Source organism: Xenorhabdus koppenhoeferi, assembly GCF_900116635.1.
Lineage (GTDB): Bacteria > Pseudomonadota > Gammaproteobacteria > Enterobacterales > Enterobacteriaceae > Xenorhabdus > Xenorhabdus koppenhoeferi.
Window position 1 is genome coordinate 1 of sequence record NZ_FPBJ01000018.1, and the last position, 57,671, is coordinate 57,671.

The following is a 57,671-nucleotide window of genomic DNA, read 5'->3' on the forward strand; positions in this document are numbered from 1 at the left end:
AACACGAGATTACAAAACACCGAATGAGTTATTTAAAGGAATACCCACTCATTTACTTCGTCCATTACGGTGTTGCGCTTAATATGTGAATCCAAGCTTGATTGTTTATGCAGAAAGCTGATTAAACTAATTTAATAAAACAATATTCCTCTAAATTCATATGTTGTTTTTTATTAATCATTAATTAAATTATTTACCTCCTCCACTCTTCCAAAAAATTAATATCCCACCATGAATAATAATATTTTTTAAATATAAAAAATAATGAATTAGTGAATACATTCATTAATCTTTCCGAGATTTTTTTTAAAACCATTTTCTTAGTAAACATCTTTGGAGATATTATTTCATCAAGTAATCACATTTTGGTAACATTTTTAATTTAAAAAACGAAAAACTTCCAATTTAACAGTCTGCATTGAGATCGTCATCTGTTGGTGTCTTTTTTATTTTTGTTACTAAGATGTTGTAAATTAGTTAATTCTAATTATTGCATTTTAGTTCTAATTATTATGCTATAGCACATTGCAGGTGGAGAATATTATGCCGAAATCGTCTCATTGGTAGTCTGAACATATGGGGTGAAACTAACCTTCTCTGATTTTTTTCAGTTTATATCATCGATTTTATTAATAATGACTTTTCAAAGAGCGATGCGCCAGAAAGCGAATTGAAAGCGAATTGAAAGCTGCCACTTTATAAAAAATGGAATCTCTATTATGAAAAAAAACAACTCGGCACGACAGATATTTTTGTGGCTGACATTATTTTTTGGATTATTACCTGCCGGGGCATCAATGGCTGCGACCGAATATCAGGAACAGGGTAAAAAAAATTTACCTGATAGTTGGTTATCAGAGGAATTTAATCATCAATGGGGACTGGCTGCAATTGGTGCCCATTATGCTTATGCACGCGGTTATACAGGGAAAGGCGTTAATGTTGGTGTATTAGATGAAGCTGTTACTAATCACCCTGAATTTGCAAATAAATTGAAAACCCTGAACCCAGAAGATCCTTGGAATTATGACGAGAATCCCTATACCGGTGTTATCAGTTTCGGTGCACATGGCAATCATGTCTCGGGAATTATTGCGGCAAACCGGGATGGCAAGGAAATGCACGGTGTGGCATTTGATGCAGGTTTGATTACTGGAAAATATTTGCAAAACGATTATAACCGTACAGAAGCCATGATCCAGAGTAATGCACGTGTCATCAATAACAGTTGGGGAGTTCGCCCGGACTATTATGTTGATCAAAATGGTAATCCCAAACGGAGACCCGATGGCACAATCGACTACTACAAAGTCACTCTGCAAGATGTGATCAATTATGTCACACCGATTAAAGATGAATTGGATCGGTTAAGTCGTTCTCCAATACCAGAACTTGATGACTACATAACCAGAAGTGCAGGTTTATTGCGTGCGGCACGTCATGGAAAATTAGTTGTTTTTGCAGCAGGAAATTCAAATAACTATAACGTAACCTGGATGCATGCAGGTACGCCCTACTTTTTCCCTGATGCATTGAAAAATTACCTCAATGTTGCCAACCTGACTCGAGAGAATCAGATTAACATCTCTTCAACAAGCTGTGGATATACTGCCAGTTTCTGTTTGTCCGCACCAGGTACTAAGATTTACAGCAGTACAGGTGATTTTGTTTCGAAAAATGGAAGTTATATTAATGAACATGCTTTAAATAATGGTGAACTGGAGATTGATCCTACCTATGCGGCTTATACAGGTACATCAATGGCATCGCCCCATGTAGTTGGTGCGGCGGCTGTCTTGATGCAACGTTTTCCGTATATGACCGCAGGACAAATCTCTGATGTTCTGAAAACCACAGCGACAGATTTGGGTGAACCAGGCTTGGACGATCTGTATGGTTGGGGAATGTTGAACCTGAAAGATGCGATTGATGGACCTAAGATGTTCATTACTGAGAAAGACATTTCCCCCAAATATTACATTCCAGGCTCTTATACTGAAACCCAGTTTATCGCCAATATTCCGGGATTAGGCGGTATGCTTGAGGAAGGAACCACGGTTGAACGGGTATGCGACAGCATTGAATGTGTTTATGACATCTGGAGCAATGATATCAGCGGTCACGGAGGATTGACGAAAACCGGTAAGGGTATTCTGGATCTTGCGGGTAAAAATAGCACCTATAAAGGCCGAACGTTAGTGGAAAAAGGTCTGTTACAGGTTAGCGGTTCCATTACCTCAGATGTTACCGTTCACGATGGAGCAACTTTAGGCGGAAGCGGTACGGTTGGTTCTATCGTAGCTGACACTGGCGCCAATATTGCACCCGGTGATTTATACTCATACGGTACAATGAGTTCAAGCGGTATACTGAGCATCAATCGTGATGTTACCTTCCATACTGGTTCACGTTATTTGGTAGAAGTTGCACCAAATAGTCAGGGGCAAAGCGATCGTATTCTCAGTAATGGCTTAGCGACACTGAACGGCGGCGAAGTGCAAGTCAGACTGGAAAACAACAGAAACCTGCTATCAAAACCAGAAGTTCGCAGTTTGTTTGATCAGCAATACAACATCCTGCAAGCAAACCGTGGTATCAATGGTAAGTTTACGACTGTAGTGCCGAATTATTTATTTGTTGGTACAGAACTGAGTTATCAATCTGACCGAGTGATGTTGGATATTAAACGTAATTCCACCACATTCGCCAGTTTAGGTATGACAACTAATGAACGTGCTGTGGCTCATGCAGCCGATAAACTAAATCTTGGTCATCCGGTTTATGAAAGTATTTTGATGTCTGACACGGCAACACAGGCCAGACAAGCATTCCAACAACTATCTTCTGGACAGATCCATGATGATATTGCCATAGCGCAGGTCAATAGTAGCCGCTACTTACGTGATACATTGAATACCCGTTTGCGTCAGGCTGATGGTGAAATTGCTGGTCAGGATATCAAATCAGATAAAAATGGTGCTTGGGTGCAAATAATAGGTAACTGGCAACGTGCTAATGGGAACAGTGACATCAACGGTTACCGTGTGTCCAATTACGGCGTGTTATTGGGTGCGGATAAAGAATTGGGTAATGACTGGCGGTTAGGTGTTGCCACCGGTTATACCCGTTCTTCGCTGAAGGGTAGTTATAGCACTTCAGCACGCAGTGATAATTTCCATCTGGGCCTATACGGCAGCAAACAGATTGATGCCCTGGCATTGCGTGCTGGAGCTGCCTATAGTTGGCATCGTTTTGACACAGAACGTTCGGTAGCTTTTGGTCGCCAATCCGATAACCTGAAAGCTAAATATGGTGCACAAACCGGGCAATTGTTTACTGAAGCGGCTTATGGCATTAACACATCCGGGCTGAATTTAGAACCATTTGCCAACGTGTCATATGTTAACTTCCGCAACAATAGCATTAATGAGCACGGTGGTGCGGCTGCGCTGCACGGCAATAAACAATCGAAAAACGCAACTTTCTCAACATTAGGTTTACGTGCTGACCAAAAATGGAAGACTAAAAATGAAATAACAGTCGGCCTGTATGGTGAATTAGGTTGGCAACACCAGTTCGGGAGCGTAGATCGCGGTACTAAATTAAGTTTCAGTAATAGCGATTCAACGTTTACCATTAACAGTGTTTCTCCAGAACGTGATGCCGCAGTCATCAAAGCTGGTACAGAATTGGGTCTCAATGAAAACACGAGACTGTCATTGGGATATAGCGGTGTATTGTCAGGCAGCAACAAAGATAACGGAGTGTTCTTGAACGCGGCTTGGAAGTTCTAATCATAATCTGCTGTTTAATAAAAAACTCACTGTTGGCGACGGCTGACGACGATTCTTCACCAAATTTTATATAGCATTTCCGTAATACTAAACATTATGCTTTAAATTTCATCAAGTAATTTCAGCTAACTCATTATAAACTATGGATACAAAAAATGGCTCACCTGTTCTGTGAGCCATTTTTATTCTTATTACAACTTTTTCTTATTTTTTATTTTTATTATAAAGCGTTAATCAGGCAAACGTCCCCTTGCTGATAGTGGTATCTGTCCACGCCATTGCAATAGCGACTTTCGCCTTACTATCCAGATTCTCAATGAAACCATTATCCCCCGCTGTCGGGGCGAAACTGCTCATAGCCTGAATCAAAGAATCAACCGCATTATCTGATAATGCAGTAAATTCTCGCTCTCCTGACGCATCTTTACTACCCATTTGAGCCACTAATTTGGCACGATGACCATTAAAGTAATCCTGAAAAGTCACTGAACCCATTGATGCAAATATACTCTGAGCAGTTTTATCCCGAGCAGGACGATTCACTGACAACACCAAATTGTATCCACTGCGTTGGAACCACAAATTTTTCCAGTCAACACCGTCAAACAAGATCATATCTTCTGCGTTGATATCGTTAACCCGATTATCAATCACTTCTCCGCTGACCACAAAGCTATCTACACCTGTTCCGCCCTGGAAGCTGTTCTGATAACCACCCAGCACCAGCAGATCCTGCCCCTCTCCGCCGTCAAACTGGCTGAACTTCGAAATCGCAGCGGCTATCAGGTGATCATCACCTTCTCCACCGTTAATCACCGCATGGTAGCCCATCAGTTTAACTGTATCATTGCCGGAATAACCGTCGATCCGGTTGTCATTACCAAACACTCTGGCAAAGTCATTGCCTTCACCTAAATCAACCCGGTTGTTATTGCCGATAGTCACCGTATAGTCCTGATCTGCTCCGGTATCCACCCGATTGTAGTTACCGGAAGTGACGACATAATCCTGTCCGTTACCCGCATCAATAAGGCCACCTTCCCCAAAGACAAACGTCTGGTCATTACCTTCACCCATAAAGACATGGTTAATACGTCCGGCTACCACTGCGGTATCATCACCATTTCCGCCAAACATCCAGTTTTCACGCCCCATCAGGACGCCCAAATCATTGCCTTCACCACCAGCAAAGATATTAGATGTTCCTAGTGAGTAGTAAACATCATCACCGCGACCACCCCAAAAGTTGTTGTTATCGCCCAGATAGGCACCGAGATCTTTACCATCTCCGCCCCAGTTGAAGTTATAGTTCCCCAGTGACACATGAATATCACCATCCCCTTGCAGATGACCACTGTTACGCAGGAAATCAAACGTTTTCTGCTTCATGTTGAGCAGATCCGCTGTCAGGTTTTCTTTTAAGTTAGACACTAACAACTTCATCTCTTGTTGCTTATCTATGCTAAACATCGTTGCAAACAGGTTAGGCAAGTTCAGCGAATTAAAGCCAAATGCACGTTCTGCTTTGCTATTAGTTTGAGCGCTATTTCCATTGATGCTAATCACAGCGCCTTGTTCCTGATTTTCATTGGGCGCTTTCTCTTTCAAACCATGACCTTCCGCAAATGTTCTAACCCAATCTTCTCCCGCATTGATGTTAGCTTCCAAACTATCCAACAATTTCTCTGGATTAGTGAAGTCTTTCAGTTGATCACCGCCAAATTTCTTTATCACTTCCAGCATTTCTTTTAGCATAGTCTCGCCATCAACAGGCTTGCCTGTCCGGGAAATAATTTTCCCCTCCTCGGTATAATCCACACCAAAGATATCCGCTAAGGTAGTATCCGCACCCACCCCCGATAATCGGCCAAGCAGCTTATTCTGAAGCTGACGTGGTAAGTCCTGCGGGTTGTAGGTAAAGGTTGTTTTCGCCATGCCCGTTGCTGAGTATTGCTGAGTCATCAGACCAAACAGTGAACCCAGATTGGTATCCAAAATTGACTGGATATTGTCACCGAACATAAAGTTCCAGTTACCAGTCGTAACCTGAATATCAGCTCCACGCCCGCCAACAGCAAAATTGAATGCCGACTCCTGATTAGCCAGACGGAATTTATCTGCCCGGCTCATTTTGCCTGCATTGACACTATTGTCATTTTCGCCTAACCACTGATTAAGTTTCTTATTCAGTGCTAATTCAGCATCATATTTTAAACCACGGCTGCTACGTTCATTTTGCGAATCGAGATCAGTCAGGGTTTTATAATCCACGCTGCTGGTTTGGTCTAAACCAGATATATCACGCACAAACTTCTTCGCACCGGCGATTGTCCACTGCTGATCTTGTGCCGCTAGCCAATCCTGCCCTTCACCGGAACGGGCAATACCTTTCAATACGTCAGCAACATGGGCAGTACCATCAAATGGATTGACCAACGGTGGCGTTGGGATGGATTTATCCATCATCACAATCAGGTCATTACTTCGTCCCTGGTTGAAGCTGATGTTGCGATTACCGATAAACATCTGCGCCCCTTCAAGCGCCTGATAGCCGCCAATGTCGAAGCTATGTTTGCTATCACCATGACCGATGTGAACCATCACATTGTTATCACCGAAAGCCAGTGATTTAAAACCACCGGTTCCCACTTTAATGCCGACGTTCGATGTTCCCCAATTAAATGCGGTAAACTCTCCGTCACCAACATTCACCTGGATATTACCGGAATAACTGAGCTGACTATGCGAGTTATCGCTGGTGTTAACCTTTTCACGCTGCTGTGGCTTAATGAAAACTTCAGTGTTATCGGCAATTGCCCCTTTGGTAACTGAATCAGCCTCTGTGTAGCCGACTTTAGAGAAGTTAATATCGCTTTCAGCAATACCATGACGAACCTGTTCTGTATGAGTTATCAATTTATTCTCTGCATTCCAGCTCAATACGATTTTGTTATCAGGCAAGTTGTTAACCCATTGGTTATTTCTATCACGGGTAAATTTACGGCCTGTTGCGTCAACCGCCACTTCGCTACTACGGGCTGAAACATCACTGCGAATACCTTGTTTATCTAACTCAGTCATAAAGTGACGAGCAAAACCATCCCGCTTATCATCACTAATCAGTGAACAGCCCACCAGACTGATGTGATCGGGTTTGCTGATGGCCTTTTCGCCCAGCTTAGCATTCTGATAAAACTGCGTTAATTTCGTCGCCAATTCATCAGCTCTGTAACCACTCAGACGAATGTTATTCTGCTCTGACGTATCACGACCATGACCGACAACCTGCCAGCGTAATTTGTTGGATAATTTAGACAGATCGCCATAAACAACACGATATTTACCGTTAGCGTCGAGTTGAATAACCACGCTGGAATCTGGGTGTTTACCCGCCAGATTAGCGGCTGCTCTGGTAGCTATCGGGTCATCTTCCATCTGAAGAATGATCTGACCCTCAAAACGCGTTTCGCGACCATCAATCTGTGGTGTCACCTCCACCGTTTGCCAGCCATCAACGGCCTTATTCAGATGACTATCGTCGATAATCGTCGGCTCTACCCCTTTATTTTTGCCAGATAACCCGTCTAAGTCTTCCACGGCAGGACGGCTTTGCGGTTTTACTACCGCATACTTCTGATAAAACGCCTGAGTTTCTTTAAAAGCATTATCCAGCGCCTGATTTACCCACACCTTGCCCGATTCCCCGGCAATCTCTGCCAGATCCTGATAATTGGCGGTGTAGCTGTTCAGTACCTGCTGACGCTCATCACCCGTTGCCTGTAATGCCTGGTAAACCGCCAGACTTTCGTTGACAGAGTGACCACCATCAAATACCAAAAATGCCAGCGTATTAAGATAGCTTTGCCCGGTTGGGAAGTCAGGTTGCTTGCTAGCAATATAGTCATTGAGGTGAACCATGATATTGGTTGAACCAGATGCGCCTGTCACCACAGACTGGCCTTGCGCTAATGCATTACGCTCAAATGTAGTTTCGCGTCCGGGGGTCAAGATCCGACCTGCTGCGACTTTTCGGCCATACAAAAAATCGTCATGTTTATTATTCGCAGGTTGGTAGGGCAGCGCTGTGCCATAATCATTGGTCTGCTTTTGCGTGATAACAACTTTGTGCGTAACATCAGTCCCGGTAGTCAGATCAGTACTGGTTGAACGGGCTTTAGTGATCACATTCTGATAGAAAATATCCCCTTTTTTCTTCCAGTCAGCAATATCCATCCCCATTCCTGGTGTAGTCGCCATTTTTACCGCCAGAAACGGCACCTTAATCACAGAAAAACCATCATCAACTTTAGTCATCATGGTCTTGAAATTGGCAAAAGTCGGATCGCCCAGGAATGTCGTTATCTCAGGCACTCTGCTGAACCAAGGACGAAAATCCTTATCAATCGACTTGGCAAAAGATTGCATCTTGCTGGCAATTTTCTGGTCACGGTCACGATCAGCAACTTCGGGATAAAAAACACTTATCGACTTCTCAAAGTCCTGTATCAGGAAGTTACCTGTTTGTTTAGCGGTATCTTTCGCCTCCGGTGATGCCGTGTTCACCAGTTCATAAGCCAGTTCAGAATCAAAATGACGGCCAAATAGGTTATCAATATATTGCCCGGTGGCCTTCTCTTTGTTGGCATCAGCCAACAGCTGTTGAGTCAGCGTGTGCAACTCAGGATGCATTTGCAACTGGGTAACAGCATCCTTAAATAATTCTTTGGTTTTTTCATTCGTTACTTGTCCGGTAAGCCAAAGTTCTCTGGCGCGTTCAATCAAAGGCTTACCTTCTGGGATAGCTTCTTGTTGTAATCGGCTGACGAAAACGATAAGGCTCTCGCTTTCGGTCTTAGGTGCATCCCGCTCCGCGGTGGAGTTAATCTGGGTTAATGGCTTAATTTGCAAATCAATGAGACGATTAATTTCGCTTTGCTCAATATCGCCTTTCATGCCCACCACACGCCCGAAACCATCAAAGGATATCTGCTGACCAAACTGTGGCACTTGCTCAGGTGGCACAGTGATACCCAAAATTCCGGCTGACTCAGTTCTTTGGGCCTGAATGTGAGCAATCAGCTCACCCATCTCAAAACGTAAGCTTTTCACCAGCTTACTACGCTGAGCGAATTCTTTGGGGTCATTCTGCTGCCAATGAGCTAACGCGTACTCAAGCTGCAATACATGCTGTTCATCAGGCTGTTCGACGGTGCTGTTAAAAGCCTCACGCACGGCCACCAGCGCCTTACCAGGCAGATCGGTATTTATCGAACCAAGATGTCTTTTAGTAGAATCAATAAACCTCTTGTTTCCCTTACTCAGTAAGACAAGCGCCAATTTTTTGAGTACAGAATGGTTATTTCCCCCTAATCCTTGCAGATCAATACCTGAAATCGTCGGCGCTTTTCTGGTTAACTCTCTGGGCTGATTTAAGGTTGATTCCACCGTACTACTGCCACTGGATGATGTTTCGGTAAACATTGAAATGATCGAAGCACCGGGATTTTCTGAACGCATCCCTTTATTAAGCTGTAACCGATTGACTGCCTGCTGCGCATTGTTCAAAGCGGCCAGGTCTTCTTCTGTTAATGTTAAATCTTCGCTAATCCAACCGTCAGCTTCAGTTTTCAATGCAGGATCGATATGACTCTTCGATTTCTCCACTTCAATCGGTGTATAAACTTCCCCAGATAAACCGCTACCCGTTGCCCCGGTACGCTCTGGTTTAGCATCATCAGCCTGTTTCACGCTTTTTGCATTCTTCTGCGCCTGAGCCGCTTTATTTTCCGCCGCTGTACCGTCACTTTCACCACGCTGTTTCGCTTTTTCATACGCGGTATTGGCGTCACCCTCAGCTTTTTCGGCCCGTTGTTTCTGTAATAATGCCTCTTCTTTTCTCTGCTCTGCTTTTTGCTTAGCGTCTGCAATATCTTCGTCTGCATTACCTATATTTTCGAGACTTTTTCCTGAACCTGCCTCTGATTTCTCCAGGGCTTTTTTTATTACTTCTCGTTTATTAATAAAGTGCTGCTGTATATCAACTAATTTTTCTTGTGCAGTCAGTTTGGCATCATTTAATCTATTCTGGGTGTGATCCAGATATCCAACAGCAAACCGATTACGCCACTCATCACCTGATTTGCCATCATAATTTCCATAGTTATTAAGCGCATCCATACCTTGAGTCATGGAGAATAGTTCTTGTGTGACCATCCTGGACTCTTCACTTATTGCATCACGCTGTACTTGCCCATTCTTATTCAGCGCATCTTGATTGGTTGATTCTAGTTGGAATTGTGATTTTGAAATTGCTTTAAGTTGTTTATCTTGCTCTTGTTCCAGAAGCTGACGATTCATCTCAGCTTTTTCTTTATCGTTTAACGCATTTTGCGCGGCTTTATCTTGCGTTGCATGTCTGATAACCGCATCAGCGTGTGGTGATGTCTGATCCTGAGCTGAAGCAACATTATCTACAATCTGCAATGCATTCTGAATAACCTCAGAATCAGGCGTTTCTACCGGGGTTATTGCGCCACTCAAGTTGTTCGCCAGATCCGAACTCACTTCATCAATTTTATCCATCTGGAAGCCATCAATGGCGGAAACTTCGGTTAAATTAATCGCTCCTCTACCTTTATTAAGTCCAGAAGTATTAGACTCATTATCATGGATCAGATAATTAATCGCCTGGCTACCTTCCACATTTAATACAGTTTGTTTAATACTCTCAAACAGAGAAGAGAGATGACTACTTTGTGTGTTGCTCTCTGCAATAGAAAGACTGTATAAATCACCATTACCAATCTTAATCGCCACATTATTGCGTGCATAGGAGGCATTGATCCCCAGACCATCACCAATATGAATATTGGCATTGCCTTTGCCTTTCATGATCGCAACATTGAGACCATTGCCGACTTTAGTATTAACGTTATATTCACCCCACACCGCGTTGACTGAAACTCCATCACCTACTTTGGTATTCACATTAAGGTCGCCATGCGTCGCAGTCACGCTTAAACCATTCCCCACCGTGGTGGTGATATTAGCTTTACCCTTTGCCGCAGTAACCTGCATACCATCACCGACTTTGGTGACAATATTGCCTTTACTCCACAAGGCGTTAAAGCTGACACCGTTACCAATTTGAGTCACAACGTTGGCATCAGCTTTGGCGAGTACCACATTATTCCCGTCGCCTACCTTAGTAATGACATTAGCATTGCCCCAGGCTCCCGTGTAATCATCACCGTTACCAACATGGGTGATAATGTTGGCATCTCCCTGGACTACCGTAACTTCTCGCATTCCTCCCACTTTGGTAATGATATTAGCTTTACCTTTCGCGAAATTGTAACGGTCGCCCTGACCAACATGAGTCAGGACATTAGCCTCACCCCAGACGGCGTTAATACCAGTGCCATTCCCCACCTTGGTAATGATATTAGCTTTACCTGTAGCGAAACCAATAGTTGTACCATCACCAATGTGTGTCATGATGTTACCCACATCAGAAATAAGCAGGCCGACCGTCGTGCCTCTACCCACTTTGGTCAGAATATTGCCTTGACCTAATAGCACAGCAGCCGTCGTTGATGCTCCCATATGAGTAACAACATTAGCCTCAGCCGCTGCCACAACCCCCATAAAACCATCACCCACTTTGGTGACAATATTGGCTTCACCCAGTGCCAGTACGCCTGTTAAGCCTTTACCATAATGCGTCATGATATTAGCCTCACCAAACATTGCCGCCAGCGTTGTACCATCACCCACTCTGGTCATCACGTTCAACTCACCGGCAAACAAACCAATACTTGTCCCATCACCATCGTGAGTATAGATATTGGCATTCCCCACCATTAAGCCGACGGTCAAATCATTACCCACTTTCGTCAGAATATTGGCTTCCCCGATCATAGCGGCAAATGTCTGGCCATTACCGACATGGGTCATCGCATTGGCTTCGCCTATCATTGCTGCCAGGGTCGTACCATTACCCACTTTGGTTGCAACATTACCCTCCGCCAGCATCAGGGCAACACTCATTCCATCCCCAACGTGGGTAAACCCATTGCCTTCGGCTACCATCAGAGCCAGCGCTTTACCATCCCCTACTTTGGTAAAGATATTACCCAGACCGCCCATCAACGCCCATGCATTACCGTTACCAACATGGGTAAAGATATTGCCAGCACCAATCATGGCCGCAATTGCGGTTCCATCTCCCACTTTAGTAAAGATGTTACCTGCTGCCCCCATGACCCCCAGTATCTGACCGTCACCGATATGGGTCAGCACATTACCAATTCCAAGCATAATGCCCGTAGTGTCACCATCGCCTACTTTCGTCAGAATATTGGTGCCACCCAACATCATCCCCGTCGTACTCCCGCTACCAATGTGAGTCAGAACATTGGCGCCACCGCCCATCAGCGCAACAGCATCACCTCTCCCCTTTTTGGTCAGGATATTGGCACCGCCCAGAGCAATTGCTGTGGTGTCTGATATTTCATTATCACCCGAAATATGCGTGATAATGTTGGCTCCACCGAGCATCCCGGAAACCAGATGACCTGCTGCAAGCTTGGTCAGTACATTGGCCCCTCCCACCAATACCGAAGAGACTTCTCCTTTACCTTTCTGGGTCATGACGTTAAAACCGCCCGCACCTAACCAATTCGCGCTACCATTACCTATTTGAGTATGGGTGTTATATCCTCCCTGCATGGTAACCCGGCTGTCGCCATTACCCTGGTGGATTGAGATATTGCCAACCGCCAGAAGATGAGCCAGATACCGCCCATCACCGACACGCACCAGCACATTTGCCGCACCATCGGCGTCAACATCCATTTCCCCATTCCGGCCTTGGTGAACAAGTACATTCGCCAAACCTGCACCACGGAATGTCAAATTGCCATTTTCGCCACTTTTTTCGATGATATTGGCAGCACCTGCGCCTTCAAAATGCGTATTACCGAATCTCGAACTATGAAGAATGACATTCGCAACCCCATTACCTTCAAAATTAACATTGCCATTTATCACACTGGATTTAATAACGTTTCCGCCACCCATACCGCTAAAATTAACATCACCGGAACTATCACCAATGTTCGTAGATGACTTCACCAGTTCCTGATGACTATATTCTTCAATATGTTCTAAATGCTCAGAGACACGGCGTACAGTATTGGCTTGATATTTAAGGTTAGTTAGTGAATATCCCCCCACTTCCATCGAGCTATAACCATTTGCGATTGAAAAATCTTCATTGGCCAAATCACCGGTATGGTCGCCTGCTTTGTACCACGCACTGGCATAATATTTCAGCTCTCCGGTTTTAGGATCATTTTTCAACTCTACCATGACCACTTTGGTATATGACTCGACATATTTAGCATAGACATAAGCATTTGATCGACGATTCGATTTCACTGCCGAAACATCTAATACCAAACCATCAAAATGAATTGAATGCCCATGCATTTTTGCATCAATCAGTGTGACATCTTCTGCTTTGGCGGTGGTTCCGCTGGCATAAGTCACCCACTGATTTTCTTGCAAATCTTCTTCAACAGTATGCTGAATAGTAACGGGTCGATGATGTTCAAAGATTAAATTGAAAAGACGGTAATCATCATCATTGCTTATATCATCAAATCCATTCTCTGAAGAGATATCTTCCGTAGCAAGATTTTCGAGTTGATTACCATTTTTACGCCATGAAGTTGCGTAATAATTAAGCTTACCGGTTTCAGGATCATTTCTCAGCTGAACTTTGCTGATCTTAGTATATTCTCCGTCAGCAAACGCAAAGAGATAAGTATTAGGCTCAGTTGTTGATTTTATACCTGTCACTTGCTGGGGTTTCTGGACTCTCATCTTCGCCGTTGTTAATACAATTTCTTCAGCTTGAGCGTACTCCAAAGCTTTATCATACGAATCGCTATCTTCACCTATTCTTGATATTTCATTGTAACCACCGGCACCAGAGAAACTGATATTACCATGAGCTATATCAGAATAAATTTTGTTATAACCACCCACACCTTCAAATTCGATATTACCGCGAGTCTGTTCATATTTATCTTTACTATCTCGCAGACGCTCAATGCGATTTGATGCTCCTGCACCATGCAAGATAATATTGCCCTCTTTCCCTTTACGAATAATGTGGTTATCAACCCCTATACCTGTGAAATCAATATTACCGCTTTCAACCCGCGAGCTGATGCTATTTGCTGCCCCGCCACCATTAAATATCACATCTCCGTGGCTTTCTTCATAACGGCCATACCAAGTACGGTCAATTTTATTACCCGCTCCTGCGGCATCAAAATTTAAATCCCCCTGATTAGTTTCGTGCCATAATTCGTTATAACCGCCGATACCTTGAAACGCCATATCACCGGATTGCCCTTTACGACTCATGTGGTTATAAGCAGCAGCGCCGGCGAAATCCAGGTTACCGCGACTACCTCGGTGATCCATAGAAACACCGCCCGCCACGCCAGCAAATGAAATATTGCCATTCCCGTTTTTATCAATACTTGCGTAACCTGTGGCACCATGTACATTCAGATCACCGTCAATACTCACTATTTTTAAATATCCGGCACCACCATCTACAACCTTATTGCCAGAACTGGCATAAATTGTTGCCCCTAGCGAACCAACAGTAATATGATCATCTCCTCCTTTAGCATAAATAACTCCCTTTACCCCAACAGCGAAAATATTATTACTACCATCATCATCTTGATATTTCCCGGTAAAGAAATATTCTGTACTGCGGTTTGATGATTTCCCCATAAACAAGCCCTTAATTTAGTTGAGGTTAAATAGAAAACCACTACATCTGGCGGATATAGCAGTTGTCTTGATAATCTAATGTCCCATAAACGATACAAACCCTCTGGATTTTCTACGGAAAAAAATAATGACAGCAATCAATCAGATATTCTTTTATATAATCTGTTCTAATTCAGGCTGATTGCTGTTTTCAGTCATTTTTCGGGCTATTATTTTTCTAAATAATGAAATAAAGAGAAAAGCCCCCTCGTTATAACTGATATCAGAGATGATTTGTTCACATTTTCTAAACATATTTCATCCCCAAAAAGAAATTTATTCACAAAGACAACAAAATATACAAGGAAACAAAGACATTAAGTTCAGAGGAATAATGAGCTTATATATCTATATACCCAATGGATTTCAAGTTGCATCGCGACGGCAAGAGAGCAAACCCGGGAGCATAGATAACTATGTGACCGGGGTGAGCGAGTGCAGCCAACAAAGAGGCAGTTTGAAAGACGAAGTGTATAAATGTGGTTAAATGAATAAGTGGAATAAAATAATATAGGGCAAAAACTCAAAATCAATATTTACACACCATAAAGTCTGTTTACCCCCCATATATTGCCCCATATCCCCCACATTGATGCTCAAAATGCAATAAGACAGTAAAAATTATTAACATTACGAAAATATTAAATTATAGGTTTTCCGTACTAAGAGACAACCTGCATAGCAGGTGGTTTTATGTTTAAGAAGCTTACGCTACTTAAGCTGGCTAAAGTCATAAATAAAAGACCAACCCAAGAAAATTCTTGAGCTGGTTATAAGTTAATCCCTTATATATTAACTACTTAAAATATCATTATCTAATATTCAAAATATTATTTATTAACTAATGAATAGAATATAAACATTTGATGTCATACGTACTTTTTATCCTCTTCGTCAACTAATTGGTTTAATTTCTTGACAAATATGGCTTGCAATTGCTGCCAGTACTCTTCGAAATGTTCTTTATTACGTAAACAGTACGTCATTATTGCTGCACGCAGTACATAAACACAGCGGACTTTTTCCCATTCACTACGGCTAAAACCACATTTTTCTGCGTAATACCACGGTGTATCACCATACTCTTTGTAATCCAATATGGTTGATGATGTGAGAAAATCATTAGTATAAGCACGTCCTGTAGAGTACGAACACAGTTCATAGAATCGTTTATTGAGAACATTATGATTAAGTAGACTGTCGTTACCGACTTCTTTGAATGTGAAATTGATCATATGGAAGTCAGGTGACGACATGATATGAGCTTCAAACCGATGTTTACCCACTTCTATTGGTGGCATATCGGCGAGTTTATTCAATAACCTTTGTGCTGTAACAATACCAGCAGCAATCACTTTCCCATATCCACTAACATTTAGCGGTAATAAACGATGAGTGGCCCAAAGTGCCGCAGCTGTAGCACCAGATTTTGACCCTTCCATGATAAATGAACCTAGAGTTTTCCGATTATTGTTTTCAGTATTCGTTTCAGCACCCTTTGCTTCAAAGGTACCATTTTCTTGAAAGACATACGCCGCACGGGAAGATATTAAATCTAGAATACGCTTGTCTTTCATGCAGATGGCACCAGCAGCGTATTGAATGAAACCTACTTTATGTGGGTCAATGGTGATTGAATCAACTTCTTTCAACGCCTTGAAACTTTGGTAAATTTCTGGCTTTGGCCAGCTGATATTTTCTGGCATAATTTCCATTGAATGATGATAATCAGCCAACTTGTTATATTCTATAAATTTTCCTTCTTCATTCAGTAACATAGTACAAGCATATCCTGCATAAGCGGCATCAACATGGATATAGAATGACTTGCCATAACGCTCTTCACACTCCTGCCTTAATGCAATAACTTCATCAATCTGATCAATCGCCCCAACTTCTGTTGTTCCAACAACAGCAATCATCGCCAAAATTGACTCATCCTTTTCAATTAAATCAAAAGTGATTTCGCGCATACTGGCAACATCAGTTTGATAATTTTTATTGACGGGTAGTGGAACAATGTTTTCTTGACCAATACCAAAAATATCGGCTGCCTTCATCCAAGAGTAATGTTTAGATTGTGGAACTAACAACTTGCCTAGAATTTCCGGGTTCACTCCAGTACCCCGGCATGTTATATCGCGAATTTCCTCAAAAATTCCTCGTTCCTGTAATTCGCTGATTAAATCCAGAATTTCAGCTGTTGGCATATTCATCAATTGCTGGTGTGATTTATGGCTGACCAAATCTTTCGTTTCAGGGTGTTGAGATATTGCAAAAGGTAATGTTTTTAAATTTCGGGCAACCCACAATCCTTCATAGTTAGCCACTGTTCCACCAGAAGTGATGTGCCCCCAAGCTTTTTGAGGGTCATAGCCAAACATGCGGCAGAGATCCAATCCGGATTCAAGCTCCAATTCTGTTGTTGTGGGAGATGCTTCATAAGCACAGTTATTCGGGTTGTACATCATGGCCATAACATAGGCAAGATTAGAAACCATTAAGGTATCACTGTTGATGTGACCCAGATAACGGGGAGAAAAGAAAGGAATAGATGTGTTTTTCAGTTTTGCTGATAATTGATTCAATATTCCTTCTGTTCGATAAAGTGTTTCTCTGTAGTTATGTTCATAGCGCTCCATGGATGTAATTAAAGCCGCGTCTCCTGGATGAAAGCCTGAACGCCAATGCATGTGCTCACTAACTGCATAATCCATCATTTCTCTAAAAAAAACAGCATTCTCGGATTTTGGACCTAAAAACAACGCATCTACGTTCAAATTTTGATGAATTAACTTAGTCATAATTACGCAACCTTTTAACTGATTTTTGTATTTGCAGTAAATTTATACATTTATTAATAATATTGTTTTTATTTTCTGCGTTAATGACGGATCGATTGTGACGAAAGTAAGGCTATTGTGGTAAATGTTTGAAAAAAATTATTTATTTTATATCGACTCATAAAAAATATTCTGCAAGATATAGATAGTCAATCTACTTCATAGATATAAAACATAATCCTTATAATATTAATAATAAGTTAATAATTAAGTTGAGATTTGTGCGCTACCACAAAGAAATGAGATAACAAACCCATAATGAATGTGCGGTAATGTTTTTTTATGAAACTATAAAAGAGGAGGTGTTCACGCATGACAGATTAGTGACATTGTCACTAATCTGTCATGCAGAACGAAAGAATAGAATAATTAATCGGGACAGAATGAATTATCGATCATGTATTGCATATAATGAAAAATGTATACTGATTAACCAACTCAGCAATAAACATGACAATTGTCCCGATAAGAATCGAGGTATTGTTACGAATCAAGAGCTTGTCTCTTCCCTTCCATAAGGCATAAATCCAGATTGCCATTCCAATAATATATAAGCACCAAGAAATCATTCTCAGCCCAAAAGCACGCTCAACCGGATGAGGAAAATGAGGAAAGATAGCGCTGTCATTAATTATTGTTGTTTCTGTTAACCATCCCATATAGGGGTGTTCAATGAGTCTCGTTGTTACACTGATAAACACGACAAGCAAAGCTGCCATCACCAATTTAATGGATAACTTTCCTCGGATGTATTTTCTCAGCGGGTAACCGATAAATGACAGTGCCAATGCTGGGCCCAATGTAAATACAGCACTATAAAACAGAAAATAGGTATTAACATTTGTCCATATGAGCATGGCACTATTAACATAGATAATCGCCATATAATAGAGATCAATTAATCCAATTACACCAATAACAAATATAATGTAAACATGTATTCTTTTTATAATCACAATAAAAAGAGCATAAAAAACAAGCAATCCAAAATATATGGCAGCAAAGATTTTTTCTATGTTTACACATTCCTGCAGGATATTGCACAATGAATGATAAATATTAAATGGATACTCCAGAATATTCAGAGAAGCAACCAGCCCTAACCCTGCCAATAATCCACTCACTAATAATGTTCTTAGTAATATTTTTTGCACAAGAATAGTCACAGAATGTTGCCATGTGTTTAATTCGTGCTTAAGCCAGTAAATAAAAAGTGCGCTCATCAATACAAGCCCCACTGAGCTTTGTACTATCATTGTAAATGCAATTAATAACCATTCGCTCATGTCAACTCTATTCCATTTTTCTGTAACCAAACAACATCATCGACGCGTATTACATCCATATATTATTGACTCAATATTAGTTTGATTGATATTTTATATTGTACATCTAAAATTTTACATAACTTCACTGTTAATCAAAAAAATTCATTTTTTCGCTCATGATGATAAATAGCGTGATGAATGGAATTATCTGGTCCTTATCAGAGCTACCTAAGTATGTTAAATTCACTCATATCAATCACTTCTAATGAGCATTCCCTATGATCCCGGAAAAACGTATTATTAGTTGGATTCAATCTGGTGGTTGTGCAATCCACTGTCAGGATTGTAGCATCAGCCAGCTCTGCATTCCTTTCACCTTAAATGAACATGAGCTTGATCAACTTGATAATATCATCGAGCGTAAGAAACCCATCCAGAAAGGGCAAACGTTATTTAAGGCTGGTGATGCGCTGAAGTCACTCTATGCCATTCGTTCTGGGACAATCAAAAGTTATACTATCACTGAAGAAGGTGATGAACAGATTACAGGTTTTCATCTTGCAGGTGATCTGGTTGGATTTGATGCCATCATTAATACTGAACATCCAAGTTTTGCCCAAGCTCTGGAAACATCAATGGTATGTGAAATTCCATTTGAAACTCTGGATGACCTTTCAGGGAAAATGCCTAATCTCCGCCAGCAAATGATGCGCTTGATGAGTGGCGAAATCAAAGGTGATCAGGAAATGATTTTATTGTTATCGAAAAAAAATGCGGAAGAAAGGTTGGCCGCATTTACCTATAACCTGTCTCGCCGCTTCGCACAACGTGGTTTTTCACCTCGAGAATTCCGTTTGACCATGACTCGCGGAGATATAGGCAATTACCTTGGTTTAACCGTTGAGACAATCAGTCGCTTACTTGGTCGTTTTCAGAAAAATGGCATTTTGGTGGTTAAAGGTAAGTATATTGCTGTTGAAGATATGGATAAATTGACTGAATTGGCTGGCAAGGCTCCTGCTAATGCATCCTAACGTTACCTAAAATTTAAGCCAGATCACTATATTTTGCTGATCTGGCATTCTCTTTGCCTGTTATAGTTATCCATATTGGTTTATCTTCTGTATGCAAAAAGCATCCATACTCAGCGAGGAACTCAATATGGCAAACTACCAGAATCTCTTAGTTGCAATTGACCCTAATCAGGATGATCAGCCAGCATTAAGACGGGCTGCTTATATCATTCAGCGTAACGGGGGTCGGATTAAAGCATTTTTACCTATTTATGACCTTTCCTATGAAATGACTACCCTGCTTTCTCCAGAAGAAAGAAGTGCCATGCGTAAGGGTGTGATTGGTCAGCGAGTTGCTTGGATAAAACAACAAGCTCATTATTATCTTGAATCAGGAATTGATATTGAGATTAAAGTGGTTTGGCATAATCGTCCTTATGAAGCCATAATTCAAGAAATTATCACTGGAAAACATGACTTGTTATTGAAAATGGCTCATCAACATTCTCGGTTAGAGTCCATGATTTTTACTCCACTTGACTGGCATTTGTTACGCAAGTGTCCTTGTCCAGTCTGGATGGTGAAAGATCAAGTATGGCCCGATAACAGCTCTGCTGTTGTTGCCGTCAATTTATCCAATGAAGAACCTTATCATACTGAACTCAATCTTAAATTAGTTCGTGAAACACAAGATCTTGCTAATCGAATTGTAAAAGACCCTTTGATTCACCTTGTTAGTGCTTATCCTGTTGCACCTTTAAATATTGCAACTGAACTCCCTGATTTTGACCCCAATGTGTATAATCAGGCATTGCGTGGCCAACATTTGATTGCAATGAAAGAATTGCGTCAAAAATTTTATATTGATGAACAGTATACCCATGTTCATGAAGGTGTACCGGAAAAGGTCATTCCTGAAGTCTGTGATGAACTCAATACAGGTGTGGTTGTTTTAGGCATTCTGGGTCGAACTGGTTTATCTGCTGCGTTTCTTGGTAATACAGCAGAGCATGTTATCGATCGACTTAAATGTGATCTGTTGGCAATTAAGCCTGATGGATTTGTTTGCCCGATTAGTTTAGATGATGAATAAAACAATTGCTGATAAATAGATTGCCCAAAAAACAATTTGTGCAACTGGCCAATTAAATCGACCAGTTGCTTAACACTGTGCCCTGGAGCCTTTTTCACCAACGCCAGTTTATTGCATGATGAAAATTAAATTACTCTAGTTCTTTGTACGTTCATCTGGCTTTATATTGAGCTCACCCTCACCCTCCTTTGATACTAATATGAAACGGCTGACATTGGGGCTTAATTCCATCCATTTAACTATTTTTGCCAGTAAAATTATCTTCTTCAGCGTCTGAGCTCCGATGCTTTCAAGCCTTATATAGCGCTTAGCCGCCTGTTCAAGATTGACAATGCATATACTGGTGTCTTCTAATGCCTGATGAAGCAGCTCTAGATTTTCGCCACTGCGCCAGAGTGACAGGTTGGCTAATCTGGTATCAGAAAACCGGACGGCTGAACCCTGACCCCGATCATCTATCGTGATATGCCGATAGTGAGCCAATGTCTCGGAGGTGGAAAGCCTGTAACACAATTTGTCTGAACGTCCGGTGATAGCCAGCCGATCGATACCTGCCAGTTGTGGCAGACTGATTTTTTCACCATAAGGAACCTGACCTACCTGCAACACCAGACTCTCCGATGTTCGGTTAACAAAACGGTAATTCCCCACTGGGGTAGACTTTCTTTCGCTGACTTGCCACAATTCTCCGGTAGTCTGATCATGGACATAACTGGCTTCCTGCCCGGCAACCTGACCCAAGTAATGCAGAACATGATCCGGATTAAGTTCGCTGGAACGAAGCGTTTTCCCTTCCTTCGGCAGATACCACGCAGGATAACTACGCTCAGAAAATAGTCTAACGGCTTGCGGTAATGCAGCTTCATTCCTGAGTGCCACAATGGCTGAGGTAATTTGATTGTCCGTGCGCCCCTGCAAATGCCAGGCAATCAGCATCGGACGGTCTGTCATCTTGGCATCAGCTGACAGCAGTAAGACCGCACCGTCAGGGGTTTCCAGCCGGAGTGTATTGCCCTGACGAACCGCACTGTGGTATTGATGGCCGTCCCGGGGCCAGGGTTCCGCAGCAGGTTCTTCAGAGAGCACTCGCCTTTCACTCAATTTAAAGTTAGTCTCCGTCGACAGTGGCTGACGATATAACTGATGGTTATCGGTGTCAAAAATCCATGCCTGACTGCCATCCCCCGTTAAACCAAGGTAGTCCAGAGTGTGTTCTGTATTGAGACCAACTCTGCCCTGCACCACCTTATTTTTCGTACTGTCATACCAGGCACTGAAGGGTTTTCCGTCTTTATCCTGCAACCCCAACAGTAGCAGGGTACTGAATCGATCTGGAGTATCCTGCGTCATCTGCTTCAGTACGTCAGTCAGTGTCTTCTGGCCATGTTGTTGCAGCTTCTTTTGTTGCAATTGCAGCCAGTCTGTCGTCACCCCGATCAGACGGACACTGCCCTGATCATCTGCCAGCCATAACATCCCCCAGCTGGAGAGTGCAACTAACTGCTTATTCACGATGGATACGGATCTGATATCATCAACCGCCACCTTGCTGGCCGGAGTGCCGGACAGTCCATTATCCTGCTGAAAATAAAGACTATGCCTCTGATGACTGTAAAAATAATAACCCGGTTTATCACCGGTCGTGGTGAAAACGAGGGTGAAATCCGCCGTTAAGGCCAGAATGTTCCGTTTTTTATCGTTCAGCCCAACCAGAATGCCGTCATTCTCCTGATCCGGATTGTTCCGTTTTTTATCGTTCAGCCCAGCCAGAATACCGGCATCCTCCTGATCCGGATTTATCCGGTTCATTCTGACCACATTCTGCAGCTGTTTTCCATCAGTCTGTAACCAGTAATGTCTATCCACACCCGCTACTTGCCCAGAAAGGCCGATGACCTCCGCTGGGCTGCCTTTAACTTGACGTTCCGGTGCGCAGAGATCGCCGATAAACCACTGATTCGCCGCCAGTGGTGCCAGCAGGCCATTAAAATCACCGTCACTGGAATCGAGGGAGACAGGCAGAGAGATTTTTTCACTGACTTTCTCCAAACCCGCCAGCATAGCTGTATTCCCGTCAACTGCCACCAATTTTAGTGTTTTCTCTGCTACCTGATAAGTATACGAGATACGACCTTCATCCAACTGCTGTTCCACCACGAACCAGAGCTGGTCATTGCTTTGCATCACGTGGCTGCTGATTTTTTCCTGCTCATTCCCCGATAATTTTATCGGCAGATATTGCCGAAGAACTTCGCCAGTGGCAATGTCCACTTGCCATAGCGTGGCATCACGGTAAAACCACGCCTCATCACCTTCAACTTTCGCCAGCTCTGCATAGCTGAGAAAATCTGCTGCGTCAGGAACGTTGGTGTAAATCATACGATCCCGACCGATCTCATAGAATGCACGGCCGACAAGACGGCTTTTCGGCGGCTGATAGTTTTCCACCACTAAGTACGGTCTGTTGTGATGCTCAAAATTGCTTAACTGACTGAGATGTTCATGCAACTCCTGCAAGTTGTGATACGACTTAGCATTTGTTACGTTCTCTGTTATCTGCCACTGATTATCTTTGTCCTGCTCGACAGAAAATACCCCTGCATTATTTATCAGGGAAATATTATCCGACGCTTCAGACAGAGTTATTTCTATACTGCCGATATGCAGTAGTTGTCTGTCATCTTTTTTGCTGAGACTGGGGGTAATATGAGAACGGATATGATGGGCATCCAGTATCCAGTGGGTATCAGTATTTCCCTGTAAGGACAGAGAGACACCCTCCTGCAAGCTGATACGGTATTTGCCCTTCCCGCCCGTTAATCGGTAGGATAAGATCCCATGAACCTTCTCCGGCAACTGCTGGATGACAATATCCCGGTCTTCATCGTCCAGAATGATGTCAACTGGCGTCTTAACAAAGTCCGGCATTATACGGCGTACCACACGTTCTCCGGGAAAAGCATAAAAATCAAAGTCGAATCGTCCGTCTTTTTCCAGTCGTCGCAGAACGTCAAACCCCCGGTCGTGACGGCCAGTGACGAAGGGCAGGATCATATATTCGTAATTAATGTAGGACTTCATAGTAACTGGCGGGATCAATATGTCACTGCTTCTGGGATGGAAATTGAAGTTGACCTGTGCCTGTTTGTAACCGATGCCTTCGCGGATATTAATTGCATGATTTTTATCAGTATCAGCCGCTCTGCCGGGCCACCAGAAAAAGTAATTACTCCGGCCTGAGCCTACTGAGTAAGTCGGGTCGTTGCGATAGAGATATTGGCTGTCAAAAGTCAGGTGACCGTGGCGCAAATCGAGTTTACTGATCACTGCGCCGGGGATCGGTTCCATCACCGTATAATGCTTGCCATCTGCTGCCGTTTTTTCCGTCTGCCGATATCCCCCCTGTTGATAAGCGGCGTCCAGATCGGCAAAATAATTGCCTACCGCCTTTGCATCATCGGCTACCCTGCCGAACGCCTCGGCCAGGGCTGTAAAACCAATCCCTAAACCTGCCAGTGGCACCGCTAGTGAGGAGGCAAAACCCGCAACAATAGGGGCACCGAGGATCCCGGCACCAATACCCACGCCAGTTGTCACCAGGCCAGCACTGTCAAACGCCAGCTGAGTACCATAAACAGCCTTCTGGGATTCATTCTGTGCATGCGCCAGTTCCAGGCTGTCCAGTACCACACTGGCGATATTTAATCCCACCCCGACACCCGTGCTGACATGCGACAGTGATGAAAACAGGCTGCTGGTCACTCCCCGGCCTTCACTGGCCACTGCCCTGTACAAACTGGCGAGTTTAGCGATGTCTTCCAGACCACCATGAGCCATCTGCGCCAGATTAACATAAGTGTGCACCCGCAGTGCTGTCTTTAACGTAGAGGGCATCATATTGGATGCCTTATCACTGGCTACAGTGGTGCGGCTTTTATCGGCAAACCAGGGGATCAGAGTCTGAACGATAAAGGCGGAATTCAGCCCGTGTACAGCTTCCACTTCGGGGATACCTGTGCGCAGGGTGAGCTTTCCTTCAGTATACTCGTGGGTTTTGCTGATAGTATCGAGATCTTTATCATAAGAATGAATAAAATCAATAATACGTCGGTCATCCGTCATGAGTGTCTGGGGAGGAAGCTCAGACTGTGCCGTATTAATAAACTGTAAAGAATAACTTCCCAATTGGGACTTATCCTCCCTGAGGCTGCCCAGTACTGGTAGCCATTCTTCTGCGGACAATGTTTTTTTGCTGTACAGCTGCGCCATGGCTTGCTGAAAATCCTCTGTGCGGTTAAGCATCGCCAGCAGCCGGATGTCAATCTGCTCATTGTCTGGAACCAGAGCCGTTTTATCTCCCAGTGGCGGGTTAACTATCCCCCCTGCCGGGACTGATTTACTTGGCGCTACTGTTTTTTCCCATACACCCTGCTCCGGATTAAAAACAAGTGTGACTTTATTACCGTTTTCCGTAAGTTGTTTCCGGCCTTCAGGGCTGACCATAATTTGAGTGGTATAAGCTTTAACTGAAAGCGGACGAATACGCTGGTTAAGTGACTGAGCAAACTTTAGCGCATAGCTTTCCTGCTGGCCTTCACCAGCCAGTGAACAGCTCACCATACTGATATGTCCAGGGGAAGTTTTAATACCGGAATCTGTGCAGAACTGGCTGAGTTGTGACGCAAGGTCTTGCGGAGTGCGTTTGGCCAGCGTCTGGTGATTAAGCTTATCCTCCCCATCGCGGCTATGACCAACCAGCTGCCAGCGGATTTTTTCTTTATCCTTCAGGATAGTCAGGTCACCATGAACCATCTGGTATTGACCGCGGACATCCAGCTGTACCAGTACCGAATCAGGGTGTTTTCCTGCCAATTTTGCCGCTGCCTCCATGACTACCGGGTCGTTTTCAAGCTGAATAATCAGCTGACCATCAAAGCGGGACGTTCCACCCTCATGGTAAGCCTTAACGACAGGCTTTTCCCAGTCACTGACAGGTTTTTCATCGAACGGAGCAACGCCCAGCAGCGTGGGCATTGGACCAAAGCGGGTAAAACGCGGTGAATGGAACTTTTCAGCCTCTGGCAAGCCCTGATTGATGATAGGCAAGACTCGCTCCATCACTCCAGCATACAGTTCACCCTGTAACGCCTCCTTTCTGCCTTTATCGCGGTACTGGTCGAACATCTGTAGCATGACCTTGCCGATACTGCCCGCTCCCTTCGGTTCGTAGCGTGCGGCGATATAGAAGGTCTCGAAGAATGAGTGATAGCCGTTACGGATCATGAAGGCCGCATTGGCCATCTGGAACTGCCAGTATTCCTTGACGCTCAACGGGTAACCGAACAATTCCGGCAAGACGTTACTGACGGTTTGGGTGGTCCCGGAAATCCCGCCTACGAATGGGGTGTCTAGGTCACTCATGTAGTGTGTGGCTTTATTTTCAGAGTCGGGACGGAACTGGTTGTAGCTGCGGTATTTATCTTCCTTGATCCGGTACGGGCCATCGGCATATGTCAGCTCCGGGTGGGTATTGAGGATAAGATACGGATCGGTCTGATTCAGCCGGTTATTAATTATGACCTTGTTGTCACCGCTTTCCGATATCGGCTTAAGCTCATCATGGGGGTTGACCGGCACCGCTGCCTTGGAAAAACTATCGGCTAGCGGACGCAGGGCATGGAACAACGTCTGCTTGCGCAGGCTCAGGCCATCATTGCCCGACAGAAGTGCCTCGGCTGTCTGGTGCAATTGCACATCGCTAATCTCTAGGCCCTCCGGGCCACGCAATAACAAGGTGAACAGTTTTCTGTCCAGTAATCGCTCAACTGCCACCTGATCAAAGACATGTACTCTCGGATTGTTTGGATGCTTCGCCTCATTGGCACTGACGACCCGTTGGTTTTCCGTGTCGATAGCCTGCTCACGCCATTGTTCGTACAGCGGTGCCAGTAGCAGTTTGGCTTGGGCAATATCACTCTGCACGTAGCCACCTGGCAGGATCTTGTCCACATCATGATTTTTTACTAAGTTCGCCGCCAGACTGAACAACAGTGAATCGTTATTGCGGTTCTGCCAGACTGACTCAGCGAAGGCCCGTTCCCACAGTACCTTGTTCAGGTTGTTGCCCTTGATATCGTAGATGCTGTCACGGGGATACTTTGGCATTAACACCCCTGCCGGGGTGATGTGGTTGCGTTCAAGCAAACGCATCAACTGCTGCTCGAACTTCGTACGTTCGCTGCTGCTTTCAAACAGGCGACTTTCCTTGATATCACCGTTACGCAGTTGTTCCAGTTTCTCAAAGAATGCGGAGTTGTGTTTGTATAGTGCTTCGGTCTGCGCCTTGCTCAAGTGACTGCTGCTGACCTTGTTACCCTCGACGGTCATCACCACAAAAGGTGTCGCGGACGGGTAGCCATCGCCGTAGGGCATTTCCAACAGATACTGGCGCTCGGCAAAACCGACCGAGCGCTCAAGCTCATGGATATTGACAAACGACCCGTCACGATCCGGATGGTAATTGTTCCGGTGAAATACTTCGAAGCCTATAGTCTGGAAGCTGGTGATATCCGCGTTTTGATTGATCAGCTCGCTCAAGGCGCTAGCCAGTGGCACTTCGCGGGTGATGGTGGTATTCGGCACCTGGCCGGAGACCTGGATCCCAATCTGGTTCGGAACTTTGCGATCAACGTTGATCAACAACAATTTGTGACCGTTATTTAGCAACTGCGCCTTGAAGCCTTCTCGCAAGGAGTGTTCCGACACCAGGTGGTTGGCGAAATACTGCTCGACGAACTTGGTTTTGACCAGCACAGAGCGAATCGGTGCATAGGTCGGCGAGCGGAAGGAAGGTGGCTCGTTCTTCAGCCGGTATTGTTGTTGCCAGGCCAAGGAGCGGGCTGCGGTACCGAAAGAAAAGTTGAGTACCCCGTCAGTTGGTACTACCAACCTGCCGTTCTCCAAGAAGAAGTCCTTGAAACGACCATCGGTGCTGGCATTGACCAGCGCAACATTCATGCGGATGTAGCTAGGGCGCTCCTCCATCATCAGTAATGAAATGTTCACCGGCAGATCATCGGAGGCTTGGGGGATCTTGACGAGGGCATCGAGGGCTGTGGTTTTCTGCTTCTCAGGCGGTGCATTGAGAAATTTGTCGTAAAGGGTCTTGACATTTTTGGCGGCTTGCAGTCTGGAGAACAGCCTCACGTATCCTTCGGTGAACGTGGACTCAGCCACCCGAATAGTGAACTTTCGTTCCAGATGGCTGATTTGCTTATTCATATGGTCTTGCTTGATTGGTGCATTGACCATCAGGCCTGCCACCGTTAAGGGTTTATCGCTGCCGTTATTGAGTTTGAGCAGAGCCTTTTTCCAGACATTGTTATAGCTCGTGATGGCCGTCTGCTGACGGCTATACAACTCAATGTCGCGGTCTAGTTGCTGCTTATGGGCAGTGGTCGCCGAGGTGTTGGGTATGGTGTTCATCTGCTGTCGTCGTTGCTTTAAAGTTTGCAGATGGTCGCTTACCGAAGAGGGAGAGTCTTGCATCTGAAAGTACTGGGCGGCAAGCACACTCAAAGTACTTTGCTGCATTTCCTGCAGCCGCTCGCCTACCTGACTGATGTAGTCGTCACGCTCGCTGGCATTCATGTTGAACCATTCAGTCTGACGACCCCCTTCCTTGATCTGTTGATCGATCAAGCTATTGAGCAGGTTTTTGAATTTTGTGGACATATAAACCATTACAGTAATCCTTTATCTGTTTTTGAGCGAAGCTCTTCGCGCTTCGAGAATTAGTCAGAATATCTAAAAATACCTAACTATGCTGATAATTATTATAAAAATGATAATTAGTTGCAATTGCGTTTTAAGCAAATAATTACAGCTATAAATCAATTGGTTTATTTATAACAATGATGTTTGTTATTGAATTATTTTCGTTTATTTTATTATCTAGATATGACGTAGAGGGCTTTGTAACGACCTTTGCCAGTTTCGATATGACGGTATGGCTATAAATAGATTAAAAATCCAGATTTCTGGCTGCATTTTTTAATCGCTCATCTCCACGTCGATCGTACTTTTGGGTTGTAGAAATACTTGAGTGTCCCATCGCATCTTTGACGGTGATGATATCTTCACCGTTATCCAGCATAACTGATGCAAATGTTCTGCGTAGATCATGGGGAGCAAATTTCTCCAATCCACTTTCTATTCTGCGTATTTCAAGGATGTGATAGATAGCCTGGTCTGATAAACGATTATCTGTAACATCATCATGGCGGCGAATTCGGGTAAAAAGTGGGCCTGGATGATCGCCACGAACTTCATCTACCCAACGATTTAAGCGTTCCCATGTTCCTTCCGGCATATAAGACAGACGTTCTTTATTACCTTTCCCCATAACTCTTAATGCTTGTTCTCGACGAATTATGTGTTTCATATCAAGCGAAATAATTTCTGAACGACGAAGCCCACATCCAACAAGCACACCAATAATTGCAGCATCACGCAGTCCTTTTGTGCTGAGATCATTTTCACAGGTAAAAAATAAAGTTTTTATTTCATAACGTTCAAGTGCCCTGCCTTTTGGTAAGCGATTTCCCCTGACAGACCGAACCTGTTTTATGTGCTGAAAGCTATCGGTGTCGAGTTGCTTCATAGTCCATGCCTCCAATGCAACACCTTTCAAAGCAGAAAGGTAAGTATTAATTGTTGCCGGTGCTTTACCTGAATCTGAAAGCATTTCCATGATAGCTTGAATATGGTGACGTCGAAGCGCTCCCCAAGTACAGTCCTGAACGTTTTGATATCCAAGCATTTTTGCCACAATATTCAGAAATGATTTCATAGTCTGACGACTGCGTTTTGATCCAAGACTGACAAGATACGCAATTGCAGGGTTATCATATAACTGTGTTCCCGGAACGGATAGAGACATCATCATGTCCGGTTCTTGTCGGGAACCTCTCAATATAATCAGTGATTTTTTATCATCATTATTTTCGTAGTTATCTTCATTTTGATTATGGCGGGTCAAAGCTGCCTCCTGACTTCAATGTCTACAGTTTGCCAAAAACGTAGCCCATAGATAAGCCCATTCCTTATTGCCTATTTTTGACTCAATTTTAAAGTCTTTTTAAGGGTTATGCTCTGTGAAAAATGGGGGTGATTACTCATGCCATTTTATTTCATAAATCTTACTTTTTCAAATGTATATTTTAATAAGTAGAATGAACAATGAATAAAATATTAAATTAATACAATAAGTTATATATAATGAAAAATATTGCACAATAGCGAGTAAACATAATGGCTATTTCACTTTACATTCTTATGATGATAAAAAGAGCTTCATATTATGATATGAAGCTCTTTGGATATTAAGACGATTTTAGATTATAAAGATCGAAGGATAGCTTCGACGCTCGCTTTTGCATCACCAAACAACATTTGTGTATTTTCTTTGAAGAATAATGGGTTTTGCACTCCGGCATATCCGGTATTCATGGAGCGTTTAAATACAATAACGTTTTGGGCTTTCCAAACTTCCAATACTGGCATTCCAGCAATAGGGCTTGAAGGATCTTCCTGAGCAGCCGGGTTTACCGTGTCATTGGCCCCAATGACTAAAACAACATCTGTTTCAGTAAAGTCTTCATTAATCTCATCCATTTCCAAAACAATGTCATATGGAACTTTGGCTTCAGCAAGCAGAACATTCATATGGCCTGGTAAACGCCCTGCGACGGGATGAATACCAAAACGGACATTCACGCCCTTCTCACGCAGTTTTGCTGTAATATCATGAACCGGATATTGCGCCTGAGCGACCGCCATACCATAGCCCGGAGTAATAATCACTGATGTAGAGTTTCTCAGTAGTTCAGCAACATCTTCCGCTGTTGTCTCACGATAATCTCCCATATCTTGTTCAATATCTGCCGAAATTCCATCAGAACCGAAACCGCCAGCGATAACACTGATAAAGGAACGGTTCATCGCCTTACACATAATATAAGAAAGGATGGCACCCGAAGAACCGACTAAGGCACCAGTGACAATCAGCAAATCATTGCTTAGCATGAATCCTGCCGCCGCCGCTGCCCAACCTGAATATGAATTCAGCATGGAAATAACTACAGGCATATCTGCACCACCGATAGAGGCAACAAGATGCCAACCAAAAGTGAGTGCAATGATGGTCATAATCAACAGTGTGAATACTTGCAAACCAATACTTTCTGTTCTGATAAAAGTGAACATAAGTATCAAAGATACGATCAGCGCCGCTAAATTGAGTTTATGCCTGTGTGGTAACATCAATGGCTTAGAAGAGATATTTCCGCGCAATTTACCAAATGCCACAACTGAGCCAGTAAACGTCACAGCACCAATGAATACGCCAAGGAAAACTTCTGTCAGATGGATATTTTCCATAACAGGGGTGGCGAAGATATCATGGGTGATAAAGCTATTGAATCCCACTAAAACCGCAGCCAAACCAACAAAACTATGCAGAATGGCGACCAATTCCGGCATTTGAGTCATTTCGACTTTTTTGGCTAGGCGAATACCAATAACAGCACCAATGATCATGGCCAAAATAATCCAGCCAACTTTGCCGGAGTCAGGCCCCAGAATAGTAGCAATCAACGCGATTGCCATACCAACAATGCCAAAAATGTTACCCCGTTTTGAACTTTCATGGCGAGAAAGCCCTGCAAGGCTGAAAATGAATAAAATGGCGGCAATAATATATGCCGCTGTAACTACTCCGTTCGACATAAGTTACTCCTTACCCTTTACGAAACATTTTCAGCATACGTTGAGTGACAGTAAAGCCACCAAAAACATTAATGCTGGCAATCAATATGGCAATGAATGAGAAGAAACTTACCCATCCTCCCTCACCAATTTGCATTACAGCCCCAACGACAATAATCCCTGAGATAGCATTGGTGACAGACATTAATGGTGTATGCAGTGAATGGCTCACGTTCCAGACAACGTAATACCCTACGATGCAAGACAATGCGAACACAGTAAAATGAGATAAAAATTCCTTCGGGGCAACATGAGCTAACCAGCCATATAGAATAATTGCCACACTGGCAATTCCATATTTCAGCCACGAAGATTTCGGATTTTCTGCTGGTTTATCCTCTTTTTTCAGCGGCGAAGGTTTGGAGGCTGGTTGGGCGGAAACCTGGATCGGGGGAGCCGGCCATGTGATTTCTCCTTCTTTAATAACAGTAACTCCACGCACAACGACATCATCAAAATCGATGGTGATTTTCCCGTTTTTCTCTTTACACAGTAATTTCAGTAAATTGACCAGATTCGTTCCGTAGAGCTGAGATGATTGAGTTGGCAGGCGGCTGGGTAAGTCAGTATATCCGATAATTTTTACACCATTTGGTGTCACGAAAAGTTTATTGGCTTGGGTATATGCACAGTTACCGCCGTTTTGGGCAGCCAGATCGACAATCACACTACCTGGCTTCATAGAATCAACCATTTCTTTGGTAATGAGCAGTGGTGCTGGTTTCCCGGGTATCAACGCCGTAGTGACGATGATATCAACCTCTTTTGCCTGCGCAGCGAATAATTCCATTTCTGCTTTGATAAAAGCTTCTGACATGACTTTTGCGTAACCATCGCCGCTACTAGTCTCTTCTTTGAAATTCAATTCCAAAAATTCAGCCCCCATGCTTTGAACTTGTTCCTTAACTTCGGGACGTGTATCAAAAGCACGGACAATTGCGCCAAGGCTACCAGCAGCACCAATGGCAGCCAATCCCGCGACACCTGCTCCGATGATCATAACTTTAGCTGGTGGTACCTTACCTGCTGCTGTAATTTGCCCTGTGAAAAAACGACCAAACTCATGGGCCGCTTCGACAATGGCTCGATAACCAGCAATATTCGCCATTGAACTAAGAGCATCTAAAGATTGTGCCCGGGAAATTCGTGGCACCGAGTCCATAGCCAGAACTGTTACCTTACGTCCTGATAGTTTCGCCATTAATTCCGGATTTTGTGCCGGCCAAATAAAGCTAACTAGCGTAGCACCCTCCTTCATCAAGGCTATTTCATCATCTTCGGGGGCATTCACTGTAAAAATGATATCTGATTGCCAGACTTGATGGTGTTCTGCAATCTCTGCTCCTGCTTTTTGATAGGCAACATCATCAAAACTGGCAAGTTGCCCTGCCCCTGACTCAACTATGACGCTAAACCCCAATTTACATAACTGCTCCACGGTTAATGGTGTGGCAGCAACACGAGATTCATTGGAGAGCCGTTCTTTTGGTACACCAATATGCATAATGTTTCCTTCTCTGAGAATGAAATATATTGCCGATTATTACCTGTTGAAGCCTATTTAACGATTAGATTGATTTTATTACTGCTATCAGCAAAATCTACCAATAAAATTGTAACTCAATGAAATTAATGTCAACAGTTTATTATGGTTGAAGTCAGAAAAATAAAAAGACGTTTCAATATAAACAATACTTCATCTCGTATAACTATCTATATTTATTATAATTCTTAGAAACATATACCAAAAAATAACGATCGTTTATTTGGGTGGAGCAAATTCTTGCGACAATTAGCATTATTACATGTAATAATTGCGCTCTATGTGATACATAACAGTTCAGCCCGTTATAAATATTTTAATGCGCAAGGCGAAAGGATTTTTTATGAAGCTGAAGACAACGATCATCACTACCGTGGTGTTCTCATTAACCTCGATTACTGCTGCACATGCGGCTAAAGAATTAACTCCAGAACAAGCCGCAGAGCTCAAACCCTTCGAGCGAATCGCAGTCACCGGTCGTTTTAATGCAATTTATGAAGCTGCTGATGCAGTTTCACGTCAGGCGGATAAAAAAGGCGCTGAAAGTTTTTACATCCAAAGCCTCGACGATCTTAATGGACGGGGAAATTTGCGTGTTGTAGCCGACTTGTATCATAAAGATGCGGAAAAAGCAGATAAAACACCTAATTATCGCATCTACCGTGGTATCAAGGAACTTCCTAAAAATGAAGCAATTACTTTAGAACCTTTCGATACTGTCACCGTGAATGGTTATTTTCCTACTGACCCTGACCTGAAAGAAGCTATTGCTAAAGAGGCTAAAAAGAAAAATGCAGCTTCTTTCTTTATCGTTCGGGATATTGCACCAAATAATGGCGGAAACCAGATAGTTACAGCATATATCTATAAAGAAGATACACCAAAGCGCAAGGTTCAATCCAATAATGCTGTGATCCCAGCCGACTCTGATACCGGGCGCCAAGTTCTGGCACAAGGTGGTGAAGAAGCTAAGAAAGTAGAAATTCCCGGCGTTGCTTCTTCAACTTCAACAAGTAATGTCGTGGGTCGCTTTTTTGAAACCCAGACATCAAAAGAAGGTGGGCGTTACACTGTAACCTTACCTAATGGTGCAAAAATTCAAGAACTGAACAAAGCTTCCGCCGCCCAGATGGTTCCATTTGATTCCATCTCTTTTTCTGGCTACTACACAACTGCACCGGAAGTTTCTTATCAGGTTGCAAAACGGGCAGCAGAAAAAGGTGCAAAATACTATCACATCACCAGAGAATGGCAGTCTAATGGTGGTAACGTTACTATCAGTGCTGATTTATTCAAATAATCAGAACACGATTACTCCCATTTATGAAAAAAGGCACAAATGTTACATTTGTGCCTTTTTCGCTCAGTCACTTTTCTATTTCATGAGCTTTGTCTGTAATACTTTCAACTATTTTTTAAAGCAATTCCATCGAGTTCTGCTTTTTAGGTCACATAGCGGAACAAAAGCTGATGCTTGAATTTGTTTTTGTTCCTGAGTAGCAAAAAGAACCGGATTTTTGATAATTCTGTCATGCCACTCAGTGTTCTGTAAAACGATCCCATTGAAATCTACTGGACTTCCTATAATCAAGGAACCTAGGGTAGCTTCAGCTTCACTAATAGTAATAAATTCGCGTCCCTTTATAAGTCGAGGAGATAAATACCGCTTAAAACCCTCAATCCAGTCGTCAATTGATCCATAAAATGGCTTCCATCCCGAAAACTGCCCCGCAGTAGGGTCGATGATGATGGCTTGACCATTAATACTTACGACTACAGCATAATGATTGGCTGGTGTTTTATCAGAAAGCCCAGACCACCTAAGTAAGCCGATCACGCGATAAGGTATGTTGCGTTGTATTAGAAGCTCAACTATCCGTTTTGTACAAACGAGACATTTCCCATGTGGATTACGGGAGTAATCCACGATCAGGTAATCATCTACAATAAAATCAATAGCCACGATGCTTTCACCTTTCTCTGAAATAAATACCTCATAATACCTCATATAAGGTATTTACCATGAAATTCCACGCAGTTTTTAGGCGCTGTTGCAAATATCCGGAATGAATAAGAACCACAGTAGGCACAATGATAAATGTTTGTCTTATGAACACTTATATACTTCTTAAGTTGATAGTGTATTTTAGAAAATTAGAAAAATTATTAGTAATTCATTTACTTACTTTTCTGCATAAAATTTATTTTTTTTTGCATAGTCAACCATTGCATACAATCCCTTCACTCCGTAAAATCGTCCTGTTTTTTTAGATTAATCTACTAAATCTTCTCTGCAATCCATAGCATGGATGCAATAAATGTCCAATATGTGTTCGATATTCAGAGCAAGTGTTCTGGCTAATCGTATCGATTATATTATTTTTAGGAACGTATCTTTGGAAAAGAAATTAGACCTCACATCTCTGACAGCCTTAGTACTCAGTTCTATGGTTGGAGCCGGTGTATTTAGTCTGCCACAAAATATGGCACAGGTTGGCAGTCCAGCTGCATTAATGATTGGTTGGGGAATAACAGGCATAGGTATTCTCTTTTTAGCCACCTCTTTGCTTTTGCTTTCGCGCCTTCGCCCTGATTTGGACAGCGGCATTTTTACGTATGCACGAGAAGGATTTGGGGAGTTAGTTGGGTTCTGTTCTGCATGGGGATATTGGTTCTGCGCCATTATTGCTAACGTTTCTTATTTAGTTATCGTCTTTGCAGCATTAAGTTTTTTCACTGATACCGAACATTCTGTGATATTCGGTGACGGTAATACTTGGCAATCGTTAATAGGTGAATCCATTTTACTTTGGTTTGTCCATTGGTTAGTTCTTCGAGGTGTGCAGACTGCTGCGGGAGTCAATCAATTAGCCACGATAGCAAAATTATTACCGTTAGGTATATTTATTATTTTAGCTATTATCGCCTTCAAAATGGATGTGTTCTCTTTTGATTTTACTGGTATTGAAATGGGAGTTCCGGTCTGGCAGCAAGTTAAAGATACGATGCTAATTACTTTATGGGTTTTCATTGGGGTTGAAGGTGCTATTGTTGTTTCAGCCCGGGCCAGAAAGCGTAAAGATATTGGTATCGCCACAGCACTGGCTGTCATTTCTGCATTGGGTGTTTATGTGCTCGTTACCTTACTCTCACTAGGCTTAGTTACACGATCTGAATTGGCAGCTATGCGGAACCCTTCCATGGCAAATCTGATGGTAGGGTTAATTGGCTCTGCGGGGGAAATTGTGATTATTGCCGGATTGATCATTTCTGTTTGCGGAGCTTATTTAAGCTGGACAATCATGGCAGCAGAAGTACCATTTATTGCTTCATTACACGGCTCATTTCCTAAAGCATTCAATAAACAAAATAGTAAGAAAGCGCCTGAGTCATCACTCTGGATTACGAATGGAGCAGTCCAGCTGGCTTTAATTTTCATTTGGTTAAGCGGAAGTAATTATAATACGTTACTCTCTATTGCTTCAGAGATGATCCTTGTACCCTACTTTCTTGTTGGTGCATTTTTAGTGAAAGTAGCATTTGAGCGTAGTAGCCGTGCTTTATTATCGATTGCTGTGGGCGCTTGTATTTATGGATTATGGTTGCTTTACGCATCAGGTTTAATCAATTTGCTGCTTTCAGTTGTGTTATATGCTCCGGGTTTACTGGTTTTTCTGTATGCTCGTAAACAAAATAAAGAAAGAACACCACTGAATCCCATGGAAAAATCGGCTATTGGGATTTTATTCTTAGTAACGATTCCTTCCACGTGGCTATTAATGCATTAACAATGAGTCATTATTGCTGGATGGATTCAGTATAAAATATAACGTTAATAAAAAATCATCTAGTTTCAAGTAGTTTTTTAAGGGGAAGAATTTACTTCTCCTCTTATTTTTTTGTTCATAATGCACTCAATACATTAATATTAGTTATTATTTTTATCTGATTTATTTGAAGTATGAATTAAACTTTTCTATTCCATTAGATCTTTTCGTTGGCCATTACTCATAACAAGTTAACTTTAAATAGATTCAATACGTTCAAATTTGATTAGGATCAAATTATAAATTTTGACATAAACAAAATATTTAAAATAAAAATCAAAAAAGGGAATATAAATCACAAGCGCTTAATATTTAGTTAAAAATGCAGAAAAAAATAAATCGCAAACATGTATATATTTTAAACCATATTTTTTTTCAAAAAACATCACCAATTAATAATTAATCTTATAAAACAGAATAAAAATTTATTAGCGATCAAAAAACATTCTATGTTATGAATAACAATGCTATCAATATTGATTTTACGGATTAAAAATCCCGAATAAGTAGATTAGTCAAGTTATTATTTTGAACTTCTATAATTTATCGCTACTATATTCTTCGACTTATCTGTTGATAAGAAAATATGGACTGTTGTTTATTTATTATTCATCAGATGTAAATCTAGACAATTCACTCGCTGTATTAATGTACGGCTTTAATGTTAACTCAATAATCTATCTCTCTGTCGCCTAAGCTCGTCAGAGGTGGGATATATTAAGAAATGAAAACTAAATTAATTATTTCATCTGTATTTGTTTCATCTGTATTTATATCTGCTGCTCATGCTATTGATGGACAAATCAAATTTACGGGAAAGATTACTGCCACTGCGTGTAAAATCGATTCAGATTCAGCTAATCAAACCGTAAATATGGGAACTATTAGCTCAAGTTCATTCAACGGAGCTTATAGTACTTCTGCCCCGACTCGCTTTAGTATTAAATTGACTGATTGCCCAACAGATTATCACCATGCTCAAGTCAAATTTGATGGTAAAACAGACAGAGTCGGCAATCGTTTTTTAGCGTTAGACAATAATAAAGGAAACGCGGCTAAAGGTGTTGCGCTTGCTCTTTATGAAGATGACAGTAATACGTTGATTAATATCGCTGAAAACTCACGTCCCCATCCCTTGGATGGCAAAAAAATTAATAATCTGAATTTCATTGCCAAATACATTGCGACAACTAACAACACCGTGACTGCGGGTACAGGTGACGCAGTAGCTCACTTTACTATCATCTATAACTAATCGAGTACTAATGGAATTTATGGCAAGGAAGCCAAAACAATATAACTCGGGACAATATCATTCAGGTTTAAATGACCAAAAATGATACTGGTTCGTTAATTATATTGATTGAAACATAAGAATAATATTGTTTGGAGCAGCTACCTTGAAATATTTTCACATTTTGCTTTTTATTGTAATCTACATTTTCAGTACCAATATCTCTTTTGCTGGTGTCGTAATTGGCGGTACTCGAGTTATTTATATCAGTGACCAAAAAGAAGCGTCTATTTCCATTAACAATCCAGAAACAGATATCTCTTACCTCATTCAAACGTGGGTTCAAGGTGAGCATGATGAAACTAAACCACCCTTTATTATCACTCCCCCACTCTTTAAATTAACAGCAGGGAATGAGAATATTTTACGGATTGTTAAAATCGGAAATAATTTACCAAATGACAGAGAATCTCTGTTCTGGCTCAATATCAAGTCTATTCCTGCTATGACCAAATCAGAACAAAACCAATTGCAAATCACGGTAAAATCCCGGTTTAAGTTATTCTATCGCCCTGCCTACTTAGCTGAATATGCGGAAACTGCTTATAAGACCCTGAAGTTCAGAACCGATGGCCATAAGCTCATTGCAGAAAATCCAACACCTTATTACGTCTCTTTTTCTGAGCTGGCAGCCGGAAATGGGGTAAAAAATTATGAAATTCAATCCCCCGGTATGATCCCGCCTTTTGAACAATTGAGCTGGGATGTTTCGATTAAAAACATCAATAAAGTAACTTGGAAAACTATTAATGATTTTGGCGGCATCACGCCAGAAGAAAAACGTATATTTTGAACATTTTGAACAAAAATCATTCCATCTATATACCCAATAGATTTCAAAATATAATGTGAAAGATGGCGGGTGTATCAAAATTAGAAAATTATCATGGATAACTATCGTCATTATCTTCAACAAAAAATTTCTAATAATTGGATGTTATTTATCAAGTCAAGCTTGCGATATTTATATCGAAAAGTGCTTTTCGGTACGTTATTAACTTCCTGTTTTTTGGCCTATAACAATAAAATTTATTCTGAAGAACATTTTAACATCAATGCGTTGGAAACCCATTCAGGTTTTCCAGAAGATATTGATCTGTCAATTTTTACTAAAGATGATCAGCAGCCGCCCGGTCGTTATTGGGTCGATATTTATCTTAATCGAGAGAAAGTAAATACCGGAAATATTGATTTTATTATCGTAAACAATAGACTCTCGCCAAAACTTAAAATTCAACAACTCCGGGAAATGGGAGTTAATATTGATTCATTCCCTTTGCTCCGTGATTTATCACAAGAGACAGAACTTTCTGATTTGGGTCAATATATCTCATCTGCATCAACTTTTTTTGATTTTAAACTTCAGCGACTGGATATCAGTGTTCCGCAGGCTGCATTACATAATCAAGCCAGAGACTATGTACCACCTAATTTATGGGAACAGGGATTAACGTCTCTGTTAGTCAACTATAATTACAATAGCTCTTTAGCCTGGCAAGATAACCAATCCGGCGCTACAAAAAATCATTTTCTTAATCTTAGAACAGGCGCTAACTGGGAAGCATGGCGTTTACGGAATTATTCCACCTATAGCAGCCAAGATAGAAAATGGCAAAATCTGAATACTTATCTTCAACGGGATATTCATGCTCTAAAAAGCCAATTAACTTTAGGTGATAATTACACTTCCTCACCTATTTTTGATAGTTTTCAATTTTACGGTGCTCAATTGGCATCTGATGACAGTATGTTGCCTGATAGCCTAAAAGGATTCGCTCCAACAATCCGAGGAATTGCACAAAGTAATGCTCAGGTAACCATTAAACAGAATAGTTATATTATCTATGAGACTTATGTTTCCCCCGGCTCTTTTGTCATCAACGATCTCTATCCAACAGTTTCTACTGGTGATTTAGAAGTTATCGTCAAGGAAGCAGATGGAAAAGAACATCGTTCTATGCAATCTTTTTCTACAGTACCGATCATGTTGCGGGAAAATAGCCTACGGCATTCCCTGACGTTGGGAAAATACAAATCCAATTCTCATCAAGATAAAGAACCCTTTTTTATGCAAGGTACGGTGATATATGGTGTTTCCAATCGTGTCACTGCTTATGGCGGAACAACAATCGCAAAAGATTATCAATCAGTGGCATTGGGTACAGGCTATAGCCTTTTTGATTGGGGTTCCATCTCTTTTGATGTGACTTATGCCAAAACAAATTCAGTACCCCGCGGTAAGCATTATGGTCAATCTTATCGCTTTCAATATGCCAAAGATCTCTCACAAACCGGTACCAGCCTCACTCTTGCGGGTTATCGTTATTCAACCCAAAATTTTTACGATTTCAAAGAGGCAAATGAATTAAATGCTGCGAATGGCGGAGGTATTTACAGTGGTACCAATAAACGCAGCAAATTACAGCTACATATTAACCAGCCTCTGGGTGACTGGGGATCTGTCTATCTCTCTGCCTTGCAGCAAGATTATTGGCATCAGAAAGGTTATGAGAAAAGCATTAACGCAGGTTATAGCACAAGTTACAACTCAATCAATTATAACCTGAACTATTCCCATAATAGTTTCCTGGGTGAAAATCGCAATGAGCAGATTATCGCCTTGAGTATTCAGATTCCTCTTGACCGTTGGCTGAAAAATAACTGGGTAAGCTATAACATGACTAACAGCAAAAACAGTGATACTTCTCATCAGCTCGGTTTGACGGGTAGTGCTCTTGAAGATAACAAGCTGACTTACAATATCCAGCAGAATTACACTCACCATAATAAAACTAATGGCGGAAATATTAATGCGGAATATAAAGGAGCATATAGCCAAATTAACGCCGGTTACAATTACGATAAGCATTCCAGGCAACTGACTTATGGTTTAAATGGTGGGATTGTCGTCCATCCCTATGGCGTTACCCTTTCACAATCTTTGGGGGATACGCTTGCATTGGTACGTACCAATGGTGTTCAGGGCATTAAAGTACAAAATTATTCTGGTATCAAGACTGACTGGCAAGGCCATGCAATCGTGCCTTATGTCAGTAGCTACCGAAAAAACCGCATTGCTCTGGATACAAATTCGATGGGTAATAACGTTGATATTGATATTAACACGCAAACCATCGTCCCAACCCGGGGTTCATTGACTTTGGCCAATTTCCAAACTCGCATTGGCCACCGTGTTTTACTTACATTTTCCCACAACGATAAAGAGATCCCCTTTGGTGCAATTGCAACATTGGAGCAAGAAAATGAGATAGATGAACCCAATAGTACTATTGTCGGTAATGATGGTCAGGCTTATCTCAGTGGTATTCCTCAGTCAGGCCGGATATGGGTGAAATGGGGTCATAAAGATGTTCAAGAATGTCGTGTTAATTATCAACTTCCAGAGAAAACTCCAGAATCTGGTCTGTACATGCTGAATGCATCCTGCGAGTAACAATTTGTTAATAACAATATATACCCAATGGATTTCAAAAGAGGCAGTTTGAAAGACGAAGTGTATAGACTATTTATTTGATATTTTTACATATTATGGAAATTATTTATGGCTAGCAGCTTAAAACTATTAATGGCGAGTTTATTTATTGTCGGCATGATGAGCAGTTTTGCCAGTCAGGCAAATAATCAGTGCCAATATTATCCAAATATGACTGCTAAAATGACACCCGTTTCTTTTGGCACTATTGTCATTCCCAGAAATTATCCCATCGGAACAACCATCAGGGAAATTCGTCTGGATCAAGTGGATGAGCAAGGTTATATCGCTTTTTGTGATCAACCGACACAAGCTTCGTGGGATAAACCTGATTTTGCAGAAGCACACTACAATTATGATGCAATTTATGAATCCGGTGTACCTGGCGTGGGAATACGTATCAATACATGGGGACCGGGTTATGGCATTAACTGGTTGCCCAGAAAAGTGGCAAATCCTCATTACTGTAATCTACCAGAATACTTCCGTAAAAATGGATGGCTCTATTGTGGAAAAACATGGGGTTATTTAACCGTGCAATTAATAAAAATTGCACCTACCACAGGCTCAGGAAACACTCATAGACGGGTATTAACCCGAGCTCTATTGGGCAATGCTCTTATTAATACTTTCTATTTAGAAAATACGCGCATCGTTACTCAAGGGTGTTCTCTTAAACAAAACACGATCTTTGTTAATATGGGGGATATCAGAACAAGTGAATTTCGGGGTATTAACAGTACTGCTGGAACCAAAGATTTCGAGCTGAAATTAGATTGTGATGCAAATCTTAATGTCCAAGTCTTATTGGATGGGCGCCCTGCTAAAAGCTATTCTAATAATATTTGGGCGTTGGATTACAGTAGTGACAACGTCACAGCAAAAGGTGTCGGTTTGCAAATCCTATATCAAAACCGCCTCATATCAATACGTACTCCGGTTGTGTCCGGTTCCACTCAGTTGGGAGGATATATTAGAATTCCATTGAGCGCTCATTATATCCAGACTGATGCCCGAATTATCCCTGGGAAAGCAAATGCAACAGCAACGATTACGTTAACCTATCAATAAAATTAGCCCCTTCCATTTCCTCCATAGTGATGTTGTTATGGAGGATTTTTTAATTGGTTGACTGAAACCTTGGAGTTGATAATTAAACAAGTATGTTGTAACTATAAAAATGTTAGCCGAGTTTTTTAATCCAAAAACAAAACGTTGTATACGTTTATGGGCCATAGTAAATAGTAAAATGACTACAGCCCATAAACAGTAAGATCACGATGCTATATTTGCCATCGTCTGTAAAATACGCTTATCTGATATTGGATACGCTGTACCCAATTGCTGGGCAAATAAGCTAATGCGAAATTCTTCGATCATCCAGCGAACTTCTTTTACTTCCGGAAATTGTTGCTGCTGAACAGACAGTTTTGCCTGCCATTGTTGCCACTGTCGCAGAATATGTTCAATCCGACTCATATGCGCTCTATCTTTATTAGGATCAATTGCCAATTTTTCCAATCGACGCTCAATACCACTCAAGTAACGCAAAATATCCGCCAGACGTTTCCAACCGTGAGAGGTGACAAATCCATTAAAGACCAAACCTGAAATTTGTTCTTTAATATCCGATAACGCAAGCGCCAGAGCAATATCTACCCGCCCTTTTAAGCGTTTGTTGATGTTAAAGACCGAAGTCAGGATCTGTTCTACCTGTTTGGCAATATCAACGACGGCATCATTCAAATCAGCACGTACTTTATCCTGCAAGCCAGAAAATGCCTGTTCATTCCATGCCGGGCCACCGTTTTCTGCAATCAATTTATCCACACCGCAGGAGATGCAATCATCAATCAAATCTAATACTTTTCCGTATGGGTTAAAGTACAGCCCCAGTTTAGATTTATTCGGTAATTTCTCATGCAGATATTTAATCGGTGATGGAATATTCAGCAACAACAAACGACGTGTTCCTTCCCACATTGCATTTTGCTGTTCGGATTCGGTTTCGAATAGTTTTATGCCAATGCTATCTTTTTCATCCACCAGCGCCGGAAATGCTTTAACGGAATAGCCACCGCGTTTTTGTTCGTAACGCGCAGGCAATTCGCCAAAACTCCAGATGTGCAGACCACTTTGTTCAATACCATCATCCGCAACAGCCGAAAGTGTTTCTTGAACTTTTCCTTTCAATTTGAGTTTCAGTGCTGACAAATCTTTGCCTTCAGCCAACGCTTTGTTTTTCTCTCCAAGAATGCGGAATGTTATCTTCAGATGATCAGGCACCTGTTCCAATTTCCAGTCATCACGTGACACTGTCACACCCGTCATACGGCGTAGTTCTCTTTCAAGACTATCCAATAAAGTCGCTTGTGGCTGTGTAATCCGCTCCAGAAATGCCTGCGCATAATTAGGTGCAGGTACAAAATTACGGCGTATCGGTTTTGGCAATGATTTAATCAGTGCAATGACTAATTCATGGCGAATTCCCGGAATTTGCCAGTCGAATCCTTCATCCTTAACCTGATTCAATACCGGTAACGGGATATGTACAGTCACGCCATCAGCATCAGTTCCTGGTTCAAATTGATAACTCAAACGGAATTTTAAATTATCCTGATGCCAATAATTCGGATAATCCAATGCACTGACTTTATCTGCATCTCCCTTAATCAACATGCTCTTTTCAAAGTTGAGCAATTCCGATTGTTCTTGACTCGCCGTTTTCCACCAACGGTCAAAATGACGGGCGGAAACAACGTCTTTGCCAATTCTCTGATCGTAGAAATTAAATAAGGTTTCATCATCCACCAGAATGTCCCGGCGGCGGGATTTATGCTCCAACTCCTCAACTTCTTCACGCAATTTCAAATTGGCGCGGAAGAATGAATGACGAGTTTGCCAATCCCCTTCGACCAAAGCATGGCGGATAAACAGTTCACGACATAACATCGGATCTGTCTGGCTGTAATTCACTAAGCGCCCTGCCACAATCGGCAAGCCATACAAAGTGACTTTTTCCGTTGCCATCACTGCGCCCTGTGATTTTTGCCAATGTGGTTCGCTGTAGTGATGCTTAATCAAATGTGCGGCCAGTGGCTCTACCCATTCGGGTTCGATACGCGCAGCAATGCGTCCCCACAACCGGCTGGTTTCCACCAATTCAGCAACCATTGCCCATTTAGGGGATTTTTTAAATAAGCCAGAACCTGGAAAAACAGAGAAGCGAGCGTTGCGTGCACCGGTATATTCCTGTTTATCTGTATCTTTTTGCCCGATATGGGATAACAGACCAGTCAACAAGGCAATATGAATACTGCGATAGTCCGCTTCCTGACTATTAATCGGCAAACCAATTTCTTTCACAACTTGTCGAAGCTGGGTATAAACATCCTGCCACTCTCTGACGCGAAGGTAATTCAGATAATCCTGACGGCAAAGTTTGCGGAACTGAGAGCTGGACAGAAGTTTCTGCTGTTCCAGCAAAAAATCCCACAATTTCAGGTACGCAATGAAATCTGAATCTTTATCCGCAAAACGACGATGTTTTTCATCAGAAGCCTGCTGTTTTTCCAGTGGCCTTTCTCGTGGATCTTGAATTGATAACGCGGAGGCAATTACCATCACTTCACGGACACAGCCATGAGCTTTCGCTTCCAGCACCATACGAGCCAAACGTGGGTCGATAGGCAACTTTGATAATTGATGCCCCATTGGTGTCAGTTGGTAGACCTCTTGCGACAGAGATTCCGGATCAATGGCTCCCAATTCCTCCAACAGGCGGACACCATCTTGAACATTGCGTTTATCCGGAGCTTGAACAAATGGGAATGCACTGACATCCCCTAAGCCAATTGATGTCATCTGCAAAATGACAGAAGCCAGATTGGTACGCAAAATTTCAGGATCAGTAAACTCGGGGCGTGATAAATAATCCTCTTCCGAATAGAGACGAATACAAATCCCATTTGAAACACGACCGCAGCGCCCTTTTCGCTGATTGGCTGATGCTTGAGAAATAGGTTCTATCGGTAAACGCTGCACTTTGGTTCGATAGCTGTATCGGCTGATACGCGCATATCCTGTATCGATCACATATTTAATGCCCGGCACAGTCAACGACGTTTCCGCTACGTTGGTTGCCAGGATAATACGGCGCCCGATATGGAATTGGAATATCCGATTCTGCTCACTGTTAGACAGCCGTGCAAAGAGTGGCAAGATTTCAGTATGAGGTAAATCCTGCTTACTGAGCGCATCCGCCGTATCACGAATCTCTCGTTCACCACTCATGAACACCAGTATGTCACCTGAGCTTTCACGCCCTAATTCATCCACTGCATCAATAATGGCTTCAAGCTGATCTCGATCACTGTCATTATCATCACCAACTACTGGACGATAGCGAACTTCCACTGGATAGGTACGCCCAGACACTTCAATAATTGGCACATTGTTAACATTGTTAACATTGTTAAAATGGCGGGAGAAACGTTCAGGATCAATGGTTGCAGAAGTAATGATAACTTTCAGATCAGGGCGCTTTGGCAACAATTGACGTAAATAACCGAGAATGAAATCGATATTCAGACTGCGTTCATGGGCTTCATCAATAATTAGCGTATCATATTGCAACAAAAGGCGATCTTGCTGCAATTCTGCCAGCAAAATACCGTCAGTCATCAATTTGACTAACGTATTTTCACTGACCTGATCATTAAAACGGACTTTATAACCGACTGTCGAACCTAACGGGGTTTCCAGTTCATCCGCAATACGATTGGCAACCGAACGGGCGGCCAAACGACGGGGTTGAGTATGCCCAATCAGCCCTTTGATACCCCTGCCCAATTCAAGGCATATTTTGGGGATCTGAGTCGTTTTACCCGAACCGGTTTCCCCGGCAATAATAACAACCTGATGATCCCGGATCGCTTTGTAGATATCGCCTTTTTTCTGACTAACAGGTAAATTTTCAGGATAGTTAATTGAAGGAGATGCGGCTTGGCGATTAATGATTTTTCGTTTTGCAATCGCAATATCCGCAGAAATAGATTCTGCCACAGACTGTAAGGAAGTTTGATTCTTAATTTTTGTTGCCCCATGCAGACGTTTTCTCAAACGGAACTGATCGCACAGCGATGTGTGATCAAGTTCAGTGAATAATTCAGCGAATGTTGCTGTCAAAGGTGATTCCACAGTAATAAATCCTTGTGACGTTCTTAAACTGAGTAGCGCTGTCTTTGCAGGCTCAGAGGATACTGTCATCGAAAAAATGACACAAACGCAGCCCGAAGAAGCTGTCGCTTAACCAGGATTGAGTGCGCCAAACGGCGCGCTTATTTCTTCATCCAATTACCATTAATACCAAGCACATACTCCCCGGAAGCTGCGCGATTCACTAATTTTTCACCCGTTATTTTCGCAACTTGATCTGTTGTCATATTATTCTGAGCTGCTATCTCAGCATATTTCTTTTCCCGTTCCCTATTAATCCTTTTAACCATAGATTGAACATCCAAAGTGTTTTTTACGGGAGCCAGATAGCCACTAAATGTCTCTCCCACCAGTCCTTGTTGTTTGGCTTCATTCAACGTCATGCCTATGGCAAAAGAACTGAATAGCAGACCCAACAAAAATATTACTCCTGCTTTTTTCATATCTTAGCCTTTAGAATAGGTTAGAATTATTTTTGAGCATATCTTCAATTTGTCGATCAATCTTAATATGAATTTCATGTTCAATTTTTACATTCATATTAATATTGATAGGCTTATCCGGTGTTGCTACTTCCAGCCTGACACACCCCAGTAATGCCAGGTTAACCAATATTATTCCAGCCCACATCATACCCATTTTGGCTATCGGCAACCTGAATCCAGTTTCTGTTATCATTTTTCACCCCTGCCCATTACAGATACATTCTTCTGTAACCATTCTTCCAGATCATTGCCAAAACGCAGACTACGCCATAATTGAAAAATATTCTCTTCATGGCGATAGTTGAGCCTGACTTCACGTTTTCTATCTACCAGAGGATTAACACCACTGATTTCTGAATGCAATGTCAATATTCCCAAGTTATCGAGAGTAACATATGCCTGCGAACGGTCGATTTCTAAATAACGCAGCCAATCCATTGCCATACCTGCTGATAAATCATTTTTGCCAATGGAATCCACCGTGTCTGTATCCAATCTCAATGTCAAATAACCCTCGTTGGATACCCAGCCTTTCTGAATAATCCAGTATTTATCATTTAATAATACAGGCAATTCACCGCTGATTTTACCTGACATCGCCATTTGTTTGACTTTTAACACACTAAACAATTTACTCAGGCTTAATTTGTTAAATTTCAATCTGGCCGCTTCCTTTTGTGGAAGCTGTAACTTATCCATCCCCAGTTTGCCATCCAGAAGATCAACATTCACATGGGATAAGACCAATGGCTGTGTATCCGTCGGAGGATAAAATCCCAGAAGATCCGCTGTTACGTTTTGCATATCAAACAACCCCTTAATTGCTTTGATTCGCAACTGAACAGGCGATGTCAGCCCTAATTGCCAAGTATGATCCTGCAAACGCCACGGCAGAACAAAATTCAACTCATCAACGGTTCCATTTTTCAGCCACATACCAGCATCTTTGACTACCCAATGACCACCAGCACGTAATCCTTGCCCCTTCGCCGCTGAAAAAGCGGCTTGAGCATAAACATTTCCACCACGCACCGTAATTCCTAAGTCTGGCGGAATTAAAGTCTGAAATGCTAATAAAGATTGTTGCGGCCAGCGAACTTCACCTCTTAATCGTTCACCATCCCAACGCCCATAAAATGGAATGGGGCCAATCCCCTTGGAGTACAATTTACCATTCAGAATAAAATTGTCCGGAGATTGACCATTCAATGTGACCTTAAAATCAAAGAGAGGCCAAAAACCACCAGAGCGAAATTCTATTCCCTGGGCTGATAATTGCAAATCTCCCATTAATTTTGGACGATCTAAGGCACGCTCCCAAACCAATGGCGTGATTAGTTTTAAACGCGGAGCTTTCATTTGCACAGAACCATGCTGAATGCGATCAAATCCTGTATTCAATGTCTCCACTGTTACCTGTGATTGCAGCCAATTTCCCTTGCCGGCAATATCCCATTTGGCGTGTAACGGAGGTAAATTCCCATTACCCCAATAACGCCATTTCCAGTTTCCCTGATCGGGTATAAAATCTGCCGCATACCCATCTAAATGCAATTTAACTTTTCCCCAATAATCGTCCCGTGCTTTTACAATGGCTTGAAGACGACCGGTTAGTCCATTACGAGTCAGATAAGTCCCGGCCAAGGGTAAACGAGCTTCTGTAACGGTAAAGGTTTCACTGATTTTTCCCCATGCCCGAAATAATGCCCCTGATTGAAAAGTGATTTTAGGGGAAACGAATGACCCAGTGACAACAGCAGGCAATGACATCGTCATAATCATTTGGCCGCTATTGATTTGCCCAGTCAACTGAAACGGAATATGAGTATTGGTGACATTAATTGGTGCCGGTTGTACGGAAAGAACAATATTACCTTTACCCTGCTTATTTTGAGTGATTAAATTTAACCGCCCACTGACAGACATACCATTCAAGCCTTTTTTCCATTGTTCAAGCGTGATATTCACTCTTCCAGAGAATGGCTGGCTGGCATCTGTCCACTGCCATCTACCATCGGTTATCTGAAATTGAGATGTATTGAATGACCAGGGCAATTCCGCCAATATTTGTTTTTTCTTTTCTGCACTGACGATAAGTTGGCCACTCTGCCCCTGCCATTTCAGTGTTAAGTGTAACGGATCAGGATATTGGCTCAGAGATAGATAAGCGGTAATTTGACCTTGTTGTGGCAGGGTTTCAAGGTCTAAAGGTAAGACAATATTCCCATTCAGATTAATTTCTTGCTCCGGTAACCTGACAAAAAGTTGCTGAATAATGAGCGTTTTTTTATCTGTAATACTTGCACTTAGCTTTAATTGCTCGCCTTGATAAGAAAATATTTGATTTTGAGATGATGAATTAAATTGAAGTTTACCGGAAAATGCCTGCCAAGGAGAGAGAGCAAAATGTTCAGCAATAAAATTAACGGAAGGTATAGAGGATAATATTTTCTGAATGGATAAAGGCGTTGACTGTTTTTGCGTGACCGTTAATTGCGCCAAGCATTGGCTTTGACTATCAATATTCTCAGCGTGAACATCCCAATAACGATCTTGGGTATTTCCGCTAAGTGAATATCCTAATGATAGACCAGACACACTGATCCATTCACATTTTTTCACTTTCAATGACAGATCATCCAACCATAACTCACTCCCTTTCCATTTAGGCTGGCTTAAAGAAAGAGTAACTCCTTGCGGCAACCAATGACTGGCAATCAATGGCAACCAGCGCGAAATTGTATACCAACCCACCAGTATCAATAACACCAACAACATTACTATCACTGCGAACACTTTTAATATCTTGGTCATCACATCCATATCTCTTCTTTTTCAACCTAAGAGCAACTTCCTGTTATGATAGTCTCATATCAGGCAATAGGCTCGAATGATTTTGCAGTTACTGTATTGACGGGGGTGTTACCATGAAATTGGTTGTTTATAGTACAAAGCAGTATGATCGTAAGCATCTTGAAATGCTCAACCAAAAACTTGGGCTAGATTATCATATCGAGTTTTTTGACTTTCCTCTGAGTCCACAAACAGCTAAAAATGCCATTGGTGCAGATGCTATCTGTATTTTTGTCAATGATGATGGCGGACGTGAAGTGCTCCAGGAACTGGCAGAAATGAATATCAAAGTATTGGCCCTGCGTTGTGCCGGATTCAATAATGTCGATCTTGATGCAGCCAACGAATTTGGCATTCAAATTGTTCGAGTACCCGCTTATTCACCTGAGTCAGTTGCTGAACACGCTGTTGGGCTTATGTTATGTCTGAATCGTCGTATTCACCGCGCCTACCAACGAACCCGCGATGCCAATTTTTCCCTTGAAGGTCTGACTGGTTTCAATATGTATAAACGTACCGCAGGTATTGTCGGCACGGGAAAGATCGGCCTCGCTACTTTACGAATTCTGAAAGGTTTCGGTATGCATTTATTAGCACATGATCCCTATCTAAATCCTGAAGCCTTGGACATGGGTGTGGAATATGTAGATTTAGATACTTTATATGCTGAATCTGATGTTATTTCCCTGCATTGCCCCATGACACCAGAAAACCATCATTTATTGGATGAAACAGCATTCAGTAAAATGAAAAATGGTGTGATGATCATCAATACCAGCCGGGGTGCGCTAATTGATTCCATTGCCGCCATCAATGCACTAAAAGAACAAAAAATTGGCGCATTAGGTATGGATGTTTATGAAAATGAACGTGATTTATTCTTTGAAGATAAATCAAATGACGTTATTCAAGATGATATTTTCCGCCGCTTGTCTTCCTGCCATAATGTGCTTTTTACGGGTCATCAGGCATTTTTGACTGAAGAAGCGTTAACCAGCATTAGTGAAACGACTCTACAAAATATTCAGCAATTAATGTCTGGAGAAACTTGTCCGAATATTGTTGAATAATCTCAACGCATATCTGGGGATAAAATGAAAAAAGTGATTCAATTAGTGGTCACCACTCTATTACTCACAGCATGTCAATCTCCAGGAGTCAGTGCTACGGAGAGTGTCACAAAGAGAGGTTTGCAAAATCGTCATTTTGATTTAATTAGTGTCAATAATGAGTATATTTTAAATAAAAATGACAGCAAACTCTCTATTTCATTTGATGGAAAAATGAATATATCAGGCACTATGTGCAATAACTTCATGGGAGTCGGTAAATTAAAAAATAATATTCTAACAGTAAAAAATTTGACCGGTTCTGAGATGTATTGTGTTAATGAAAGACTTAATCAATGGGATCTCGTGCTAAATGACGTATTAACTAAAGGGGTAAAAATCAATTTAAAAGGTAAGCGACTTACATTAGTTAACGGTAAGAATACCTTAGTTTATATTTTGCGGGATCTCTCTCAATAATCTTGTATTCAGTGAGCCAGCCATCGTCTTCTGATGCAACATTTTCTGCCTTGGATTATTTGTGTTTACATGATCTTTGATTACCCGGTGCAATACTGGGTAATCTGTTGTTTCTTTAGCTGTATTCCTTTGAAAAATAAATTTATTTTTTATTATTATTTGAATTGTTCGGCTCCTATAACAATACAGCTAATTTCATGCTCCATTGTATTAAATATTAGAATGGTATTTATGCTGCTTACCCAATATATATTAAGCACTGTCGATATAATTTTTGTATCAGACAGTCAAAGCCACTACCGTGCAGCTATGGAAATTTATTTGATAATGAGGGAAAGAAAAATGAACAACAAATTGATAAGCTATATAGTGTTTGTAGGGGTTTGGATCACCATGACACTGACGATTGGCGTTATTTTGTCATAGAAAATTGCAATTGCTCTTGATGTAAAATGCACCCCAGAAGGTTATCAGTTAGCAACACATGGGTGGAATGTAATTAACTAAAATATTTGGGATGTTCTTGAACGCCTTGATAAACAAGGCTGCCAGCGCCACGTCGTCACAGATGTTGGACGAGGCGGTATGATGAGTTCTCCTAATTTCACCCTACTGCGTGAAGTCTGTGAAAAAACTGCATCTCCTGTAGTTGCCGGCGGAGGAGTATCGAGTATAGATGATCTCTGTACTTTAGCGGATAATTTGTTATTTTTTAGCTATTGCTGTTCTGACATCGGGGAGTCAAACCAAATATTATACACAATGGATTTCAAGTTGCATCGCGACGGCAAGAGAGCAAATCCCCGGTCACATAGATAACTATGTGACCGGGGTGAGCGAGCGCAGCCAACAAAGATGCAGTTTGAAAGACGAAGTGTATAAAACAACGATGCCCCAAACATTTGTCATTGATATAAAATCCATTTTATATCAATGAATGAAGAAACTATTCAGGTTTATTAAGAATATGATCCTCCCAATCCACCACATCCGCTTCACGTACAGCGATATGCCTGACAGAAATGCGCTCCGCATGCATAGCTGATTTTGAACCACTGACCAAGGGATGCCACGGCAGCAGTTTTTTGCCTTCTCCAATCAAACGATAAGCACAAGTCTGCGGTAACCATTCAAAAGTGACCATGTTTTCACGGGTTAATTTGATACAGTCAGGTTCATATCTGAAACGATCTTCGTAATTCTTGCACTGGCAGGTTTTAATACTCAGTTGATTACAGGCAACATTGGTGAAGTAGATTTCATCAGTGTCTTCATCCATCAACTTATGCAGGCAGCACTGGCCACAGCCATCACATAATGTTTCCCACTCTTGGTCTGTCATTTGTTCCAGGTTTTTTACCTGCCAGAAAGGTTGAGACATAATTTCTGTCATTCCTCATGTTAAATCACTCTGGTTGTCAAAACATGTTTATTAAGAACAACGTTCAACACATCACCAGATTGCAGTGGCCCTACGCCTTCAGGCGTTCCCGTCAAGATAATATCGCCCGGACGGAGGATAAAAAAGCGCGACATATAGCTAAAATTCGATTTTCAGTGAGTAAGGAAATGAACTCGTTGTGTGATACCATCCGCCATCATACCAACACTGAGGGCAAAATAGTAAGAACGATTCCAATGCATGATAGTTCGAAAATTTTGCGTTACCCAGAATGCCCGTTGTTCCGGATCATCAGGAATAACAATCCAACCTTTGGTATTGGCAGGTAAATTAGCAAAGTGTGGCGATGAAACACCCAATGTCTGCCATTGAGCAATGGTTTTTCCCTTCTCAGTCTTAACACCTTCTAATTCTACGTCAAAACCAGCAGGTAATGAGATGGCATATCCCCACGGTAGTCCTTTTTGCCACCCTTCTTTAGCCAAATAATTGGCTGTTGAGGCAAAAACATCTTCCTTATTGTTCCAAATATCGATTTTTCCGTCACCATCTCCATCTGCACCATACGTCAAATAAGAAGTCGGCATGAATTGGCTTTGCCCCATCGCTCCGGCCCAAGAACCTCTTAAAGTTTGCCCTTCATCAATATACTGATTTTCTATTATTCCCAACGCTGCCAATAACTGTTTAATAAAAAATACTTCACGGCGACCTTCAAAGGCTAGCGTGGATAATGCTGAAATAACATCTTCTTTTCCCTGAATTTTGCCAAAACCACTTTCTAATCCCCACAAGGCAACAATATAGGCTTTCGGTATACCATATCTGCGACTGATTTTTTCCAACTGAGGAAGATGATTTTCATATTGAGTGACCCCTTGCTCAATCCTCCAAACTGGCAAGACTTGGTTCAGATAGCCATTCAATGTGACCTTTTTTTCTGGTTGATTACGATCAGCCTTAATGACTCGTGGAATAAAATGAATATTGGCAAATGCTCTATCTAAGGTTTTTTCACTGACTCCCTGCTCGCGTGCCTGCTGCTTCAACAAAGTCACATATGCAGGAAATTGTGTTGGCTCACGAGAATTTAATGGAAACTGGTCTTCCAGAGCTTTAACATCTGTTTTTGCCAGAGGGGTCAAAACGGATTGTTCATACAACTGTTTGTTATTTGATGCACTGCACCCAGTCAACAGAGTTGCCGCCAATAAAGTCACTCCGGTTATTAATTTCATACATCAGATCCTTAGTTCAGGCCCTGGCAATTACCAGCCATTCTCTATAGTTTAGTTGGTTTGTTTGATGCAAGATGTTCATTGATCAAATTTTCCACTGGGGGCGGTACTTGTAAGTAAAATCCCTGTTCAACCAACGCTGCTTTTACTTTTTCGATGTCTGCATTGGCTAATTTTTTTCTGTCTGATAATGAAATCATCATTGAATATTGAGGCTGACCGAATGTTTTTAATAGCTCTTCCGGAACGCGCGAAAAATCGTCTTTTTTTGCAATATAGAGATATGTTTGGTCACGTTTCAGGCTTCTGTAGATTACACAAATCATTGTTATAAACTCTTTTAAATTAACTCTGCGACTTGCTTGAATAATTCACTAACTATAACATGCTTATTATATTTAAGAATATCGTCTCCCTGAGTCTGTTCTAGGAAAATGATTTAAAACACCATCCCGGGAAACTTAACCTTGCTGAGTCAAAATATCGATGCCACAGTCGCCAATTGAGCTAAAAGGCAGTAATTTTACGCTTTCGGTTGTTCATTTGTATGATGAACAGCCGGAAATCATTCATCGAGCTATACAGGAAAAAATGCAGCAAGCACCTGAATTCCTGAAAAATGCTCCTGTTGTTATTAATATATCTGCTCTCCCCGTCGGCGCAGATCTTATTGCACTCCATCAAGCTATCGAATCGGTTGGATTGCGTGTTGTTGGCATCAGCGGTTGTCAAGATGAAGAACAACGGAAAATTGTTTTGAAATCTGAACTTCCTTTATTGAAGGAAGGTAAAAGTAAGCAGGTTCTTACTCAAGAGAATAAACCTACTGAACCTATTTTCAAAAAAACTCGTATAATTAATACGCCTGTTCGTTCAGGACAAAGAATTTATGCCCCAAATAGTGACCTCATTGTGACAAGTAATGTGAGCGCTGGTGCAGAATTAATCGCTGATGGAAATATTCATATATATGGTGTGCTACGTGGACGGGTATTGGCAGGCGCATCTGGCGATCAAGAAAGCCAGATTTTCTGCACCCATTTAAATGCTGAACTCACCTCTATTGCCGGTCAATATTGGCTCAGCGAAAAAATACCAGAAATTTTTGTCGGTAACGCCGCAAAATTACGTCTGGTTAACAATGAATTAACTATTGAAACCTTAGTCTAGCCCTTATAACAAGGAATTGCTTCATGGCACGCATTATTGTTGTTACATCTGGTAAAGGTGGCGTTGGCAAAACCACTTCAAGCGCGGCCATTGCTACCGGTCTCGCTCAGAGAGGAAAAAAAACTGTAGTTATTGATTTTGATATCGGTCTACGGAACCTCGATCTGATCATGGGTTGTGAACGCCGAGTGGTCTTTGACTTCGTGAACGTTATTCAAGGGGATGCTAAATTAAATCAGGCACTTATTAAAGATAAGCGCACAGAGAATCTATACATTCTGCCTGCCTCTCAAACCCGCGATAAAGAAGCTCTCACCCGTGATGGCGTCGAGAAAATTCTGAATGAATTATCTGAACAGAACTTTGAGTTCATTATCTGCGATTCTCCTGCGGGTATTGAAAGCGGTGCATTGATGGCACTCTACTTTGCCGATGAAGCAATTATTACGACAAATCCGGAAGTTTCATCTGTCCGTGATTCTGACCGTATTTTAGGTATCTTAGCGTCTAAATCACGCCGAGCAGAACAAGGAAAAGAGTCTATCAAAGAGCATCTTCTGCTGACTCGTTATAATCCGGGACGCGTGAACCGCGGAGATATGCTTAGCATGGAAGATGTACTGGAAATCCTGTGTATTCCTTTACTTGGTGTCATCCCAGAAGATCAATCTGTTCTTCGGTCATCTAACCAAGGAGAACCGGTTATTCTGGATAAAGATTCTGATGCAGGTAAAGCATACGAAGATACAATTTCACGTTTACTCGGTGAAGAACGGCCTTTCCGTTTCATCGAAGAAGAAAAAAAAGGCTTTTTAAAACGCCTGTTTGGGGGGTAACGCATGGCTTTGTTAGATTTCTTCCTGTCGAGAAAAAGACCGACAGCCAATATTGCCAAGGAGCGGCTACAAATCATCGTAGCAGAGCGGCGCCGTGGTGACTCTGAGCCTGCTTATTTGCCCGAGATGAAACGGGATATTCTGGCAGTAATTTGTAAGTATGTACAAATCGATCCAGAGATGCTTTCTGTACAGTTTGAGCAAAAAAATGATGACATCTCTGTACTGGAACTTAATGTAACATTACCTGAGATGGAAGAATCGCCAAAATAAAGCATCAAATGATGCTATTTAATTTAAGGCTATGACTCCTCAAGGATAAATCGGGATGTTATTACATCCCGATTTAAGAACCAGATGCACATCAGTTAATGCCTTTTTAAGTTAGCATCACTGCTCCAGGCTATTGCTCAGAATAATTTGCCAATATTTCAGCAATAGGTTCAGCCAACAACTTACTACGCCAACCTCTGAGCAGTTCAGGTTGAGATCCCAGCGATTTCAGTTTCCAATGACAATAAAGTAGTTGGTTAATCTGTCGGCGAGAAGCCAGCAACTCTGCGCTGAAACGATGAGGTTCACTCACTCGGGTGACCACAGCTTTAATTTCTTTGAACGCCTTGCGGTAGCCCGGATAATCAATCAAATTCATCATTTGAGCCGGACATTCTTCTTCTGGAATATCTCTGTATTCCGCGACCATCGCCAGCAAGCGACGACCATGACAACGAATTTCCTGTCCGCTCAATCCTAAAGCATCTAACTCTCCCAAGGAAGTCGGCATATAGCGGGCAACCTGCCACAAATTTTCCTCCCGGATCACGAAATTAACCGCCAGATCACGCTCTCGCGCCTGATTTAGCCGCCATGCAGCCAGTTTTTTCAAACAAGCCAATTGTCTTGGGCGTAACTGCCATGCATTACCAATGTCTTTATAAGCACATTCTGGCATCAATATTTCGTTACGCCGTTGAGCAATCAAATTACTTTCATCTTTTGCTGCATTTAAATATCCCGCCTGCTCTGTTTTTTCCAACAAAATGTCAGCAAGTGGCAATAAGTAATAAACATCGGCCGCAGCATATTTGC

31 protein-coding genes and 1 pseudogene (1 of these 32 running past the window's edge) are annotated in these 57,671 nt (G+C 42.0%); 15 read left to right on the top strand and 17 right to left on the bottom strand.

What is annotated here, in order from left to right:
* Positions 1-719: 719 nt before the first annotated feature.
* The gene (locus BM329_RS07545; protein WP_092551126.1) at positions 720-3,794 is read left to right on the top strand and encodes an autotransporter domain-containing protein; all 3,075 of its coding nucleotides are present in this window, start codon (positions 720-722) and stop codon (positions 3,792-3,794) included.
* A gap of 234 nt (positions 3,795-4,028) precedes the next feature.
* Here the strand turns inward: BM329_RS07545 and rtxA are convergent, their stop codons facing one another.
* From rtxA to BM329_RS07560, 3 genes are all read right to left on the bottom strand, one after another.
* On the bottom strand, positions 4,029-14,612 hold the full coding sequence (gene rtxA, locus BM329_RS07550) for an MARTX multifunctional-autoprocessing repeats-in-toxin holotoxin RtxA (RefSeq protein ID WP_092551129.1): 10,584 nt from the start codon (positions 14,610-14,612) through the stop codon (positions 4,029-4,031).
* 908 nt (positions 14,613-15,520) lie between these two features.
* Positions 15,521-17,455 carry a pyridoxal phosphate-dependent decarboxylase family protein gene (locus tag BM329_RS07555; RefSeq protein ID WP_092551132.1) on the bottom strand — a complete coding sequence of 645 codons (1,935 nt, stop codon included), beginning with the start codon at positions 17,453-17,455 and terminating at the stop codon, positions 15,521-15,523.
* A gap of 434 nt (positions 17,456-17,889) precedes the next feature.
* Positions 17,890-18,780, bottom strand: coding sequence for a dimethyl sulfoxide reductase anchor subunit family protein (locus BM329_RS07560; protein ID WP_092551135.1), 891 nt, complete (start codon positions 18,778-18,780; stop codon positions 17,890-17,892).
* A 260-nt stretch (positions 18,781-19,040) separates the two neighbouring features.
* Here BM329_RS07560 and BM329_RS07565 point away from each other — a divergent pair, with 260 nt between their 5' ends.
* Both BM329_RS07565 and uspE read left to right on the top strand, forming a co-directional pair.
* Positions 19,041-19,796 (top strand): fumarate/nitrate reduction transcriptional regulator Fnr, encoded by a 756-nt coding sequence (locus BM329_RS07565; protein WP_092551138.1) that lies wholly within the window; start codon positions 19,041-19,043, stop codon positions 19,794-19,796.
* A 127-nt stretch (positions 19,797-19,923) separates the two neighbouring features.
* Positions 19,924-20,868, top strand: coding sequence for a universal stress protein UspE (gene uspE, locus BM329_RS07570; RefSeq protein WP_092551141.1), 945 nt, complete (start codon positions 19,924-19,926; stop codon positions 20,866-20,868).
* A gap of 135 nt (positions 20,869-21,003) precedes the next feature.
* Here the strand turns inward: uspE and BM329_RS07575 are convergent, their stop codons facing one another.
* From BM329_RS07575 to pntA, 4 genes are all read right to left on the bottom strand, one after another.
* Positions 21,004-28,611, bottom strand: coding sequence for a TcdA/TcdB pore-forming domain-containing protein (locus BM329_RS07575; protein WP_092551144.1), 7,608 nt, complete (start codon positions 28,609-28,611; stop codon positions 21,004-21,006).
* Between the two features lie 280 nt (positions 28,612-28,891).
* The gene (locus BM329_RS07580; RefSeq protein ID WP_342741318.1) at positions 28,892-29,809 is read right to left on the bottom strand and encodes a tyrosine-type recombinase/integrase; all 918 of its coding nucleotides are present in this window, start codon (positions 29,807-29,809) and stop codon (positions 28,892-28,894) included.
* A 458-nt stretch (positions 29,810-30,267) separates the two neighbouring features.
* Entirely contained in the window at positions 30,268-31,656 is a 1,389-nt protein-coding gene (gene pntB, locus BM329_RS07585; RefSeq protein ID WP_092551150.1) for a Re/Si-specific NAD(P)(+) transhydrogenase subunit beta, read from the bottom strand.
* A 10-nt stretch (positions 31,657-31,666) separates the two neighbouring features.
* Positions 31,667-33,199 carry a Re/Si-specific NAD(P)(+) transhydrogenase subunit alpha gene (pntA, locus tag BM329_RS07590; protein WP_092551153.1) on the bottom strand — a complete coding sequence of 511 codons (1,533 nt, stop codon included), beginning with the start codon at positions 33,197-33,199 and terminating at the stop codon, positions 31,667-31,669.
* Positions 33,200-33,581: 382 nt separating this feature from the next.
* Between pntA and ydgH the strand changes: the two genes are divergently transcribed.
* Positions 33,582-34,538 carry a DUF1471 family protein YdgH gene (gene ydgH, locus BM329_RS07595; protein ID WP_092551156.1) on the top strand — a complete coding sequence of 319 codons (957 nt, stop codon included), beginning with the start codon at positions 33,582-33,584 and terminating at the stop codon, positions 34,536-34,538.
* A 108-nt stretch (positions 34,539-34,646) separates the two neighbouring features.
* On the opposite strand, the gene BM329_RS07600 is transcribed toward ydgH, so the two are convergent.
* Positions 34,647-35,201 (bottom strand): hypothetical protein, encoded by a 555-nt coding sequence (locus BM329_RS07600; protein ID WP_177216213.1) that lies wholly within the window; start codon positions 35,199-35,201, stop codon positions 34,647-34,649.
* A gap of 433 nt (positions 35,202-35,634) precedes the next feature.
* Here BM329_RS07600 and BM329_RS07605 point away from each other — a divergent pair, with 433 nt between their 5' ends.
* The 5 genes from BM329_RS07605 (at position 35,635) to BM329_RS07625 (ending at position 42,923) form a co-directional block, all read left to right on the top strand.
* Entirely contained in the window at positions 35,635-37,026 is a 1,392-nt protein-coding gene (locus BM329_RS07605; RefSeq protein ID WP_177216214.1) for a basic amino acid/polyamine antiporter, read from the top strand.
* A 763-nt stretch (positions 37,027-37,789) separates the two neighbouring features.
* Positions 37,790-38,320 carry a fimbrial protein gene (locus BM329_RS07610; protein WP_092551165.1) on the top strand — a complete coding sequence of 177 codons (531 nt, stop codon included), beginning with the start codon at positions 37,790-37,792 and terminating at the stop codon, positions 38,318-38,320.
* A 145-nt stretch (positions 38,321-38,465) separates the two neighbouring features.
* The gene (locus tag BM329_RS07615) at positions 38,466-39,152 is read left to right on the top strand and encodes a fimbrial biogenesis chaperone (RefSeq protein WP_092551168.1); all 687 of its coding nucleotides are present in this window, start codon (positions 38,466-38,468) and stop codon (positions 39,150-39,152) included.
* 93 nt (positions 39,153-39,245) lie between these two features.
* Entirely contained in the window at positions 39,246-41,813 is a 2,568-nt protein-coding gene (locus BM329_RS07620) for a fimbria/pilus outer membrane usher protein (RefSeq protein ID WP_092551171.1), read from the top strand.
* A 108-nt stretch (positions 41,814-41,921) separates the two neighbouring features.
* A complete protein-coding gene (locus tag BM329_RS07625; RefSeq protein WP_092551174.1) occupies positions 41,922-42,923 on the top strand; it encodes a fimbrial protein in 1,002 nt (333 codons plus the stop codon).
* Positions 42,924-43,127: 204 nt separating this feature from the next.
* Here BM329_RS07625 and hrpA read toward each other — a convergent pair whose 3' ends face one another.
* The 4 genes from hrpA to BM329_RS07645 form a co-directional block, all read right to left on the bottom strand.
* Positions 43,128-47,051, bottom strand: coding sequence for an ATP-dependent RNA helicase HrpA (gene hrpA, locus BM329_RS07630; protein WP_092551177.1), 3,924 nt, complete (start codon positions 47,049-47,051; stop codon positions 43,128-43,130).
* 140 nt (positions 47,052-47,191) lie between these two features.
* Complete coding sequence (locus tag BM329_RS07635; protein WP_092551180.1) at positions 47,192-47,512, bottom strand: YdbL family probable chaperone protein; 321 nt, start codon at positions 47,510-47,512, stop codon at positions 47,192-47,194.
* A 10-nt stretch (positions 47,513-47,522) separates the two neighbouring features.
* Positions 47,523-47,708, bottom strand: a complete 186-nt coding sequence (locus tag BM329_RS07640) for a YnbE family lipoprotein (protein ID WP_245759038.1) — start codon at positions 47,706-47,708, stop codon at positions 47,523-47,525.
* Positions 47,709-47,743: 35 nt separating this feature from the next.
* Entirely contained in the window at positions 47,744-50,368 is a 2,625-nt protein-coding gene (locus tag BM329_RS07645; RefSeq protein WP_092551240.1) for a YdbH family protein, read from the bottom strand.
* Between the two features lie 113 nt (positions 50,369-50,481).
* Here BM329_RS07645 and BM329_RS07650 point away from each other — a divergent pair, with 113 nt between their 5' ends.
* From BM329_RS07650 to BM329_RS15020, 3 genes are all read left to right on the top strand, one after another.
* Entirely contained in the window at positions 50,482-51,477 is a 996-nt protein-coding gene (locus tag BM329_RS07650) for a 2-hydroxyacid dehydrogenase (protein ID WP_092551186.1), read from the top strand.
* 24 nt (positions 51,478-51,501) lie between these two features.
* Positions 51,502-51,936, top strand: a complete 435-nt coding sequence (locus BM329_RS07655) for an META domain-containing protein (RefSeq protein WP_092551189.1) — start codon at positions 51,502-51,504, stop codon at positions 51,934-51,936.
* Positions 51,937-52,446: 510 nt separating this feature from the next.
* Positions 52,447-52,755, top strand: a complete 309-nt coding sequence (locus BM329_RS15020) for a HisA/HisF-related TIM barrel protein (RefSeq protein ID WP_245759039.1) — start codon at positions 52,447-52,449, stop codon at positions 52,753-52,755.
* 127 nt (positions 52,756-52,882) lie between these two features.
* On the opposite strand, the gene BM329_RS07670 is transcribed toward BM329_RS15020, so the two are convergent.
* From BM329_RS07670 to BM329_RS07685, 4 genes and pseudogenes are all read right to left on the bottom strand, one after another.
* On the bottom strand, positions 52,883-53,320 hold the full coding sequence (locus tag BM329_RS07670) for a YcgN family cysteine cluster protein (RefSeq protein ID WP_218153260.1): 438 nt from the start codon (positions 53,318-53,320) through the stop codon (positions 52,883-52,885).
* Positions 53,321-53,337: 17 nt separating this feature from the next.
* A pseudogene (locus tag BM329_RS07675) lies at positions 53,338-53,478 on the bottom strand (fumarylacetoacetate hydrolase family protein); the annotation flags it as partial.
* A 12-nt stretch (positions 53,479-53,490) separates the two neighbouring features.
* Positions 53,491-54,576: a lytic murein transglycosylase gene (locus BM329_RS07680; protein ID WP_092551198.1), complete on the bottom strand. Its 1,086-nt coding sequence runs from the start codon at positions 54,574-54,576 to the stop codon at positions 53,491-53,493.
* 44 nt (positions 54,577-54,620) lie between these two features.
* Positions 54,621-54,902, bottom strand: a complete 282-nt coding sequence (locus BM329_RS07685) for a YcgL domain-containing protein (protein ID WP_092551201.1) — start codon at positions 54,900-54,902, stop codon at positions 54,621-54,623.
* A gap of 160 nt (positions 54,903-55,062) precedes the next feature.
* Here BM329_RS07685 and minC point away from each other — a divergent pair, with 160 nt between their 5' ends.
* Genes minC through minE form a run of 3 tightly spaced genes read left to right on the top strand, consistent with a single transcriptional unit; the run spans position 55,063 to position 56,855 of the window.
* Complete coding sequence (gene minC, locus BM329_RS07690) at positions 55,063-55,746, top strand: septum site-determining protein MinC (RefSeq protein WP_092551204.1); 684 nt, start codon at positions 55,063-55,065, stop codon at positions 55,744-55,746.
* 23 nt (positions 55,747-55,769) lie between these two features.
* A complete protein-coding gene (minD, locus tag BM329_RS07695) occupies positions 55,770-56,582 on the top strand; it encodes a septum site-determining protein MinD (RefSeq protein WP_092551207.1) in 813 nt (270 codons plus the stop codon).
* A 3-nt stretch (positions 56,583-56,585) separates the two neighbouring features.
* Complete coding sequence (gene minE / locus BM329_RS07700; protein WP_092551210.1) at positions 56,586-56,855, top strand: cell division topological specificity factor MinE; 270 nt, start codon at positions 56,586-56,588, stop codon at positions 56,853-56,855.
* A 130-nt stretch (positions 56,856-56,985) separates the two neighbouring features.
* Here the strand turns inward: minE and rnd are convergent, their stop codons facing one another.
* On the bottom strand, positions 56,986-57,671 hold the 3' portion of the coding sequence (gene rnd / locus BM329_RS07705; RefSeq protein ID WP_092551213.1) for a ribonuclease D. The gene runs 475 nt beyond the window's last position; the window shows 686 of its 1,161 coding nt (coding positions 476-1,161); its start codon lies off the right edge, out of view; the stop codon is at positions 56,986-56,988.

Excerpts from the sequence above, each read along its gene's own strand:
- BM329_RS07545 (WP_092551126.1), top strand. The coding sequence starts at position 720 with ATGAAAAAAAACAACTCGGCACGACAGATATTTTTGTGGCTGACATTA.
- rtxA (WP_092551129.1), bottom strand. The coding sequence starts at position 14,612 with ATGGGGAAATCATCAAACCGCAGTACAGAATATTTCTTTACCGGGAAA.
- BM329_RS07555 (WP_092551132.1), bottom strand. The coding sequence starts at position 17,455 with ATGACTAAGTTAATTCATCAAAATTTGAACGTAGATGCGTTGTTTTTA.
- BM329_RS07560 (WP_092551135.1), bottom strand. The coding sequence starts at position 18,780 with ATGAGCGAATGGTTATTAATTGCATTTACAATGATAGTACAAAGCTCA.
- BM329_RS07565 (WP_092551138.1), top strand. The coding sequence starts at position 19,041 with ATGATCCCGGAAAAACGTATTATTAGTTGGATTCAATCTGGTGGTTGT.
- uspE (WP_092551141.1), top strand. The coding sequence starts at position 19,924 with ATGGCAAACTACCAGAATCTCTTAGTTGCAATTGACCCTAATCAGGAT.
- BM329_RS07575 (WP_092551144.1), bottom strand. The coding sequence starts at position 28,611 with ATGGTTTATATGTCCACAAAATTCAAAAACCTGCTCAATAGCTTGATC.
- BM329_RS07580 (WP_342741318.1), bottom strand. The coding sequence starts at position 29,809 with ATGTCTCTATCCGTTCCGGGAACACAGTTATATGATAACCCTGCAATT.
- pntB (WP_092551150.1), bottom strand. The coding sequence starts at position 31,656 with ATGTCGAACGGAGTAGTTACAGCGGCATATATTATTGCCGCCATTTTA.
- pntA (WP_092551153.1), bottom strand. The coding sequence starts at position 33,199 with ATGCATATTGGTGTACCAAAAGAACGGCTCTCCAATGAATCTCGTGTT.
- ydgH (WP_092551156.1), top strand. The coding sequence starts at position 33,582 with ATGAAGCTGAAGACAACGATCATCACTACCGTGGTGTTCTCATTAACC.
- BM329_RS07610 (WP_092551165.1), top strand. The coding sequence starts at position 37,790 with ATGAAAACTAAATTAATTATTTCATCTGTATTTGTTTCATCTGTATTT.
- BM329_RS07620 (WP_092551171.1), top strand. The coding sequence starts at position 39,246 with ATGGATAACTATCGTCATTATCTTCAACAAAAAATTTCTAATAATTGG.
- BM329_RS07625 (WP_092551174.1), top strand. The coding sequence starts at position 41,922 with ATGGCTAGCAGCTTAAAACTATTAATGGCGAGTTTATTTATTGTCGGC.
- BM329_RS07635 (WP_092551180.1), bottom strand. The coding sequence starts at position 47,512 with ATGAAAAAAGCAGGAGTAATATTTTTGTTGGGTCTGCTATTCAGTTCT.
- BM329_RS07640 (WP_245759038.1), bottom strand. The coding sequence starts at position 47,708 with ATGGGTATGATGTGGGCTGGAATAATATTGGTTAACCTGGCATTACTG.
- BM329_RS07645 (WP_092551240.1), bottom strand. The coding sequence starts at position 50,368 with ATGACCAAGATATTAAAAGTGTTCGCAGTGATAGTAATGTTGTTGGTG.
- BM329_RS07650 (WP_092551186.1), top strand. The coding sequence starts at position 50,482 with ATGAAATTGGTTGTTTATAGTACAAAGCAGTATGATCGTAAGCATCTT.
- BM329_RS07655 (WP_092551189.1), top strand. The coding sequence starts at position 51,502 with ATGAAAAAAGTGATTCAATTAGTGGTCACCACTCTATTACTCACAGCA.
- BM329_RS07680 (WP_092551198.1), bottom strand. The coding sequence starts at position 54,576 with ATGAAATTAATAACCGGAGTGACTTTATTGGCGGCAACTCTGTTGACT.
- BM329_RS07685 (WP_092551201.1), bottom strand. The coding sequence starts at position 54,902 with ATGATTTGTGTAATCTACAGAAGCCTGAAACGTGACCAAACATATCTC.
- minC (WP_092551204.1), top strand. The coding sequence starts at position 55,063 with ATGCCACAGTCGCCAATTGAGCTAAAAGGCAGTAATTTTACGCTTTCG.
- minD (WP_092551207.1), top strand. The coding sequence starts at position 55,770 with ATGGCACGCATTATTGTTGTTACATCTGGTAAAGGTGGCGTTGGCAAA.
- minE (WP_092551210.1), top strand. The coding sequence starts at position 56,586 with ATGGCTTTGTTAGATTTCTTCCTGTCGAGAAAAAGACCGACAGCCAAT.